This is a genomic window from Chitinophaga sp. 22620 (assembly GCF_052044405.1).
In the GTDB taxonomy this organism is placed as follows: Bacteria; Bacteroidota; Bacteroidia; order Chitinophagales; family Chitinophagaceae; genus Chitinophaga.
In genome coordinates this window covers 1-56020 of the sequence record NZ_JBQEMV010000003.1, presented here as the reverse complement: position 1 = coordinate 56020, position 56020 = coordinate 1, and the positions used below count along the sequence as shown (strand labels likewise).

The following is a 56020-nucleotide window of genomic DNA, read 5'->3' as shown; positions in this document are numbered from 1 at the left end:
TAAAATTTATTGCCGTAACTTCAATCATACCAAAACCGCAAGAAACAGGTTGTACAGGGCATGAAAACGAGTGTTATTTGCAATAAAAAAACAATGCACCACTACGAAAAAATAGCAGCCGCCATCGCATACATTCATGCGAATCACACGGAGCAGCCATCACTGGATGAGATCGCCGCTGCCGTACACCTGAGCCCTTATCATTTCCAGCGCCTTTTTACCGAATGGGCCGGCGTAAGCCCGAAGAAGTTCCTGCAATACATCAGCCTGCAACATGCAAAAGGTTTGCTGGCTAAGGATTATACCGTGGAGCAGACCACTTTCGAAACCGGCCTTTCCGGCACCAGCCGCCTGCACGATATGTTCGTGAACCTGGAAGCGATGACGCCCGGCGAATACCGCAACGGCGGCGAAGCGCTCACGATCCGTTATCATTTCATGGACACCGCGTTCGGCCCCATGCTGGCCGCAGCCACCGAAAAAGGCATCTGCTCCATTGCGTTTGCCGACGACCGTGCGGCTGCGCTCGAAGACCTGCGCCGCCAGTGGCCCCAGGCCAAATTCCTGGAAGAAGAATCTCCTTTCATCAGCAGTGTAAAAGAATACTTCGAAGAGATGGAACTGGATACGGCTAAAGCAAAAAATGAAAAAACGATACGCCTGCACGTGAAAGCCACGCCTTTCCAGCTGAAGGTCTGGGAAGCGTTGCTGAAAGTGCCGGCCGGGCAGGTAGCCACTTATGCGCGTATTGCAGCGCAGATCAGTCACCCGAAAGCTTCCCGCGCAGTGGGCACTGCCGTGGGCGACAACCCGGTGGCCTTCCTTATCCCCTGCCATCGTGTAATAAAGTCCACAGGAATATTAGGCGGTTACCATTGGGGCCCTGTACGTAAAACTGCCATCCTGGGCTGGGAATCTGCAAGGAATCAGTCCCTTGCATTAACAGCCGCTGACGAATAACAGATGCTGGCCTCCTGTTTGCGGGGTTTTATGAAAATCTTTTATGGACAAGCAAAAGATCAAGGCATTTTTTGCCGCGTATGAACAACGGTTCAACGATTCCCTCGCGGGCCAGCCCATAGACGTTGAAGGCCAGATGGCCGCTTTTGCCGATTACATCGTGGGTACCAATCCCGTTTCCACCATGGGTGGTAAAAATGATGATACGTACCGGGACTTCATATTAAAGAACCAGGACTTCTACCGCAACATCGGCACGAAATACATGAAGGTGATGGATATGGAGATCACTGAACTGGATGATCTCCATGCCGCTGCAAAGGTCTATTGGGATTCCGGTTACGAAAAGGACGGAAAGGAGATCAATATCAGGTTCTATGTGATCTACCTCCTCTCCTTCGCAAAAAATACAATCAGGATATTTGCTTTTATCACCGGTGATGAAGAGAAAGTATTAAGAGATCATGGGCTGATGCCGGAAGAAAAATCTTAGTTCCTTCCCGCGCGTTCCTTATCTTTGCTGCATGCGAAACAGAGTGGTCAGCATGGGCGATGCGTTGAAAGAATACCTGAACAAAAGCCGGTTCAAACCGCGGCTGATGGAGGTGCGCATCCAGGAGAACTGGGAACAGGTGGTGGGTAAGACCATTGCCCGTTATACGGAAAGCGTTCAGCTGTTCGACGGTAAGCTGGTGATCACTACCACGGTGGCGCCGCTGAAGCAGGAACTGAATTATTCCAAAGACAGGATCATCAAGCTGGTGAACGATATGCTGGGAGAAGAGATCGTGAAGGAAGTAATGATCCGTTAGTGCGTTTCGCCGGCCAGGGCTACGTCTTTATCTTGCGCAACGGGGATCTCATCCCTGTTTTTATGCCCCTTATCCTCCCTTACTTTTTCATTGAGCTTATTGGCAATGCGTGATACGTCGTTCATGGTGAGCCTGGTTTTCAGGTGCACCATTACCATATCTTCCGCATCCTGGATGAGCACGACCAGGTTGTCTATCCTGTCGTTGGTTTTGGCATTGCTCAGCACCTGCACATGGCCTTCGGGGTGGCGGATCTCCACCAGGGACTCATATTTGTTTTCGTTGTAGAGGTCTTCTTTCAGCCGGGCGATAGATTCGCCGGACACAGCTTCTCCATTATCCATCTGGATGGTATAGAGTTTCACGCTTTTCACCTTCTTCAGCAGGAGCTTTACTTCACGGGCATCACCGTCCCAGGCGCTGCCCGGAATGAACCAGCTTACGATGCGCAGCGGCAGGAAGCTGAGGCCGATGCGGTGGGTTTCCGCCACGGCGCAATGTTCGTTGGTGAACTGGCGCAGTTGTTTGCGCTGTGCGGAAGCGCTGATAGCCATCATGCAGGCGAGGGAGGAAAGTAAAATTACGCGTTTCATAGAGAAGCTGTTGGAGGGTAATGGATTGTGAAAGGTATTTGGAATACGCCGCGGATGGATACGGCGTGTTCCTTATTTTTTTCCTTTTTTGTTCTTGAGCTGACCCAGGTTCTGGAAGCCGTCTATATTCATGCCGCCGGCTATTTCGCTGATCTCGCTGATGCTGAAATCGCCGAAGAGCGTGAGCGCCAGGAATTCGTCGGAGCTGCCTACGAGCATCACCAGTTCCTGGATATTGCCTTTGGCGTTTTCGCGGACCATGAATTTCAGGTCGGTATCCTTATCGCGGAGCGACATGAGCTCTTCCATGCCCCCGCCCAGGAACTGCGCGGCTTCGCGGTAAAGTTTCTGCCCGTCTTTCGTGTCTTCCTTGATCAGGATGCGCAGGCCTTTGAGCTTGCCGGCCAGCTCGGTCACCTTTTTGGCGTCCGGGTCGTCGCTCGAAAATTTCGAGAACATGTTGAACATTTTGGGCGTGATGTTGATCACGGTAAACGACTCATCGTCCTGGTACTTCTGGAAGAATTTGTCGATCGTGCTTTGCGCCAGCGCAAGTTCGCTGCTGCATAAGACACATATGATCATGATAATTCTTTTCATTGTTCGGAATTTGTGTTGCTGATAATAATAATTGTTTATGCAGTTCTAGAATAGCCATTAATTGTGATCGCCCTGGATGATCTCCTGCGCTTCGTTGAAGTAGCTCAGCTTTTCCATCTGCGCCTTTCCTTTGTTCAGGTTGCGGCTCAGGATCTGGAGGGCGCGTTGTGTTTGTTCGTACGCCAGTTTGGGATCTTCGTAAGTGTCCCTGAAGGCGGTCGTTTCGTTGGTTTGCCCGTGCAGCTTCAGCTGGTATTGGTTCACCGAGTACACGATACCGGCGGCGGCGAGCAGTACGGCGGCGTATTTCATCCAGCTCTGCCAGAAGGGGCGGATGATCTTGGTTTCGCCAACTGTTTCCCAGGGCGCGGGGCGGTCTGTGAACAGTTCGGGCATGTTAAGCTCCTTTTCCCCGAAAGCACCCTCCCCTTCCGCATGGAAATACCGGAACAGCGGCGCGGCTTCCTGCAGGTCCGCCGGCAGAGGCTCTTCGTGGACGGCGTAAAACACGCGCAGTTCCGCTTCTTCCGCTTCGGTGGTCTCACAGGCCCAGTACTTTTCCAGTAAGGCCCTGATGTTATTGTATTCCATACACATGCAAATTTTGTAGTTGCTCCCGCACCTGTTTCCGGGCACGATGCAGGCTCACTTTTACTTCACTCAGTTCTATCTCAAGCACCTCGCCGATCTCCTGGTAGCTCAGGCCGTCTATGTCCCGCAGCTGGAGAATGGTCCGGTATTTTTCCGGTAACCGGTGGATGGCGCCGTGCACCCTCCGCATCAGGTCACTTTTTTCAGTGCTCTGATGCGGACTGTGATGGGTGGCGGGCACTTCGCCGGCGCGATCCAGGTCGTCAGTTACCCGGTATTTCCGGCTTTTGAGCTTGTCCAGCGCCAGGTTTCGCGTGATGCGCATGCACCAGGCCTCCAGGTTCTGCAACTCGCCCATTTTATCCTTGTTGTTCCACACCTTTATGAAGGCATCCTGGATAATATCCTTAGCATCCTCTTCGTTGCCCAACAGGCGCAGCGCGAAGCGGTACAGCTTCTCCCTGAAAGGCATGATTAAAGAGATAAATACTTCAGACGACATATCACAGTTTTAGTTTGGCGGAAGGAAGCACTCCTTTTGTTGTGTGTTACATAAAGAAGACGACTGCCAGTCACGTTTGTTACAAATTAACAGAAAATATTTCGGTGATTTTGATTATCAGCTAGTTAGAGAGGTACTCCGTGGGCCGGGAGCTTTATTCGAAGGCCGGATTAATTACCCAGCCTGATGCGCGGGTCGATAATGCTGTACAGCAAATCCGCCAGCAGGTTGATGATTACGAAGATGCCCGCCGTTACAAGCACGGCGCCCATTACCACGGGGAAGTCGAACTTCTCCAGCGCGTCCACCGTCACTTTACCAATGCCTTTCCAGCCGAAGATGTACTCTACGAAGAAAGCGCCCGCCAGCAATTCCGCGAACCAGCCGGTGATGGCCGTGATCACTGGATTGAGCGCGTTGCGCAGCGCATGTTTATAAAGGATCACCCGGCTGCTGAGGCCTTTGGCGTAGGCGGTGCGGATGTAATCCTGGTTCAGCACGTCCAGCATGGCGCTGCGGGTGAGCTGCACGATAATGGCCAATGGCCTGATGCCCAGCGTGATGGCGGGCAATATGAGGTTGCGGATGTTGAGGATGCGGCCCTGGAAGGGATCGATGTCGAACAGGCTGCCGGTCATATGCAGGCCGGTGTAATCCGTGAGCACGAAACCGAACACATACGCCAGCACGATGCCGGTGAAGAACGACGGCGCGGAAATGCCGATCACGCTGGCAAATACAGCGCCGGTGTCCATCCAGGTGTTTTGTTTCACGGCGGACAAAATTCCGAGCGCAATACCCGCCACTGTAGCGAAGATCATGGCAGCCAGCGCCAGCACCAGCGTGCCGGGCAGGGCTTCCATGAGTATTTCCCATACGTCTTTCTTGCCCTGGTAGCTCCTGCGCAGGTAAGGCGTTTTCAGCACCAGCGCCTTATCGCCGCCTGTGCCGAAAAGCGCCACGCCGTTCAGGGATTCTTTCAGCTCCTGCCGCGTATGAATGCCGAGCGGGCTCAGGTCGTTCAGGTACAGCAGGAACTGGATGCCCTTCGGCTTGTCCAGGTGAAGTTCCTTCCGCACATTTTCCAGCGAGGTGAGGTCGGTGCGCTGCCCCAAGGTAAGCCGGGCAGGGTCTGCCGGCAGCACGTTGAACAGCAGGAAAATAACGATCACCACACCCAGGAGCACCAGGATGCCGTAACCGAGCTTGCGGAGGAAGAAGCGGAACATTATTTAAAATCAGGTATGTCGTTATAATGCCATTTGCCTTTGATCACGGCCTTTTCCAGCAGCAGAAGGCAGGGTGTGCTGCGCCCGGCTGTCTTGATGGCGGTGCCGTCCATTTGCAGGAAGGGAAAATCGATGCCCCGCTCCTTCTGGAACTGCTCCACCAGCGCTTTGTTCGAACTGGTCACGCCAAACAGCATGATCTTTCCTTCTTTGAACTGCTGCTGCAGGGCCTGCATCTTTTTTTCCCAGCCTTTCCCCGCATCGCGCACATCGCGCACGAGGAAGAGATAAACGGGCAGCGATTCCATCAGCACGCCGCGGTTCATGTTGTTGCCGTCGAAGTCGGTAAGCACAAAGTCCTTGATGGCGGGCTCGGCATTGCCTTTTTTCACCAGCTTGTCTTTCCGGTCCACGAACTTCCAGGTACTGTCCTGCCAGGGATAGGTTTCTGTGGTGAACTCCTGCTGTTTGCCGTCCTTTTCATAGATCAGCACGGTTTCGTATACATCGGGCGTGGAGCCGGGCGGCACTTTCATCTTCTCCATAATATTATTGCCGGTTTTATACGGCAGGCAGTCCACGATGGGCAGGTGCGCGAGCGTATACCACTGCAATACGATGGGAAACAGCACGGCCAGCGCCATGATGATATTGGTGGCCTTCGGCGGGAACACCGGCTGTATGCGTTTGTGGTAAATGAAAATGACGAGGATCATCACCAGGAGGATGAGGTCTTTGTAAAAAGACTGGTCTGCCGTGAGCTTGATGCAGTCCCCAAAGCAGCCGCATTCGCGGATCAGGCCGCTGAACAGGGCGAAGCCGGTGAGGAAGGTGAAGAATATAATGAGGATCAGCAGCAGGAAGGAAAAGAACCGCATGCGGTAACCCAGCAGCACGGCGAAGCCTGCAATGATCTCAAAGGCGTTCATAACCAGGGAAAAGGCCAGCGAGGCCGGGATCAGGAAGTGGAGGTGCAGCACTTCAAAGAATTCGTCCATCTTATAGCTCAGGCCCAGCGGGTCGTTGGCTTTGATCAGCCCGGAAAAGATGAACAGTACACCTACGAGGATGCGGAATAGGATCAGGATTAGTTTCATGTTGGTTTTATATCAGGCTCAAAATATTAATTATTCTGCTTTTCTTCTATGAGTATAAGCGCAAACACCGCATAATTGACGATATCTACGTAGTTGGCGTCCATTCCTTCGGAAATAATGGTTTTCCCGTCGTTGCGGAGTATCTGCTTGATGCGCAGCAGCTTGGTGAGTATCAGGTCCACGAACGATTCCTGGCTCATACTGCGCCAGGCTTCGCCATAGTCGTGGTTCTTGGCTTCCTTTACATCGCTGATGAACTTTATTTTCTCGTCGTACAGCTTTGCCACTGTTTCCACGGGCAGGTCGGTATAAGGATCGCCCCCGCCAAGGTCCATCTGTATGAGCGCGATCACACCGTAATTGATGATGCCCCTGAATTCGTTGCTGATATCGTCCGCCACTTTCTGCACGCCCAGCTCCTGTATGGTACGGATGCGCTGGGCTTTGATAAATATCTGGTCTACAATAGACACCGGGCGCAACACGCGCCAGCTGGTGCCGTAGTCTTTGGTTTTTTTGAGAAAGATTTCCTTACTGCTGTCAATCACCTGCTGATAAGTCATTCAATGCGGATTTATAATTCGAATTACGGCAAGGCTAATCAATTTTTGCGATACCTTTGAAGGTATTCCTTCATTGTTAATACCTTATTAGCGCTTGGGTTCCAAAAATACATTATTACGTAAAGATTTTACCATCCGGTGCCGCGGAAAGTTGATACCGCTTTCCCAACCGCTGGTAATGGGCATCATTAATATTACCGACGATTCCTTTTACGCCAACAGCCGGAGCCGCAGCCTGCAGCACGTTGTGACCCGCGCGGGAGAAATGCTGGAAGCGGGCGCCGCCATGCTGGACCTCGGCGCCCAGAGCACCCGCCCCGGGGCCGAAGAAGTAGGCGCCGCCGAAGAACAGGAACGCCTGCTGCCCGTTATCCATGCGCTGGTGAACCACTATCCCGAGGCAATCCTTTCCATCGATACCTACCACGCATCCGTAGCTGAAAAATGCATCCTGGCCGGGGCCGCTGTGATCAATGATGTCAGCGCCGGGGATATGGACCCGGATATGATCCCCGTTGCCGCCGCCCTTAAAGTGCCTTTCATTGCCATGCACATGCAGGGCACGCCCGCGGAAATGCAGAAAAAACCGCATTACGAGGATGTTGTGCAGGAAGTGCTGGATTACTTTATTTACAAAACGGACGCCTGCCGCCGCGCCGGTATTGCGGACGTGATCATCGACCCCGGTTTTGGTTTCGGGAAAACCCTGGCGCATAACTACCAGCTGCTCAACCGGCTGGAACTGCTTCACCTGGCCGGCGCTCCCATCCTTGCCGGCGTTTCGCGCAAGAGTATGATCTACCGCCTGCTGGGCGGTACGCCGGCCGACGCGTTGAACGGAACAACCGTGATCCATACCGTCGCATTACAGAAAGGCGCTTCCATTTTGCGGGTGCACGACGTAAAAGAAGCCATGGAAGCCGTGCGGATTGTTTCTTTTCTGCAGAATGTTTAGCTAACCCAAATATTTTTATTTTTACAACATGAAGGATGTATACCAATTTTATGGATTTGAGTTTCGCTGGCTGAACGTAATAGACCTGCTGATCGTTATTTTTCTCGTCATCCAGCTGTACCGCCTGCTCAAGGGCAGCCTGGCCTTTAATATATTCCTCGGGCTGCTGATGGTGTATGCCGCCTTTTTTCTCGTGCGCTCCCTCCAGATGCCCATTCTCACCAATATCCTGGAGAATTTCATCAACGTCGGGCTCATAGCCATCATCATCATCTTCCAGCCCGAGATCCGCAAGTTCCTGCTGGTGCTGGGGAAAAAGACGCCCCTGAGCAAGGACAGCTTCCTTACCAAGCTCTTCCTGCCCGACCGCTTTAAAAGCTATAAGGAAGAGGAACACATTATTAATGAAGTGATCACCGCCGTGAGCCATATGGTTGCCAGCCACACCGGCGCGCTGATCGTGATCGCCACCACTTACCGCCTGAAATTCGACAGCGCTTCGAGCATTGCCATAGATGGTAATGTGAGCGCGAAGCTGATAGAAAGCATTTTTGAAAGGAACAGCCCGCTGCACGACGGCGCGCTGATCATCGTAGGGAACAAGATACTGGCCGCCAAAGTGATACTTCCCATGTCGGAAAACCCCAACCTGCCAACGCGCATCGGCATGCGGCACCGCTCGGCCGTAGGCATCACCGAGCACAGCGACAACCTGGCCATCGTGGTATCTGAAGAAAGGGCCACTATTTCTTATGCGCAGGACGGGCAGCTCACGCAGAACGTGTCGCTGGAAGAGCTGAAAGTGAAGCTGTACGAGGTGCTGGTGGACGGGTACTAGTCTTTGCTGAGCCCCCTGAAAATACAAAGTCCCCCGAAATGCTTCGGGGGATCTATGTTTGGGGGGATGACTCTATGTTAAATAAGTTATTGTTCCAGTTTCACGCTCAGCAGCTGCCCTTTTACCTGTACCGTATATTTACCGGCGGGAAGGGTGGCTAACTGTAAAGTATATACGCCGCGCACATGCCCTGCTTCCAGCGGTATCATTCTCACAGGCGACTGTTGTGCGTCGTAAATGGTGCATTGCACCGTTCCCCGCTGATATGCCAGGGAAGGTACCTGTATGCGCAATGCGCCTTTAGAGGCAGGCAGCTGCTGCATATCAGTCACATTCATATGGATGAAAAAAAGTAAACTCCAGCAATGCATAAAGAACCTTTTTGGTTGATGCCGGTTCTTTACAGGAGGTGGTTAAAAGATTGGATGGTCAAATATACAACTATTTAAATCCTGTTATATGTGGATTTTGTTAACTCGGTGTTAACCAACCTGTAAGCGTTCAGAACACATCCTCGAGATGTATGATTTCCATGGGGTTATTGCCTGTTAATGTAATAGCAACGATGTCGAAACGAACCTCTTCCACATGGGGCATAAAGTGTTCAAGATAACATTCCGCTACCTTTCGCAGGTGCTCTTCCTTGAGGCCGTTCACCGCCTCTTCCGGCATGCCGAACAACTGGCCGCTGCGTGTTTTCACTTCCACGAACACGAGCGTTTGCCCCTGCATGGCGATGATGTCGATTTCCTTCCTGCCGGATTTCCAGTTGGTATGCAGGATGTTGTATTGTTTGCCCCGCAGGAAATCCGCCGCGATCTCCTCTCCCTTTTTGCCCAGCGTATGATGAGAAGCCATCCTATTTATATATTTTTACAGCTCAACAATAGAAAAAATGCCTGACCCGAAATTATTCTATCTCAAAGGAAAAGTACAACATTACGCCTGGGGCGGATTCAAATACATCCCCGAATTGCTGGGCCTGCCGGTGACGGACAAGCCCAGCGCGGAATACTGGATGGGCGCCCACCAGAGCGCGCCTTCGCAGCTGGAAACCGCTTCTCCCCTGCCGCTCAACGAATACATCGCCGCCAGCCCTGCCGCTGTGCTCGGCCAGAAGGCGGCAGACCGGTTCGGGGAACTGCCGTATCTATTTAAGATACTGGATGTGAAAGACATGCTCTCCATCCAGGTGCACCCCACCAAGGCCGAAGCCGAAAAAGGATTTGCGCGCGAAAATGCGGAAGGCATTCCCCTCAACGCGCCTCACCGTAATTATAAGGACGCCAACCATAAGCCGGAGATCATGGTGGCGCTCAGCGAATTCTGGCTGCTGCATGGTTTTTTGCCTGAAGACCAAATCAGGAAAGTATTGCAGGACGTTCCGGAGCTGCGCTCACTGGCTGGCATATACGAAAAGGACGGTTATTTCGGTCTTTATAAAGCCGTGATGGAAATGCCGCAGGAAGAAGTGAACACGATGCTGCGCCCGCTGGCGGAGCGCGTGCTGCCACCCTACCAGGCCGGTACCCTGCAAAAAAACGACCCTGCTTTCTGGGCGGCCCGCGCCATTGCCAACGATCCCGAAGGCCTGAACCGGCTGGACCGGGGTATCTTCTCCATTTATTTTTTCAATATCGTATATGTGTCACCGGGAGAAGCCGTGTTCCAGGACGCAGGCATCCCTCATGCCTACCTCGAAGGCCAGAACGCGGAACTGATGGCCAATTCAGACAATGTGCTGCGCGGCGGCCTTACGCCCAAACATATTGATGTGGCCGAGCTGCTGAAGCACACCCGCTTTGAGGCCGTTCACCCGAATATCCTGAAAGGCGAGCCGCTCCATGGCGGGAAAGAAAGGATCTACCCCACGCCCGCGCCCGACTTCGTGATCAGCACCATTCTCCTGAAAACCGGCGAAACTTACACCCATACCGCCGCCGCTCCGGAAATATGGATCGTACAGAGCGGGCAGGGCAAGGCGCAGGGATCGGCGGCACTGTCGCTGACAAGGGGCACCACCGTGTTCGCGGCTTACGGCGAAGCCTATACCATTACGGCTGATGCAGAACTCGTGATCTTTAAAGCTTCTATCCCTTAATTGATTATATTTGTATTGCTAAAGCAAATGTTTGCGAATATGAAGAAAGAAACATTATCCAAGGTTTTACTGATCGGCGGGCTGATCTTCCTTACCGTTCTGGGCCGTTTGATCACGAACCATCTCCTGATCTATAACTTTACTGCCATGGGCGCGGGCGCGCTGTTTGCCGGCGTGGTGCTGAAAGACAAAAAGTACGCTTATGTAGTGCCCATCCTGGCGCTGTTCCTGAGCGATCTGTTCTTCCAGCTGTTTACGTCCATCCAGGGTTTTTACGGCGGCGAGATGTTCTTCGTTTACGGCGCGTTCATCCTCATCACCTTTATCGGCACGCGGATCCGCAAAGCAAGCGCAGGGAACATATTCCTGGCTTCCATCGCTTCAGGGCTGGTGTTCTACCTGGTGTCCAACTTCGGCACCTGGCTCTTCCGCGATATGTACCCGCACACGCTGAGCGGCCTGATGAGCTGCTACTGGGCGGCTGTGCCGTTCTTCCGCAACGACCTGTTCGGCAGCTTCTTCCTGAACACCCTCATGGGCCACGTATTTTACAGCGGCGTTATCTTCGGGGCTTACGCGCTGCTGAAACCCGTGTTCATCAAAGGGCAGGACGAACAATACGCATAATACGCCTTAAATGTCCGATACATAAAAAAAGGATGACAGCTACTGTCATCCTTTTTTTATGCTTTTTTAACCGGGACCTTACGCTTCCTGCCAGTCCAGGAACCAATACTGCTCATGTTTCACCTTACGGAAGGCAGGCAGGTTCACCGGCGTGCTGAACAACGGGCAATCTGTTACCACGGTGTGAAATTCCCCGTTCTCCCCGCATACGTCTACCCCTGCGGCTTCCAGGTCTGCGATCAGCACATCGTCCAGCAGGCGGCCCAGGAAATCTTCTCCCAGCTGTTCGTTGCAGGAAACGATGCGGCATATGATGCCCTGCTCCAGCATGCGGTATACCAGCATCTTGCGTTCCAGCTGCCAGAGGGGCAGCATGGCGCGGAGCCCTGCCGCGGCGCAGACCTTCTCTTCCCAATCGCGGTGCGGCTGCAGGTCTATATCGCCGAATACGGCGGCGGTGGCCTGGTATTGTTCCCTGAGGCCGGCGAGCGTTGCGGTGAAATGCTGTTCGTAATCCGCCCAGGTGGAGGGTTGCAGGTGAATGGGGAGGCCCAGCGCAGCCGCCTGCTGCTGCAGGATCACCGGCGGAAGGCCATGGGAGCGGGAAATGCGGCCATTCTCGTTCAGGATGTTGAGCAGCGCAACGGGCCGGTGCCCTTGCCGCACGGCCTGCATAAGGGCGAAACAGCTGTCTTTGCCGCCGCTCCAGGAGCAGATGATATTTTCAGGGGAATGGCTCATAAGATCGATGAAAAATGCCGCAGGGCTGGGTTCCTGCGGCATGTATGTGCAATGAAAATTGTTCTGGTAATGATGGCCCGTTTAGTCGTCCAGCTTCAATACTGCGAGGAATGCTTCCTGCGGCACTTCTACGTTGCCTATCTGGCGCATACGTTTTTTACCTTCCTTCTGTTTTTCCAGCAGCTTGCGTTTACGGGAGATGTCGCCGCCGTAACATTTGGCGGTTACGTCCTTACGCATGGCGCTGATATTTTCCCTGGCCACGATCTTCGCGCCGATGGCGGCCTGGATGGCGATCAGGAATTGCTGGCGCGGCAGCAGCTCTTTCAGCTTTTCGCAGAGCTTGCGGCCAAAATCCTGCGCGCGGCTGCGGTGAATGAGGGCGCTGAGGGCGTCCACTTTTTCGGCGTTGAGCAGGATGTCCATTTTCACGATATCGCTTTCACGGAAGCCGATGGGCGAATAATCGAACGAGGCATAGCCGCGCGTCTGGCTCTTGAGCTTGTCGTAAAAATCGAACACGATCTCGGTGAGCGGCAGTTCGAACATCAGCTCCACGCGGGTGGTGGTAAGGTAGCTCTGGTTCAGCAGCACGCCGCGTTTGCCGAGGCAAAGCGTCATGATATTGCCGATATATTCCGGTTTGGTGATGATCTGTGCACGGATCCAGGGTTCCTCGATGCGCTCCAGCTTGGTGGGGTCCGGCATTTCGGAGGGATTGTTCACGATGATCAGTTTCTCCTGTGTATTGTATGCTTTAAAACCAACGTTGGGCACGGTGGTGATCACGGTCTGGTTGAATTCGCGTTCCAGCCTTTCCTGGATGATCTCCATGTGCAGCATCCCGAGGAAGCCGCAACGGAACCCGAAACCAAGCGCCTGGGAGGTTTCCAGCTCATAGGTCAGCGAAGCGTCGTTCAGCTGGAGCTTGTCCATACAGTCGCGCAGCTCTTCAAAATCTTCGGTCACAACGGGGAAGATGCCGGCAAATACCATCGGCTTCACCTCTTCGAAGCCCTGGATGGCTTCTTTGCAGGGGTTGTTCGCCAGGGTGATGGTATCCCCTACTTTTACTTCCTTCGCGTTCTTGATGCCGGTGATGATGTATCCCACATCGCCTACGTTCACCTGGTTCTTGGGTTCCAGGCCGAGCTTGAGGATGCCCACTTCGGCGGCTTCATATTCCTCCCCGGTGTTCACAAAACGGATGGTGTCTCCCTTGCGGATTGAACCGTTGAAGATGCGGAAATAAGCGATGATGCCGCGGAACGAGTTGAATACGCTGTCGAATATCAAAGCCTGCAGCGGCGCGTCCTGTTCGCCTTTGGGAGCGGGGATGCGGGTTACGATGGCTTCCAGTATCTCTTCGATGCCGATGCCGGACTTGCCGGACGCCAGCAGGATGTCTTCTTTTTTCACCCCGATCAGCTCAATGATCTGGTCGGTCACTTCTTCGATCATGGCACCCGCCATGTCTATTTTATTGATAACGGGGATGATCTCCAGGTCGTTTTCCAGGGCCAGGTAAAGGTTGGAAATGGTTTGCGCCTGGATGCCCTGGGCGGCGTCTACCAGCAGCAGGGCGCCTTCGCAGGCGGCCAGCGCACGGGATACTTCGTAGGAGAAGTCCACGTGGCCGGGGGTATCGATCAGGTTAAAGATATACTCTTCGCCATTTTTGGCCTTATAGCTCATCTGGATGGCGTGGCTCTTGATAGTGATCCCCTTTTCCCTTTCCAGGTCCATATCGTCCAGCACCTGCGCCTGCATGTCGCGGTCGGAAATGGTGTGGGTAAATTCAAGTAAACGGTCCGCCAGGGTACTTTTACCATGGTCGATGTGGGCGATAATGCAAAAATTCCGGATATTCTTCATATATAAAAAACAATTACGAACCGTCAGTCACGGATAACGAATGATGAAAAAATGGCGTTCAGCAAAGACTACCGGCAGCCCCCGGGCCCAAAGGGCCTTCATTCGTGATCCGCAGCTGTCAATTCGTAACTCATTATTTGCGCAAAGGTATTAAATTTTGTTCTTCTTTTATGTGTGGATAAGGGCTTTTGGGGGTATTTCTTTACTTTTAACAGCAAAAACAGAACATGGCACTGCAACAATTATTTGAAGAGGCCGTGGCGGCCAGCAAAACACTGGATTCCAAACCGGATAACGACATCCTCCTGCAACTTTACTCTCTCTACAAACAGGCCACCGAGGGCGACATCAACATAGAGCCGCCCGCCAATATGTTCGATTTCGTGGGCAAAGCCAAATACGACGCCTGGAACAACCTCAAAGGCAAAACCAAAGAAGAGGCCATGGAGCAATACATCGCGCTGGTGAATCAGCTGAAGAATAAGTAACTTTACCGAATGGTACCAAATTATACGATCAGTGAACGGACGCAACATTACCTGGCCCTGGAAGAAGAGTTCGGCGCACACAATTATCACCCCCTGCCGGTGGTGCTCAATCGCGGCGAAGGCGTTTTTGTGTGGGATGTGGACGGCAAGCGGTATTATGATTTCCTTTCCGGCTATTCCGCTGTAAACCAGGGGCATTGCCATCCGAAGATTGTAAGCGCCCTGGTGGAACAGGCGCAGCAGCTCACCCTTACCTCCCGCGCTTTTCACAGCCAGCTGCTGGCGGAATTTGCAGCCTACATCACCCGTTATTTCGGGTACGACAAGGTATTGCCGATGAACACCGGCGTGGAAGCCGTGGAAACGGCCCTGAAGCTTTGCCGCCGCTGGGGCTACGTGGTAAAGGGTATCCCGGAGAATAAAGCAAAGATCATCGTTTGCGCCGAGAACTTTCACGGCCGTACCCTGAACGTCGTATCATTCAGTACCGACCCCGTTGCCCGCAGGGCTTTCGGCCCTTATATGCCGGGTTACGAGGTGATCCCTTTCAACAACCTGCCCGCGCTGGAAGCAGCCCTGCAGGACCCGAATGTTGCCGGTTTTATGGTGGAACCCATCCAGGGCGAAGCCGGGGTAAAAGTGCCCGACGAAGGCTACCTCTCCAAAGCCCGCCAGTATTGTACAGACGCCAATGTGTTATTCATAGCGGACGAGATCCAGACCGGCCTCGCCCGCACCGGCATGATGCTGGCCTGCGACCATGAACAGGTGCGGCCGGACATCCTGGTCCTCGGCAAAGCCCTTTCCGGCGGTATGCTGCCCGTTTCGGCCGTGCTGGCGGACGATTTTATCATGCTCACCATTCACCCCGGCGAGCACGGTTCCACCTACGGCGGCAACCCCCTGGCCTGCAAAGTAGCCATGGCGGCGCTGGAGGTACTGCGCAACGAACGGATGGCCGAAAACGCCGTGAAGATGGGCGAACTGCTGCGCAAGGGTATCAGCGGGATCAACTCCCCCTATATCAGCGTGGTGCGCGGCAAAGGATTGCTGAATGCGATAGAGATCAAACATGCGCATGAAGACGCAGCCTGGGAACTGTGCCTGGCGCTGAAAGAGAACGGCCTGCTGGCCAAGCCCACCCATGGCGACAAGATCCGGTTTGCACCGCCGCTGGTGATCAATGCCGCGCAGGTCGAAGAATGTGTGGGCATTATTCAAAAAAGCCTGGAAACTTTATAAATGAGTACAAACAGCAAAGCCATCCGGAGCTCCGGGTGGAAAACAGATATGATGATCGGCTTCCCTGACGGGATATTGCTGCTGCTTTTCACTACCCAGGTGCTTTACTCCAAAAGCCTGACGGTACAGGCATTTTACACCATCCATTTCCTGGTGCTGGGCTTTGCCACCCTGCTGATGATGGTTGCTGTTTACCGCGCCAACCGTGGGGACAGTGACGAAGGGCTGATGAGCCCCGAAGAAAAAGAAAAGCTGGAAAAGCTGGACATCCCTGAAACGACCATCGCGCATATTGCCGATGAAATGCAGAAGGACCAGCAGGTCTGGGAGCAGACCCTCCAGTCGGAGAAAGTAACGCTCCGCTCCTACGGCGCCTTGCATGCCATCAGGAGCATGGTGGCCACGGGCGTGTTTTTCTTCCTGGGCGGCTGCCTGGTGTTCCTGCCTTACCTGTTTCAGGAAGATTTTCCGGCAGCCTCACGTATTAGCCTGACTATCAGTGTTATATTCCTCATATTATTTGCCCTGTTGAAGTCCCGGATCACAGGCCAGGGCACGGTGCGCATTGCCATGCGTTACCTCCTCACCGGGGGCGCGGTGGTGCTGGTTTCTTACCTCGTTTCTTCTGTTATTTAAGCATGCTAACCGAATACCAACAGCAGGGCTTTATTAGGGCAACAGTAGGGATGCGGTATGGTAAAAGCGTTCGAACGGTATCGGCTTCCTCCCTACTTCACCAGGTTCTTCCAGTTCCAGAGCACGCAACCGAACACGGCCAGCGCGCCGATGAGGCTCAGCCATAAGCCGGCCTCCTGATCGGGACAGATACCCATTTCACAACGGGAGAAAAGGAGCATGTTCCGGAAAGCCCATGCTGCCAGGAAAGCGCTTACAAAAAGATTGACGCGCGGGCTCCAGGCTTTGCGGATCAGGAAAAAGATAATGGCGAGCACAGATACCGCAATGCTCAGCTTGCCAGGCTCGCCGAAGCTGGAACCTTCGCTCCGCAGGCCGGTGAATACCAGGTGCTGCCCGTTCACGTCTACGCTGATCCATGGAAGAAAAGCGCTGATAATAACGATCGCTGCTGCAATGATGCCTGAAACGGAGGATTTTAACATGTTGCCGTATTATTGGATGCGCAAAGTAAGGGCGAATTTCTGAAAAAGGGAAATAATGAAGGGCTGACCGGTCATGATACTGGTCAGCCCTTCGTGGTAAATGCAATGGTCTATTTCGCGCCCGGGGGGCAATTCTCTTTCAAAAACTGCGTGTAAAGGGCGGATAAATGCTCTGAAGTGCCTTCCCCTTCGTATATGCCATGGGTGCGGTTCGGGTAGGCCATCATCTGGAAGATCTTCTTGTGTTTTATCAGTTCGTTGATCAGCATTTCCGCGTTCTGGTAATGCACGTTATCGTCTCCCGTGCCATGGATATACAACAGCTTGCCGCGGAGATTTTTGGCGTGGGTGATCGGCGAGCCGGCGATAAAATCCTCCCTGTTCTCGGCAGGCAGGCCCATATAACGTTCCTGGTAGATATTGTCGTAAGTGAGCTCGTTCGCCACCGCAGCAATGGCAATACCCGCCGAATAGATCTCCGGGTATTGGAACAGCAGGTTAAGCGTCATAGAACCGCCGCCGCTCCAGCCCCATACTGCTATGCGGTCCTTATCCACGTAAGGCAGCTTGAGGATCTCCTTTGCGCCCATGGCCTGGTCGCGGGCGTTGATAAGCCCTACTTTGCGGTAAATGCTCTTGCGCCACTGTCGGCCTTTGGGCGCGGGCGTACCGCGATTGTCCAGCGAAATGTAAATGTAGCCGTCCTTAGCCATATCGCCGTCGTAGAGGAAGTTGTTGGCAGCGCCCCAGCTGTCGGTGATCTTGAAAGAAGCGGGCTCGCCGTATACAAAGAATACCACGGGGTATTTTTTGGTGGAGTCGAAGTTGTCGGGTTTGGTCATCCAGGCGTCCAGGGTAATACCGTCTGCAGTGGTCACCTGGAAGTAGCTGGTATTGTCCGGCCTTTTGGCGGCGTTGGCGGCTTCAGCGGCAAAGTCCTTCCCGGAAATGCTCTTGTGGTCGGGCAGGGACACGAATTCCGCGGCGGGGCTCAGCAGATGGCTTTCGTAGGAATGGCCTGCTACCTTGCCGTTCGGGGAGATCTCGTATTTGTGCGTGCCCGGCTGGTCTTTCGGCGTTACGCGCGTGGCGGCCGCGCCGGAAAGGTCTGTCTTAAACAGGTACTGGCCGGTGGCGTCTCCCGGTGAGGCCAGGAAGTAGAGCTGCCTGCCGGCTTCGCTGTATTGCAGGAGGTTGATCACATCGTAGTCGCCGGGGGTGAGCAGCTTTTCGGTCCCGCTGTTCACGTCGATCTCGTACACGTGGCGCCAGCCGTCCTTTTCGCTTACCCAGAGGAAAGACTTCCCGTTATTCAGCCAGTCCCAGCCGGTAATGTCGCCATCGTCCCAGGAAGATTTTACATCCACCCAGGCATCGTCTTTTTCTGTAAAGATGGTATTGGCCTTGCCGGTGGCGGCTTGTAATATCATCAGGCGCGAGGTGTTCTGCTTGCGGTTCAGCTGCTGGATGATCAGGCGGCCAGTACCGGGGATCCATTCCATGCGGGGAATGTAATGCTGCACGGGGTCGCCGGGCACCTGCATCCAGGTGGTCTTTTTGGTCTGCAGGTTCACCACGCCCACTTTACAGGCGGAGGGGTTCTCCCCTGCCTTGGGATATTCCACGGGCACGGTGAATGAATAAATGGAGTCGGTATTGTTGATCATCAGGAAGTCGCGGATGTTTTTGGCGTCTATCTGCCAGTATGCGATGCTTTTGCTGTCCGGGCTCCAGCGGAAACCGTCGCGGCAGCCGAATTCCTCTTCATAGGCCCAGTCGAACGTGCCGTTGATGAGCTTGCGGGTGCCGTCTTTGGTGAGCTGTTCTGTTTTACCGGTGGCAAGGTCTTCCACGTACAGGTTATGCCTGCTTACGTAAGCGGCTTTGGTACCGTCGGGCGATATCTTGGCGAACATGAGGGATGCTTGCGGCAGGCCTTTGCCCAGCTGGCGGAGCTTTTTGGAGGCAAGACTGTAAAACCAGTAGTCGCCGCGGGTTTCGTAGCGCCATACTCTTTGGGTGTTGGTAAACAGCAGCAGGCCCTTTTCGTCTGGCGTGAAGGTGAAGCGGCGGGTGGACAATGGTTTGGAGGCGCCGGCGGGCGTGAGGTCCGCGGTGGTGACCAGCGCGGTTTGCTGGCCGGTGGTGGCGGAAACCGCGTAGATGGCGCCTTCCCGGGCCTGGTAGAACGCGTCTCCGGCGCTGTTCCACTTCAGGTTCTGGGCATAAGCGCCCATGCCGGTGATCAGCACCAGGCAGAGCAGCAGGAATAGTCTGTTAAATGATTGCATACTGGTATTATAAAATTGATATGAGCATAAAAATAAGGGTTTCAGGGGCAAACCGGGGGCTGGAATATTATAAATGGTAAGTGGTAACATTTCCGCGCCGGAATTTATTTATTAGCGTAAAGTTAATACTGCAGCGGGTTTCAAACCTTTTTGCCTATGTATACGTATGAGCTTTATATAAATTATCCATAATAAATTTTGACAATTTAAAAAATTCAGTATTTTTATGGCAACAACATATCCTAGCGAAAAAACCAAACAGATGGTACAAGTATCCTATTCTTACAAAAACCGGGAATTCTATCAGCTTGAGGATTCCATTATGAACCAGATCGCAGAAAGCGGCAAGAGGATGCTTTTTGCTCTGCTGGAACCTATTCACGACGTTTTAATCACGGAGAACGGTAAGATCAGGATCTGCCTGGACGAGCGCCCGAACATTGAACTGGAAGGCTTCAGCGCGCCTGTAAAGCACCAGATCGAATGTACGTTGCGCGGAGAGGAGTATGAGAACTAGCCTTCGCCCATTTCCCTTTTGAACCGAATACACATAGATACTACCCACTGATGCTGCGGTGCATACTTTTTGCACCGCAGTTTTTATAAACGGGCATGCCCATGGCCAACATTACCCGGACGATCCGGATCAGGGCCGGCCGCAGGCTGATGGGTCAGCTGCTTCGCCTGCTCTTCTGTACCCTTAACCTGACGCTCTTTATTGCCGGCATTATTTTCAGGAAACCAACTTATATTATTACCGGGACCTTGCTGCTCACCGTCATGATCGTCATAACGCTTGGCCGGCGTTCTATTACGGTAACGATCAATGCCGGCGGTATCCTTTTCTCCTTCCCTTTCTGGCAACGGCATTTTGCCTGGAACGATATACATTCGGCTGGCGTGTACATGGTCCGCAACGGCGAGGTCATTTTCCGCGACCCGAGGGCGGCCCAGGCCGGGGAACGGCTGATCATCTTCGTATCTGTGCACCACAGGTACCGGCCCCGCCGCTATGACCGTTTCAACAGCCGCCATTCCATGCACTTCCGCTGGAACCGCGACGCATGGGCGGCCATTGCCGGGCATATTCCACCGCATGCTTACACGGCGCATCCTTAATGCAAACTTTTGAGATAGGCCAACGTTGATCTGCAAAACCGTCAAAGCGGCATTGTAAGTGCTGATTTTTCGTATACCCGTTTTAGTGATATAGCGCCCTTAAGGCCCTTCTTCTACCAACCTCGCGGCTCAGCCGCAGCTCATGCTCCGGGGGCATACAACATAAAAAAAGCCCCGGCATTTCGCCGGGGCATGAAAATTTCCAATTGTAGTATTACCTGAATAAGCGCCAAGTTATACAATAATCTGAGAATAACAAAATATTGGACTTATTTCACTCGTCCTTCGCACCTTTTTCACCTGTGAACCAGTGCTCCTTATCCCTGAACAAAACATTGAAAGTGGTGAGCGATCCGTACATGCGGGTGATGTATTGCTGAAGGTTCACCTTGTCTTCGTCGCTGAGCAGCTTGTGGCCGTTGATCTGCTGCTCCAGCACGCGCAGCCTGTCGCGCACCATCACGATCTTGTGGAAGAACACATCGATGGGTACTTCTTTTCCTTTGAGGGCGGGATCTTTGGGCTGCAGTAAAAGCGTGCCGCCGGCCCAGCGTTCGCCGATGGGCACCACTTCGCCGAAGCCGTTCCAGAGGCGGAGTATCTTCAATAAAGAGGTTTCCGCCTGTGAAGCGGTCTCTATCTCGGCAGTTTTGTTTTCGCTGTACAGCACTTCAAAGAGCGGGTCCGTTTTATCTATTTCCTCGATGCCGCTGTTCATAAAGGTGACTACGTACTGGGCGTATTTCACGCCTATGATAACGCCCGGCCCATATCGCGCATGCTGCACCCGGGAACCGACGCCTGCAGTTAGTTCTTCCATTTCCTGATTTTTTTGAGGAGTAATATACGAATAAGTCCAGATGGAACACGCGGCGCTACATGGAATCTTCCTGCGCATTCACCTCCCTGCCGGAAAAAGACAGGATGGTATTGATCAGCAGCCGGCGCATCTTGCGCTCGGTTTCCTTATCCGGCCGCGGGATCAGGAACTGCACCTTGTAATGCACGAGGTCTTTTTTGATCTCCAGTATTTTCAGTGAAAAGCTGTTTTCAGTGATATTGGTGGCAAACGGCCGCAGCACGCCCTTCAGCTCTTTTTCAAGATCGTCCGGCGAGGACTGGTACTTGAGGTCCAGCTCAAACTCTATGGTCAGTTTTTTGATGTTCTGCTTGCTCTGGTTCAGCACCATGGTGGAAAAGATCACGCTGTTGGGGATCAGCACGATATCATCGTCGTCATTCTGCAGCACCACGTTGATGAGCGTGATGTCCAGCACCTTTCCGCGGAACTCCCCTACCCTGATCTGGTCGCCCAGGCTCAGCTGGTCGGAGAACATGATGATGAGCCCGTTGATCATATTGGTCACGTAGTCTTTAGACAGCAGGGCGAACGCCGCCGCCGCAATACTAACGCTCACGAACATATTAAAAGGATTCACGCCGAACAGCACCATGATGGAAATAAGCGCGAATATGGTATTGAGTACTGAAGAGATGCGGTTGATGCCCAGCACGAAGTTGTCTCTCGTAAGCCGCTGCATGCGGTTCTTGCGGAGGTACCAGGATATCATGATGATCCATCCGATGGAAATGAGCAGGTTTGCGCCGAGGAAGATCGAAAGGGCGTTGGAGATACGGGCCACCAGGGTGTGGGTTTCAAACCATTTGTGCTGGGTAAGGTTTACGTACACAATAGAGAGGTACACCACCAGCTTGATAATAAAGATAAGTATCTGGTTCCTGAATTTTTTCCTGTTGTAAGTTGCCTGATCTGTAACCATGATGGGCACAAAATTAAGCAATTACCGCCAAATCTATCCCGGTTAAAACCCGCAATTATTGTTCCTGCTCCGTAATTCTCCGCAATATTTTCCGGTCTATATAAAATGTGCCGAACGGGATGATGCAGGCCAGCAGCACCTTCCAGGTGGTTTCCCCGAATTTCCACTGCTGCTCCACGCCCACGCTCAGGGTGTTAAAAACGAACAGGAGGAACAGGGCGCCGTGAATGGGGCCCATCAGTTCTGTGCCCGCCGGGTTACCGGAATAATATTTCAGGGGTACGGCGATGAATATGAGAATCAGCAGGGACACCCCTTCCAGCGCGCCGATGATCCGCAGCCGCCCGGTTTTTGATTGCAATAACTGTTTCATGATTATCTGATATATGGTCTGCTTGCGAAAGGTGAGAACGGCCATGGTATGGCTGCCAGGATCAGCAGGAGAGCAATGGAGAACCAGATGAGCATGGTCCTGAACTTTTCCCTGTCCGTGCTTTTCCTTTTTGCCATGGCAGAACCGATGGTGAGCAGCACGATGGCCGTGAGCATGAGCAGCAGGTGCGCCAGGCCAAAGAAGGCCATGTCTTTCTGCTGCACCGCCGTTTTGAAATTTTTCCAGAAGTATTTGATGACGGGACTTTGCGTATACAAAGTAATGCCCACCAGCAGCTGGATATGCGCGAAGGTGGCCGTCCAGTGCCGGGCGGCGTTGTCTGCCCCTGAAAACGGTTTTCGGGCGCTGTAACCCCTGAATGCCCTGTAGACCGCATAAAGAAGGCTGATCAGCACGAGCCAGCGCACTATTGAATGAAGAAAAAGAAGTACCGTATACATCGGTTGTTTTTTTAACCGGCGTAAAGGTATATAAAAAACATACTAGTCGGTATGTTTTGTGGAAAATTTTATGCGAGCATTTCCAGGTAAGCTTTTAATTCTTTCAGGTAAGGGCGGTAAACTGCGCTGCTGTTGGCCAGTTTCCCGAAGTTGCGGATGCCCCAGTAGCCGGACATCACGAACAGCGCCACCTGCCGGGCATTTACTTTTTTATTCACGAGGCCGTCCTTTTTCCCTTTTTCAAGGATACGCACCAGGGCGTTGTTCCATTCGCCGGTGAGGCTGCCCAGCGCCTGGCTGAAGGCCTCGTTCCAGGGCGCCATTTCCTGGGTGAGGTTGGCCGCGGGGCAGCCATATTCCACTTTCAGGAAAGGATTGTTGATGAGCAGGCCACGCATCATGTCGTAGATCAGCGTCAGCGGGTTAGCCGGCTGCTGCAGCGGAAGTATGTAATTGTTCTTAACGGCGGGTTTCAGCACTTCTTCTATGATGGCCAGGCCCATTTCATCCTTGTTCCTGAAGTGATAATAGAAAGCGCCCTTCGTCACCTGCGTGGTGGCCAGGATATCGTCCAGGCTGGTAGCCTGGTAGCCTTTGGTGTAGATGAGCTCAAATGCTTTATGGAGGATAGTTTGACGGGTTGCTTCTGCCTTCTTCATAATAAGATACCGGTTAGTATTTTGTTCAAAGGAACGAAATCTTTTCTGCATGAAAAAAGGCGCCCTTTCACTTTGCCGCCGCGGTGTGCTTACACGGTTCCCTTCCACTTCTTGTAAGCCGCCCGCATGCAATGCCCGCATGGGCGGTAGCCATTGGCGATGGCGGCCTTTTCACTGTTGAAGAACACCCTGTTCTCCCGTTTCATTTTCTTCCCGGAGCTGCATTGCAGCGTGCCGTATATTTTCAGCCTGCGGTTGCCGCCAAACCTGATCTTTCCCGCGCGGATGAGCGTGTGAAGATCGTTATTACGGAGCGAGCTGTGTGCTATCATATGCATCGGGCCGAAAATTATTGTGCGTCGTGAAATATAATGCCCAGCGTATACCGGTGGCCGTCCTTCACTTCGCTCACGCCGTGTTTCATATTCACCCGGTAATATCCCTTGCTGCCTTGAACGGGGCGGAAATTGGTGGTAAAGATAAGCATGTCCCCTTTACCAGGGCGCAGCACGATGGGTCTTGACTGCGCGCGGGGACGCTGTTCCACGAGCACAAATTCCCCGCCGGTATGGTCGTGGCCGGGTTGAGAAAGGAACAGCACCAGCTGGAACGGGAAGAAGACGTCGCCGTAAAGGTCCTGGTGGAGCGTATTGTGACCGCCCTGCCCGTATTGCAGGATCAGCACTGTGGGTTTGTCCTGCCCTGCTTTCCTGCATTCTTCCAGCAGTTCCGCGTGCGCGGGCGGGTAAACGCGGGGAATGTTCAGCACCTGCATCCAGCGGTTGGCAACGGGCGCCAGGTGCGGATAAACATTCTCACGGATCTGCTGAATGAGCGGCGGCAATGGGTAACGGAAATATTTGTATTCCCCCGCGCCGAAGCGGTACCGTTCCATGGAAATGGTTTTCCGGTACAATTGCGCGTCTATATAGGCAACAGTGAGGGCGGTGCATTCCAGCGGCCTGAGCATGCCGGGAACGATGGCATAACCTTTGTCGTGCAGCTCCGCGGCCACGGCGGCCCAGTCTGTTCTGTCGATCTTCTCTTTCATGCCTGCAAATTACCCAAGCCTGGCAGGCTGCACCACCCGGAACTTGCGGAAATCATCAGGCTTTTACAAACCGCTGGTGATACGCTTTTTCCAATGTTTCGCGGTGGTCGGGGTGCGCAAGGCCGATGAGGGCTTTGGCCCTTTGTTTCAGGCTCATGCCGAACAGGTCTGCAACGCCGTATTCGGTTACCACCCAGTGCACATGCCCGCGCGTGGTTACCACCCCTGCTCCTTCTTTGAGGAAGGGCGTGATGCGTGAAACGCCTTTATTGGTCACGGAGGGCAGGGCAATGATCGGTTTACCGCCGGGGCTCAGCGATGCGCCGCGGATAAAATCCATTTGCCCTCCGATGCCGGAGTACTGGTAGGTGCCGATGGAATCGGCGCACACCTGGCCGGTAAGGTCTATTTCGATGGCGCTGTTGATAGCCGCCACTTTCTGGTTCTGCCTGATCACGGAGGTATCATTTACATAGCTGATGTCCATTACGCGGATGGCCGGGTTATCGTGTACGAAGTCGTACAGCTTTTGTGTGCCGGTCAGGAATGCGGTCACGGACCTGCCAATGTTCAGTTTCTTACGGCTGTTGTTGATCACCCCGCTTTCCAGCAGGGGAATCACGCCGTCGCTCAGCATTTCGGTGTGCAGGCCGAGGTCCTTATGGCCGGTGAGGTTGCGCAGCACCTGGTCCGGAATAGTGCCGATGCCCAGCTGCAGCGTGGCGCCGTCTTCGATCAGCGTTGCAATGTGCCTGCCGATCTTTTCCACGGCGGGCGACGCGGCGGAGGAATAATCCACCACGGGCAGTTCCGCTTCGTGCCAAACGAGCGCATTTATTTTGCTGGCATGAATAAAGCCGTCGCCATGCGTGCGCGGCATTTTCGGGTTCACTTGCGCCACTACGTAACGCGCTGTTTCCACCGCAGCGCGGGCAATGTCTACGGAAGTACCGAGGGATACATACCCGTGCGCGTCCGGCGGGGATACCTGGATGAGGGCTACGTCCAGCGGGAGAATGTTGCGGTAGAACAGCTGGGGTATCTCGCTGAGGAACACGGGCACATAGTCGCCGGCTTCGCTGTTCACCACGCTGCGCGTGGCAGCGGAAACGAAGAGGGAATTAAAGAAGAACGATCCGCGCAGCTCCGGCTTGTCGAAGTGCACGTCGCCGAGAGAAGTAATGCTTACCAGCTCCACACCTTTTAGGGCTGCATGTTTTGCCTGCAAGGCTTCCAGCAGGTGCACGGGCGTGGCGGCGCTGCCGTGGATGAACACGCGCTGGCCGGATTGAACGGGCTGTAATGCCGTAGCCGCGTCTGTATACGTGATGTTATTCATTGCGGGGATTTTTGCAAATGTACGACGCCGTCCGTTTGTGCGTGTATGATAGTTATCAGTACTGGCAGCTGAGGCAAACACAAAAAAGCCGGCCCGATCGCTCAAGCCGGCCCGGAATTCAATGGGTGATATTATTTCAGCGTAGCCATGTCTATTACGAAACGATACCGTACATCGCCTTTCAGCATTCTTTCATATGCCTCGTTCACATAGCTGATATCGATCACTTCCACGTCGCTCACGATGTTGTGCTCCGCGCAGTAATCCAGCATTTCCTGTGTTTCAGGGATGCCGCCGATCATGGAACCGGCTATGCTCCTCCGGTTGCCGATCAGGCTGAAGCCGATAAGCTCCAGCGGCGTAGGCGGCACGCCTACGCATATCTGCACGCCGTTGGTGCGCAGCAGGCTCTGCACCATATTGTAATCGTGCGGGGCCGATACGGTGTCCACGATAAAATCGAAGTAGTTGCGCACGGGCTTCAGCTGCTCAGGATCTGAGGTAAGCACGAACTTATGCGCGCCAAGGGCCCTGGCATCCGCTTCTTTTTTGGGTGAGGTGCTTAGCATGGTCACTTCCGCGCCGAATGAGGCGGCGAACTTCACGGCCATATGGCCCAGCCCGCCCAGGCCTATCACGGCTACCTTATGCCCCTTGCCTATTTTCCAGTGGCGCAGCGGGGAGTAAGTGGTGATGCCAGCGCAGAGCAGCGGGGCTACATTGGCCAGCGGCAGCTTGTCCGACACTTTCAGCACAAACTTTTCGTCTGTTACGATCATGTTGGAATACCCGCCGTAGGTAGGTGTTTTTTTGTCCTGTTCGTAGGAGTTGTAGGTGCCTGAAGAACCGTTCTCGCAATATTGCTCCAGCCCGTCCTTACAATTATCGCAATGGCGGCAGCTGTCTACCAGGCAGCCCACCGCGGCCAGGTCGCCTGCTTTGAACTTCGTTACCTTGTCCCCTACTTTGGTAACCCTGCCAACAATTTCGTGGCCCGGTACCATGGGGAAAATGGAATTGCCCCACTCGTCGCGGATCTGGTGGAGGTCGCTGTGGCAAACACCGCAGTAAAGGATGTCGAACTGTACATCAAATGGGCCGGGATCCCTTCTTTCAAAGGTCCAGGGAGCCACCGGCGCGGTGGCGTTCTGAGCGGCATATGCTTTTACGCTGGTCATACCGGAATATTTAGATTATTAACAAAGCGGCGAAGCTATTGTTGAATTTTGAATCAATATTGAAGACCGTCTTGCATCTTCAGACTTCAGCGGGAGACAAAAGATTAACAACCATTCAGGGTAAATGGTTGTGGCATTCCTTCCACAAAAATTATTTCAGTTTGATGATAAGGGTCTTGTTTTCCCCGTTCACGGTAAAGGCCGCTTCTTCGAAATTCGCCGGGCGCATGGCGGGCGTTACGTTGTTGGAGAAGCCGTACTTTTCTTTCGGTTTGCCCAACACGTTCAGGTCCAGGTGTTCGTTCCCGTTCTCGTCCAGGAAGGTGGAAATGGCATAGGTGCCGCTGGGCACTTTCTCAAAATCCACGGTGATCTCTGCCAGGTCTTTTACGGGGATAATCTTTACCAGAGCGGTTTTCTTGGGTTTCATGAAGGTGGATGCTTCCGTATACCACCCGATATAGAGCTTGCCGGTTTTATTGTCCAGGTTGGTGACCTTTATTTTGTATTGGGCCTGTGCAAAGGCGGAGGCGCCGGCGGAAAAGAAGCAGGTAAAGCAGAGGGTAAACATTTTCAGGTTCATGGTATCTTTTTGAATATAGACATGGAAAATATTATACCAGTTTGTATGGTCTGGCTTTTGAGGGAAATAGGGTAACTAAAAACCCATTTTATGGCAAAGTATTCAAAGAAAGCAGGCGATAAGGTGGAGCGTGCGATGCATGAAATGAAGGAAGGCAAGTTAAAGAGCGGCCGCAGCGGCCAGAAGGTGAAAAGCCGCAAGCAGGCCATCGCCATCGGTTTGAGCGAGGCCCGTGAAGAAGGAGCGAAAGTGCCGAAGAAAAAAGCCGCGGGTAAAAAAGCCGCTACCCGTAAGGGCGGCGCTAAAAAGGCAGCTACACGGAAAGGCGCGGCAAAAAAAGCGGCCACGAAAGGCAGAACAAGAAGCACCGCCAAAAAGGCCACAGCCAAACGTTCCACCCGTAAAGCGGCTACCAAACGCGCTTCACCCAAACGGGCCACGCGTAAAGCCGCCACGAAAAAAGCAGGCGCAAAAAAAGCCACCGCCAAACGCGCCACCCGAAAGAAGGCAGCTCATGCCTGAGCTGGCCCGGTCACATAAAAAGCGTACCCCGGAAGCGTTTCCCGGGTACGCTTTTCAATTTTAGCCGCCAGTCGATAGCTTTTCCTGTTTATAAAATTTATTTAAATAAAACAGATCATCGGGATAGTAACGATGAACAGGTAAACGAACCAGTGATAGGTTTTATCGTCCGCCTTCGGTGATTTATACAGCCAGAGCCTGAGCGCCACCGCCCAATGCCAGAGCACTTCCCCGATCACGATGCCGGTGAGCAGGCGGCTGGCGAATATTTCTTCCACGCCCGTTTGGGTAAGCAGGATGCAGAAATAGACCAGCGGGGAGAACAGGAAAAAGTACACGCTCAGCAGTATTCTCGCAGTGGTGTCGCCCACGGAAAGCGGAAGCGTTTTACGCCCCATGATGCGGTCGCCCACCTGGTCGCGCATGTCCTGCAAAGGCAGGCCCAGCCCGGCCCACAGGCTTATCACGATAATGTAGGCCCATACATTGCCGTCCACCGGCCCCACGATATTCCATTCCGCAGCCAGCAGAGTAACGGTGCCGATGGAAATGCACACCACGTTCTTGGTGAACCAATGGTTGCTGCAACCCCATTTGCACAGCATCTGCGTAACGATCATCCAGGCAATGGCCAGCCAGAGCAATTGCAGGCATATGGCCACGATAAGGAAAAGGATGCTGTAAGCCACGAAGCGCCTCCGTGTTTCGGCTTCGGTCACCAAACCCTGTACCAGCGGCCTGTCCGGCTTATTGATGCGGTCTTCCTCGACTGAATTCACCTGGTTGGCAATGCAGAAAGTGAGGATGTAAAGAATCGTGTAGAGCACGCAAAACACGAAATACAGGGGAAAATCGTCTACCGGTTTGTTGTGATAGACCCAGGCGCTGATGAAGGTGATAAGGCAGGGAATCACCGTATCCCAGATGTCGTTGTTGATGAAGCGCCAAATGATGTAGAGCTCCCTTACAGAAGCGGTTACTGCCGATTTACATAGGTAGATCATAAATTGTTAACTCAGGGTGAGAATAAAAGACTGTCCTCACTAAAATTAATCAATTTAGCGGCAAATGGGGGTGAATATTGGGCGGGATGGGCTTATCCGGCCACTTGTTTGAAACGCGCGGGCAGGTATTTCTCCAGCAGTTTATGAAGATCGGCGTAAAGAAAAGGTTTCACAAGGTAGTCGTTTGCACCGGCTGCCATCATTTCTTCGCGCGCTTCGTTGAAGGCATCGCCGGAAGCGATAATAACGGGAAGATGGCGGAATGCATGGATACCGCGGAGGCGCGCCAGTACGTCCTTGCCCTGGATGCCGGGCAGGTGCGAGTCTGTGATAACAAGGTCCGGGTGATGGCTTTCCAGCAAGGCCAGGCCTTCTTCCCCGCTGTCTGCCAGGATGGTTTCCGCGCCGGCTTCAGACAGGAATTTGCGGATCACGTGGCCGCTGAAAAGATCGTCTTCTATGATCAGTACTTTATAACCGTTGAATTCTCCCGCCCTCGGCATGATGCTGCCTGCTTCGGCGGGCGCCGCGGCTGCGGCCTGCAGGGGAATGCTGAACTTGAACTGGATCAGCTCGCCTTTGTTTTCCACGAATATGTTGCCGCCCAGCAGTTCCACCAGGTGGCGCGTGATCTGCAAACCAAGGCCGGTGCCTTCCACCTGGCTGTTGCGTTCGGCTTCGAAGGGCTGGAACACTTTGTCCAGCTGTTCGGCCCGCAGGTTGCCTTCGTTCCTTACGTAGCAGGTGAGCTGCTGGTTCTTCCGCCGGAAGCGCACGTCCACGGAAGAGCCGGGTGTGGCGAACTTCACGGCATTGCTCAGGAGATTGTTCACGATCTTGGTGAGGAAGATATGATCGGTGCTGATGAATTCAGGAATGGATGGATCGATGGCCAGCTGGATGCGCACCTTGCGGGTGGCTGCCACGTAGCGGTTGAGGGCCACGCAGCTTTCAGCGTTGTCTTTCAGGCTGAAGGGTTCTATCACCGGTTCGCTGTATTTGCCGGCTTCGATCTTGGCCATGTCCAGCACGTTGTTGATGATCTCGCGGGAAAGGAAGCTGGCGGCATACAGGTAGTTGATGTCCTGCTGCAGCTCAGGGTCGTCTATCTGCCGTTTACGGCTGTGCAGCAGCTGGGCGATGCCGAATACGGCATTGAGCGGCGTCCTGATCTCATGGCTGGTTTCCCGGAGGAATTTGGACTTGGCGGCGTCGGCTTCTTTGAGCCTGCTCAGCAATTCCTGGTTCTCGCGGAGGAACATATCGTTCTGCCGGATGATGAAAAAGGTAACGTAAGCCATGAGGATGAGCATGCCTACCCAGCAAGCCATTTTCAGCACCGGCACCATGGCGGGCATCATGTACATGGGCTGCACAATATGCAGGTAATTATTGAGCTGCACGGCCACGATCAGGAAAAGGGCGCAGCCGAGCGACAGCAGGCGCACTTTCAGGTTCTTGAATACGAGGAAGGAAGCCCCGATCAGGAAGGTGAACAGGAACGCGGTTATCAGCTCTATGGGCATGACGTTGCCAAGGATGGAGCCGAAATATATACCAAAGCAGCAGTGGATCATTAAGGTGGCCATGCTGGCGGTGCTATGGCGGCGGTAGTGATTCAGGGTGATGACGCCGGCAAAACAGGTGATCTCAAGGATAGCGGGAACAAGGATGAGCAGCGAGCCGGTATACCAGTACAGCACCGAAGCTACCAGGGCAATCAGGATAGCTGTCAATAAAGAGAGCGTGTTGATGATCACAATGGAACGTCTGGCCCTGGAGTCGTCTATGTCTGCTGTTCCGGCGTTCAGTATGCGTTGTATAGATCTTTTCATCTTGAGCTGGTTATTCGGGACTGCGGTTTTCACGTATAGAATATGGGTTACTGAAATCTGGTCGTTTTTGTCGAGCTAAAAATACAGTTGTAGTGGTAATTGGTTACAATATACAAAACCGGGGTAATATCATGAAATTAATATAATCAGTTCTAATAGCGCCTGATCATGTAACCTTTTAAAACGTTCATTTAAGTTTTTTAAAGGTTAAAAAACAGCAGCGCAGGCCCGGGCAACACCGGTGTGGACGGTACTGACCGGGTTTTCCGCGCTGCATTTTTTTCCGCCTATTGCCAGCCCGCGTTCTGCGGCAGCAGGTTCGGGTTGAGGTTCAGTTCCTGTGTGGGAATGGGGTACCTGTACATCTTATCGTTCCAGGTACGGTTGGTGATATTGGTATACAGCCGGATGTAGCCGTTCGCATCCAACTGTATGCCGCCCACCTGGCTGGGCGGGTATTGCGCGCGGATGGCCGGCACCAGCTTCATGCCCAGTATGGTTTCCGGCTTTTCGATCTGCTTCCCGGCTTTCCAGCGCAGCAGATCGTCTAGGCGGAAGCCTTCCGCGGCCAGCTCTATCCTTCTCTCCCGGCGGATCTCATCCAGCAGCACGGGCAGCGCGGGGAAGTCGCTCTGCGGGTCTTTCACCAGCGAGGCAATCACCATATGCGGCATGCCTACCCTGTCGCGCAGCTTGTTGACAGTGTTGTCCAGCACGGCTTGGGTGCACTGGCCCAGCTCTGCTTTCGCTTCGGCTTCGTTGAGCAGCACTTCCGCGTAGCGGAAATAGAACATGTCCAGCGTGGATTGATTTGCGTTCCATTGCGCGGGGTCAGGGCTCAGGCATTTAATGATCATATAGCCTGTAGGCGCGGCGGATGTGCCGATGGCAGGAAGGGTGAACACGTTCTGCGTGCCGTCCGCATTATTCTGCAATACCAAGCCGCGCGTGGCGATCAGCTGGGTAAAGCGCGGGTCGCGGTTCGTGGCTTCCGCATCCAGGGAATCGTCTCCTTTATACAACGGGCTCAGCGCGGTGGGCCGCCCGTCCGTACAGAGGAAAGAGCGCACGAAATTCTTGCTGAAGCCGGTGCTGCTTTCCGTCAGCTGGCGGGACAGGTTTTGGGTGAGCACATTCCGGATATAAACCGCCGGGAGAATGGCTTCTTTGTTGCCGGTGAGGTCTTCCTGTATGAAAAGGTTATAATAATCCTTCGTGGGGTTGCCCGTGCTCCATATGTCGTAGTTGTTGGAGCTGATGATCTCTTCCGAAGCGGCCACAGCGGCATTGAGGTGAACGGCTTCGCCGCCGAGGCCGTGGTATTTCCTGAAAGTGCCTTCCCACAGGCAGATGCGGCTCTTCAGCGCCAGCGCCGCAAACTTGTGCAGGCGGCCGTCTTCCACGTCGTCAAGATCAGGCAGGTATTGTACGGCAAAGTTCAGGTCTGCCAGCACGGAATCCATCACCTGTTTATGCGGCGTTTTCGGCCCGTAAAGCAGCGATGCGGAGGTGTCGTTCAGATCCCTGTTCAGCCAGGGCACATCGCCGAATTGTTTCACTTTCTGCCAGTAATACAGGGCGCGGAAAAAACGCGCTTCGGCGGCATATTTGTTGAGTGTGGCGGCATCGGCCTGCACCCGGGTGTACCGCTGCAGGAAATAGTTCACAGCCCTGATCTGCGCCCAGTCCCATCCGCCGCCGGTTACAGGCACGGGGTAAGTGCCTGCCAGGAAAGTGTTTCGGTTGAGCGGCACCTGGTTGTCTGAATTTGTTTCGGTCCAGAAGCTGTTCTGCAGGGGCAGGCTGGAATAAAACTGGTTGCAGTACAACGCGAGGTCGTTCGGGTTCTTGAAATACGCGGGCTCGCTCAGCGAGTCCTTCGGTAAAAGGTTCAGCTGCTTGTTGCAGGCGGATATGAACAGGCCCGTTGCAGCGATCGTATATGAAAGGAATTGTCTGATCTTCATAAAATTCGTTTAATCCGTTAGAGACTTAATTGCAGGCCGAATGAAACGCTGCGGCTGAGCGGGTATGTACCGAAGCCGATAGTTTCAGGATCGTAGGCCTTGAACAGGTTGGTCACTTCGAAAAGGTTCTGGCCGGTAACGTATACCCGCAGGCTTTTCATCTTAATACGCTGCAGCAGGTCCGAAGGCAGTGAATAACCCAGCGAAACATTCTTCAGGCGCGCGTAAGCCCCGCTTTGCAGGTATTTTGTCTGCGTCTGGAAGTTGCTGCCGCCGCCAAAACGGAGCCGGGGGAAATAAGCGTCCGGGTTCTCCGGCGTCCAATGGTCTTTCATGTAATTGAACGGCACGCTCCATTCTGAATAGAAGCCCCAGAATGCATTGTCGTTGGGCATTACATCGCGTTTGCCCACGCCCTGCACGAACACGGAGAGATCGAAACTCTTATACTGCGCAAAGAGGTTCACGCCGTATTGGTAACGGGGCGTGCTGTTGCCGATGATGCGGCGGTCGCCGGGATTGCCGACGGTGCTTTCGCCGGGGGATATTTCGCCGTCTTTATTCAGATCCAGGTAACGGATGTCTCCCGCCATCAGTGTACCGCCGAACAGCTGGCTTTGGTTGTAGGCCGCGGCTTCAGCGTCTGTAAGGAAGTACCCGTCTGTTACATAGCCCCACAGCTCATTGAACTTTTGGCCCACGTACGGGCTGCCGATGGTCTGGTTGGGATTCAGGTCGTATTTGGTGATGCGGGACGTGTAGTCGGAAAGACCGAGGCGCACGGAATAGTTGAAGTCCTTGCCGATATCGTCTTTCCAGGTAAGGCTCAGCTCCCACCCTTTTGTTTCAAGATCGGCGGCATTCTTCAGCGGCGGCGTGGTGCCCAGCACGGAGGGCAAAGGCTGGCCCCCCACCAGCATGTCGCGCGTGGTGCGGATGTACCAGTCGAAGCTGCCGGAAAGGCGGTTGCCAAGGAATGCGAAGTCGACGCCCACATCTTTCGTAACCACTGTTTCCCAGGTGAAATCGGGACTCACCAAACCCGGCGCACCTACCGCAATGGCCTGCTGCGAGCCGAATATGTAGCCGGACGCAGTGGCGGGCATGAGGCCGATATATGGATAGATGCTGCTGTTGGAGGGACTTAACGGATTGAACATCTGGTTGGGCAGCTGGCCGTAGGAAACGCGGAGCTTCAGGTCGTTCACCGCGCTCTTCAGCCTGGTAAAAAAAGATTCTTCCGAAATGCGCCAGCCTGCCGATGCCGAGGGCGACCATACGAAGCGGCTGCCGTCCGGGAAGGCGGAAGTACCGTCGTAGCGGCCGTTGACCTCCAGCAGGTATTTGCCTTTGTAGATATAATTGAGGCGGTAGAGCAGGCCGTTAAGCGCCCATTCGTACTCATTGCCGCCGATGAAAGGTTTCAGGTCTGAATTAAGCCCGATGAAGGGAATGTTTGGATTGATGAGGTTCTTGGCCTGCGAGTTGACTGTTTTGTATTTGCGGTGCTCCTGGTTGTAGCCCATGGTGGCTTTGAAATAATGCCCGCCACTGAAAGTGTTCTCGTAGTTGGCGTAGAGGTTCAGCGCATTATAGTTGTTGTTGGTGCTGATCTCCGTAGTGGCGTCGGGGAAGGTCCAGGGGTAGTAGCCGAGGAAGATGCCGTTCACGCCGTATTCCGGGAACTGCTTCTGCACCTGCTGGCGGAATGCGGAGTAGTTATTATAAGTGTAATCCGCGTTGATCTTTACGTTTTTCACTGGCGTGATCACAAGGCCGCCGGTGAGCCAGAGGTCGTTGGCCTTTGTATTGTCGCGGCCGTTCTGCTCCAGCACCGCCACGGGATTGGTCCAGCTGCCCTGGCCGGCATAGTCTTTACCGCCGGGGTTGTACACGGGCATTACGGGCCTGGAGTCTCCCTGTATGTAGCTTGTATTGTAATTGCTGACGATGATGGGCGCATTGGGCACATCGTTGTTGATATGGTTCAGCGCGGCCTTGAATTGCAGCGAAAGCCAGGGCGTGGCATCTGTATTGATCTTAAGCGAGGGGTTGATGCGCGTGTAATCTTCATTCCCCTGCTTCAGCATCCCTTTCTGGTTGAAATACCCGATGGAACCCATGAAGGTCGTTTTCTCCGCGCCGCCTGAAACGGACAGGTTATGCTGATGCTGGGGCGCCCATTCGGGGTAAAGCACGTCCACCCAGTCGGTATTGCCTACATAGCGGTATTTGGAAGGGTTGGAAGGGTCAGGGTAGCCGGTGGGATTGTTCGCCGGGTCCGCAAAATACGCGGCAGCCATGAGGGAATCCTGCACGGTAAAAGGCGCGGACGCGGTGGAGCCGCCGCTGACCTGCCCTGTGCGGTCCGCTTCGCGGTGCATGGCGATGTAATCCACGCTGTTCAGGTAATCGGGCAGGCGCGTTGGTTTGGAGATCGTGTAGGAGCCTGCATAGCTTACGCGGAGCGGCGTGTTCTTCTTCCCGGTTTTGGTAGTGATGAGAATAACGCCGTAAGCGCCGCGAGCGCCGTAGATGGCGGCAGATGCCGCGTCTTTCAGCACGGTCACGCTTTCCACATCGCCTGGGTCTATCAGGTTCGGGTCCATCTGTACGCCGTCCACCATTACAAGCGGGGCGCCGAGGTTATTGCTGCCGCCGTCCGCGTTCAGGGATGTGACGCCTCTTATGTTGAAGTTCGCGCTTGCGCCTGGCCGGCCGCTGTTCAGGTTGATGTTCAGGTTCGGCACGAGGCCCTGCAGGCCCTGCGCGAGATTTACAAGCGGGCGGCTTTCGAGCTCTTTGGCGGCCACGGTGGCCACTGCCCCGGTGAGGTTCTCTTTTTTCTGCGAGCCGTAACCTACCACCACTACGTCGGTGAGTGAGGCCACGTCTTGCTGGAGCGCTACTTCAATGAAAGTTTTACCCGCCACGGGCACGTTCACGGATTTAAAACCAATAAAGCTGAAGCGCAGCACATCGGTTTCCTGCGCGGAGATGCTGAAGTTGCCATTCGCGTCTGTGCTCACGCCTTTGGTGGTACCGGTGATCACTACGCTCACGCCTTGCAGCGGCACGCCGGTGGAATCTGTCACGCGGCCTTTTATTTCCAGCACGGGCGGCTGTGGCGCGGCCACGGGCGGGGATTTGGGTTTGATGATGATCGATTTGTCCACGATCGAATATTCCAGCGGCTGGTTGCGGAAGCAGATGTCCAGCACTTCGCGGATGGAGCCGTCTTTCACCTGGATGTCGAACCTGGCGGCCTTTTGTAATACCTCGTCCTGGAAAAAGAACTGGAAACCGGTTTGTTTGTGCAGTTCCCTGAAAACTTTTTCCAGCGTGGTATTCTTCTGGCTGATGGTGATCTGTTGCGCCGAAGAGCTCGCGCTTACCTGGAGGAAAGCTGTTAATAAGATGACAGCCGTCAGTTTCATAACATGAAAGATTTTGGCAACTGTTGCCCGCCACGCATGGGGGCATGGCAAAGCAGATCGTTTTTTCATACTTTTGTGGTGTTTGTGTTAAACAATTAGCGTTTCACGATGCGGTTGAAAAGCACAGGCCTTTATTCCAGGGGCGGTTCCAGCGCTCCTGGTTTTTTTATGGCTTTAACTGCGATTTTGGTAACTCCTTTTTTGCTGATGCTGTGACGGTGATTGTCTGCCGTGGATTTTTGGTTAAACAATAAGTTATTCTACTACCAGTTTTTTGCCCGTTATCTTAACTTTTACATTTCCGCTTTCAAGTATGCGCAGCACCGCCGAGATGTCGTTCTTCCTGCTTACGAGGCCTGAGTAATGGCCTTCCGGTATTTTGCCGGCATATACCACATCCACGTCGTACCACCTTGATATCTGGCGCATGACGGTTTCGAAGGGCGCGCTGTTGAACTGGAACCAGCCGTTCTTCCAGGCTACGGCCTCGTCCATATCCGCAGCCGCCACTTTTAATGCATCGCTGCTCATCCGGGCCTGCTGGCCTGGTTTGAGGGTGGCGGCTCCCGCGCTGCCGCTTACTTTTACGGCGCCTTCCAGCAGGCTGGTGTTCACCGTCCTTTCGTCGTGGTACGCCATAACGTTAAAGCTGGTGCCGAGCACTTCCAATCTCATGTCCTTTGCTTTTACGCGGAAAGGTCTTGCTGCGTCTTTGGCCACTTCAAAATAGGCTTCGCCGGTAAGCTCCACATCTCTTTCGCCAGGCCCGAATTCGGCGGGGAAACGGAGGGATGAGGAGGCATTCAGCCAGATACGCGTGCCATCCTGCAATTGCAGCCTGAACTGGCCTCCGCGCGGCGTGGTAATGGTGTTGTAGATCAGCTCGCCTTTTGTGCCGGAAGAGGGCTCGTAGCTCAGCTGGCCCGGCTGGGACTGCATCACGAGCGTGCTGCCCTGCCGGGAGATCTCCCCCTTGCCGGAGCTGTCTAATGTAATGGTGCTGCCATCGGCTAATGTGAGTATAGCCTGGTCGCTGCCATAGGTTATAACCTGGGATGAAAGGCCGGCCCGTGGTGTACCGCCTGGAGTTAGTTTATCCGGACCGGTGAGCCAGAGCAGGGCGCCGGAGGTAATTGCAAGCAAAATGGATGCGGCAATGGCAAGCTTTGAGAAGTGGCGCTTTTTACCGCCGGAAACCGGCCGCAATTCAGGCTTCCCCGGTGCAGAAGAAAGGATGCCGGCCAGCATGGCTTCGCTTTCCGCGGCGGAAAAATGCGGTTCCGCCTGCTCCAGCCCGTGCCAGGCATCCGTGAGCCATTGTTTCAGTTCCGCGCTGTTGCCCGCCTGTTGCAGCAGGCGGGTAAATTCTTCCCGTTCCTGCGCGGTGGCGGTTTTCTGAAACCATGCCCTGAAAAGATAGTGCAGCCGCTGTTGCTCCATAGATATGAAAAGCCGGTTTTATGGCTTTTACACAGGGAGGACAACCAACCTGGAAAAAGGAGGTAATGCGAAAGTGAGGAATTTTACAAAAGGAGAATTGCCTATTATGAAAAGGGAATATTTCATCAAAAGCTGAACAACTGCATATGGGTTCGCACAAAGTCCTTCAGTGAGCGGATCGCCAGCACCATGTGCTTTTTAACGGTTTCGAGGGAGATATTGAGTTCCCGGGCAATGTCTTTCTGCTGCAGGCCCTGCTCGCGGCTGAGCTGGTAAACTTTCTTCTGCTGCGGCGGCAGCAGGGCAATAGCCTGTTCTATGAGCGCTTCGGGGCCGGCGTCCTCCCCTCCTTCCATGGGTTCAGCTTCACCGGAAAACGAGCGCAGCCATTCCTGCTGGCGGTGTTTTTCGCGGGCGAGTTTTTTCAGGTAGTTGAGGGCATGGTGCCGGGCGGCTACAAAAAGGTAGGACTCAAAACTCCCGACTACTTCAAGATGGGCGCGGTTGATCCATATTTTAAGGAATACATCCTGCACTATTTCCTGTGTAAGCTCACGTGATTCTGTAATGCGGAAAATATAACTGCCGAGCCGCTGGTGGTAAGCATAAAATAACTGGCGGAACGCAGCCGAATCGCCTGCCGCTACCTTTTCCAGCATTAGTTGGTTAAACTCCGATTGATCCCTTACCATGGAATTTTGGCTGTTGTGCTACCGGGATAAAAGTAAAATTAAATTTTAAATAAACCGGTTTTCCATGATTCACCGGTCCCTGATGCAGCGCACGGAAATGGCCTGTTCCTTTTCTCCATCGTGATGGCGGTTCATTATTTTACCATTTTTGCCGAAGTTGTAAAACCATGCATGCGCGGAATCGCTTTCGGTCGCCGTCCAGTAAAATCCATGGGCGCCACCGCGGGCATAGCTGCCGGTAGTGTCTCTCCCCCCGCCGTAAACAATGTTGAATCCCGATATGCCGCCGGGTATCAGCGCCTGGTAGGCTGCTTTGCCGCCGTCTTCCGAATCGTCGCGGACGCCGCCAAACGATTTGCCCAATTGCTGCCATTCTTCGTTGGAAGGCAGGCGCCAGCCTTCGCCCAGTAACCGGCATGCCTCCTGCGCAACCTTCCAGGTGTACAGGCGGCCATATTCCCTGCATTGCTGCCCGGAATTTTCATAACAATAAGCGCCGGGGATATGAAGATTGAGGTTGGCCGTCATCCATTCTTTATTGTCAGGCATTATTTTGACAGGATAACTGTTGCCATCGCGGTCTTTTATGGTGCGGACCTGTGCGCGGGCCTCAAAGCACGCGAATAACACGCATATTCCGAAAGCCGCCGGATGAACATTGAACCAATGTTTGCTGCTTTTCATACATCAGTTTTATTCCATGAGAGAACGGGAGAATGATAAGCTACGATTATTCCCTGGCTTGTACAAATTAAAAAAGCCCCGGCCTGCGTTGAAATTTTTTCGTGCCCGCCGGTAATTTTTGAACCGGTTATTGTGATAGATTTAAAGCTATCTTCGGAAAACAATCTTCCCGGATGGAGTTACATCAGAAAATAGCGGCCGCAAGAAAAAAGAAAGGGCTTACGCAGGAGCAACTGGCGGAGCTGACGAATATTACGGTTCGCACCATTCAGCGCCTGGAAAGCGGTGAAAGCGTTCCAAGGCCATATACACTAAAGGCCATCGCGGCCGCTTTGGATACGACGTTCGAGGCATTGACCGGCAGCACGCCGGATGGCCATCCGGTTGCGTCAAAAGATCAGCGTAACACTGAAGACGAGAAACATTTCCTTCAGATCCTCTGCCTCTCCTGCTTCAGCTATCTTGTAATTCCTTTGGTCCATTTCCTGGTGCCCGCCTTTCTGCTCAAAAGATCAGGCCTGCAAAACCCCGGGTTGATTGCAAGGGGCCGGTCCGTAGTACGGCTTCAGATATATTGGGCAGTGGCTCTTTGTTTCCTGCTTTTACTTACACTGGCTTATAATTTCATCATCGCAGTATATGCTCAAAAATCCCTGCTGCTAAATTACCTATGGCCGTTTCTATTAATGTATCTCCTGAATGCCGCCCTGATCGCTGCCACATTATGGCGGGTAAAAAAGGACGCCTCCGGCTCGCGAATAAGCAGCTGATTATCATTCAATGTCGGGTTAATGTCGGGTAAACTACGGCTGAGCCTGCCCAACGCAGGTGTAGCTTTGTATCTCAAAAACAGATGATGCAAACTAAACGGATACTTTTAAGCCTGGGGTTGTGTATTATTATTTGGGGAGCCCCGGCGAAGGCACAGTTACAGCCGGTACCCGCTTTGCCGGACAATCAGCTCGTATTGCCAGCGGGAACACACGCCATTCCCTTTCACTGGCAGGGCGACAGCATCCTTTCAAAATGGGAACCTCATTCGGCCATGCTTATCCCGGTTAAATTAGCCGGCTGCCCACGGATGTTTTATATGCAGTTTGATCTCGGATCGCCCTATTCCCTGCTGTATAAAAACAAGCTGGCGGCTATTCAAAGAAAGTACCCCGGGGCCATTCCGCCGGATACCGCAAACGGAAAACTGGTCAACTTTTCGTTTGAAGCGGGGGAAGTGCCCATTTCCGCAAAAGAGATAACAGTAAAACAATTTGATAGCTCAAACACCATCCGGGAGGACAAAAACAGCCTGGAAATAATCGGAACGATCGGGGCCGACCTGGTGGATGGTAAAGTGATCATCATTGATTATCCCCAATGCAGGCTGACGATCTCAGCGGCCATCCCGGCGGAGCTGATGCCGGAACTTTCACTGGCTGGTTTTACGTATGCGGGAAGAAGCGTACTGCTTCCGGTGAAATTACGGGGTAACCAGACAATGCTTTATTTTGACACGGGCTCCAGCATGTATGAGTTGCTGACGGACAAAAACACCTGCCGGCAACTGGCTATTCCCAATACCGGGCTTCTTCACTACCAGGTCAGATCCTGGGATAAAATTTTATCGGCCAACAGCCTTGCTACAAACGACAGCCTGGAGATCGCCGGTGCAAAAATCCCCATTCATTATGTTACATACATCGAAGGCGTCAGCGATGCCCAGGTTGCGCAAATGTCGAAAATGGGGATTGGCGGTATGACAGGGAACAAAATTTTCCTGGAATACAAGCTGGTCCTGGATACAGGGAATAAAAAATTCGGGCTTATCCGTTCGGAGTAGAGCGCCTTTTTTCCGGGTGGTGATGAAAACTGCTGCAATTGAGCGGAAGAAAAAACCGGAAGCCTTTTGGAGGACTTCCGGTTGGGTGACTCTGTCAGGATTCAAACCTGAAACCTTCTGATCCGTAGTCAGATGCTCTATTCAGTTGAGCTACAAAGCCATTGTTTTTGAACGGGTAGCAAAAGTAGGAATATTTTTTAAAAAACCATGAACAGGGTGAAAAAATCTTCCATACTCAAATTCCTGTATATGAAAACTTAAAAGAAAAAACCCGGCAAACGATTCGTATGCCGGGTTGCTCATTCGTAGAAGACTTGCTTTGTGACTCTGTCAGGATTCAAACCTGAAACCTTCTGATCCGTAGTCAGATGCTCTATTCAGTTGAGCTACAGAGCCATTGTTCTGATGTTGAACGGGATGCAAATGTATGGAGAATTTTTATTTCTGCAAATCTTTCACTGCTTTTTTTCTGCATCCGCCTTTTTCCATTTATTTTTGAACTACATTTAAAACGCTGAAACCCGTGAAAATACAGCTTTGGAGCATAGGAAAAGAAAATGATGCGTACATCAACGAAGGCATAAAAATATTCCAGAAAAGGTTACAGCATTATACCGATTTCAGCATTAAACTGATCCCCACCGTGAAGCAGGCGGCCAGCCTCTCCATCCCCGAACTGAAAAAAGCAGAGGGCAGGCTGGTGCTGGATATGCTGCAGCCGGCGGATTACCTGCTGGCGCTGGATGAACACGGTAAAAGCATGAGCACCCTGCAGCTCTCGGAATTCCTGCAACAGCGGGAAAATGCCGGCACCCGCCAGCTGATCGCCCTCATCGGCGGCGCTTTCGGGCTGGATGAAGCGGTGCTGCAACGGGCGCAGACGAAAATGTCGCTTTCAGCGCTTACCTTCCCCCACCAGATCGTGCGCCTGATCGTTACTGAGCAGCTCTACAGGGCCTATACCGTGCTCAACAACGAGAAATATCACCATCAATGATTATTTTTACAGCTTAACAGAAGAATTTATGACCTTTACCATAGCCATCATCGTTATTACCTGCCTTGTATCTATCACCTCTTTTAACCGTCCCGAGCAAGTAGACAAGCTGAGTTTCTGGCCCTATAAAGTGAATAACGACCGCCAGTATTACCGTTATATCACTTCCGGCTTCGTGCATGCGGATTTTAACCACCTGTTCTTTAACATGCTTACGCTGTTTTTCTTCGGCAGGATCGCTGAAGCGAATTTCCAGATGTTCCTGGGCGGGAAAGTATACTACGTTATCCTCTACACGCTGGGCCTTGTACTGCCCGACGTTTCCACTTATTTCAAGTATAAGGACGTTTACGGCTACCGTGCTATCGGGGCCAGCGGCGCGGTTTCCGCGGTATTGTTCTCTTCTATTTTCTTTGAGCCCTGGAATACGATCTACGTATTCTTTATTCCCATCTGGGCCATCCTTTACGGCGGTTTGTTCCTGGCTTATTCCGTGTACATGTCCAAACGCGGCGGCGACGGCATCAACCACGATGCGCACTTCTGGGGCGCCGTGCTGGGGCTTATTTTTCCGATCGTGATGCGGCCGGAGCTGGCAACACTTTTCCTGGAGCAATTAACAAGGCTGCCGTTCTAAACAGCCTCTTGCGTCATCGTGATACGCAGTACCTGCCGGGTCTTTTCCGTTACACGGAACCGGTTGTCTATCCGCATGCCCGCCACCCACACGATCTTTTTACCTGATTCCAGCACCCATACCTTCTCTTTCTGCGGCAGCGGGAGCTTCTGGTCAATGAAAAAGCGGCTGAGCTTCTTTTTGCGGACCATGCCGAGCGGGTAGAAATAATCGCCCTGTTTCCATTTGCGGAGCATAAGCGGGTATTGCAAAGCGGCTTTATCGATACAGGCCACCAGCGGATCTGCGCTGATCGCATGCGCATTGTTGGCCGCTTCGCGGAAAGTGAATTGCAGGCCGGGCAACTGCAGTACGGGCTGGTCTTCTTCAATGATAAAATAACTGGCTTCCGCAGTGTTCAGCGGGGTGATGATGAACCACTTCCTGTCGCGCACAATGCTGTGGGTGCCGGTGCTGATGTATCTCCCCGGTTCCGCGTCCAGCAGGGCTGTTACCTGCAAGGCCTGGGCGGGGCTGCAATTGAAGGGTTTCAGCAGTTCATATGCTATGGTGGCCAGCGGCCTGGCCTGGCTGAAGCGGATGAGGGGGATGAAGAATTCCTGCCCTTTCTGCACCAGCAGCTTCTTTTTGTGAACGTCCAGTGCCTGCTGGTATAGCTCTTCCGCTTCGCGGAAACGCCCGATGGAAGCGCCGGTTTGTTTCACCACATCGGGATAGATTTCCCGGAGCGGCGGTAAAATATGATGGCGGAAATAATTTCGTGTATACTTATCAGTTATATTGGAGCTGTCTTCCACATAACCGAGTTCTTCAGCGGCTGCATACGCCGCAATTTCCTCGCGGGTGGCAAACAGCAGCGGCCTTGCAATGCGGCCCTGTAAAGGAAGAATACCGTGCAAACCCGCCATGCCGGTGCCTTTGGAGAGGTTCATCCAGAGCGTTTCCACATTGTCCTGCATGTGATGTGCCGTAACAACCGCCGCCAGGCCGCGTTCCGCTCTCAGCTGCTCCAGCCAGGCATACCGCAGTTCGCGGGCGGCCACCTGGGTGGACAGCTTATGCTGTTCCGCATATGCGGCGGTATCGAATGCCGTGATGTGAACGGGCGCCTGGTATCTTTCTCCGAGCGAACGCACAAAAGCCTCGTCGCGGTTACTCTCCTCCCCTCTCAGCCGGAAATTGCAATGCGCGATCTCCACCTTCCAGCCGGCCTTAATGAGCAGGTGGCAAAGCACGGATGAGTCCAGCCCGCCGCTAACGGCCAGCAGCAGCCCGTCTCCCGGGGTAAAGATGTTTTCCTTCCTGATAAATTCCTGTAGCCTGTCGATCATTATAGGTTGTTTTTACAGGTCCTCGCGCGCGGCCTGCAATTCGTTGTAAGCATGCATATCTCTCACCTCGCGGGCCACTTCCATGCCTTTTTCATAAGCAGCAATGGCGTTGTCCTGCTCTCCAAGCCTTTCCAGCAGCTTGCCCAGGTGATAGTAGGAACCCACATATTTGGGATCGTTGGCCAGCAGGGTCTCGAATGCTTCGCGGGCGCTCCGGTCGTCGTTATGCTTGATGTACTCCAGCGCCAGCGCATGCCGCAGGAAGCTGTCTGCCGGGCTTTCAGCCAGGTATGCCTTCAATTGTGCGATTCTGTCCATTTTGCAAAGATGCTATTTTTAAAAGCCAACGGGCGCCGCTGATTGCCAGATTGCTAAATCCCATATATTTGTAGACACTGTATTTTTTCAATAAAAACCAGTATACGGATATGAAGATATTAGTATGTATCAGTAAAACGCCCGACACCACTGCAAAAATAGCTTTCACAGACAACAACACGAAATTCAGTGAAGCGGGTGTGCAGTTCATCATTAACCCATATGACGAGTGGTATGCGCTGGTGAGAGCCCTTGAGCTGAAGGAAACGTTGAATGCCACCGTGCACCTGATCACCGTGGGCGGAGCTGATACCGAGCCTGTGATCCGCAAGGCGCTTGCGCTTGGCGGCGACGAGGCATTCAGGGTGGATGCGGATAGCCATGACAGTTATTACATTGCTTCGCAGATCGCTGCGCATGCAAAACAGGAGAATTACGACCTCATTCTTACCGGTAAAGAGACCATCGATTATAACGGATCGTCTATAGGCGGCATGGTAGCCGAACTGGTTGGCATCCCCTTTGTTTCCATCGCTTCAAAGCTGGACCTGAACGGCACTACGGCCACGCTCGTGCGTGAGATCGAAGGCGGCGAAGAGACCGTTGAAGTAAGCCTTCCCCTGGCTGTTTCAGCGCAGAAAGGCATGGCCGAAGCCCGCATCCCGAACATGCGCGGCATTATGGCGGCCCGTACCAAACCTTTGAAAGTAATAGCGCCTGTGGCGGTGGATGCGCTGACCAGCGTAGTGTCTTTCGAGCTGCCGCCCGCGAAGGCCGGCGTGAAAATGATCTTGCCGGACAACATGGAGGAGCTGGTGAAGCTGCTGCATGAAGAAGCCAAAGTGATCTGAGTCTTTCATTAAAAAATCCGAGTAACAATGTCTGTTTTAATATTTGCCGATCAATTTCAGGGTAACATCAAAAAATCCTCGCTGGAAGCCGTTCAATATGGCGCAAAAGTAGCGCAGCAGCTGGGCACGCAGGCTACGGCCCTCGTGCTGGGCGAAGTAACCGCGGAAGAATTGGCCGTCCTGGGCCAGTACGGCGCAACCAAAGTGCTGCATGTGGCGGATGCACGGCTGAACGAGCTGGAAACCGGCGTAGGCACAAAGATCGTGGCGGAAGCCGCTGCCAAAGAGAATGCGGACGTGATCGTGTTCTCCCACAACTTTTCCGGCAAAGCCATTGCGCCGCAGCTGTCTGCCCGCCTGAAAGCCGGCCTGGTAGCGGGGGCTATTTCCCTGCCTGATACCTCCGCGGGTTTCGTGGTAAAAAAGAACGTGTTTTCCGGCAAAGCATTTGCCAGTGTAAATATCACCTCTCCCAAAAAGATCGTTTCCGTGCTGCCTAATACCTTTACCGTGGAGGCCGGCAGCGGCACAGCGGCTGTAGAAGCGTTTACGCCTTCGCTCGGCGACGCGGACTTTAAAGTGAAAGTGCTGAAGGTGGAAACCGTGAGCGGCGAAGTGCCCCTTACCGAAGCGGAGATCGTAGTGAGCGGCGGCCGCGGCCTGAAAGGCCCTGAGAACTGGGGCCTGGTGGAAGACCTGGCGCATGCCCTCGGCGCAGCCACCGCCTGCAGCCGTCCTGTAGCGGATGCCAACTGGCGCCCGCATCATGAGCACGTGGGGCAAACGGGCTTCACCGTGAGGCCTAACCTGTACGTGGCCATCGGCATCTCAGGGGCTATCCAGCACCTGGCCGGGGTGAACGGGAGCAAGGTGATCGTGGTGATCAACAAGGATCCGGAAGCGCCTTTCTTCAAAGCTGCGGACTATGGCGTGGTAGGCGATGCCTTCGAAGTGGTGCCCAAACTGACCGAAGCTGTAAAGAAATATAAAGGGAATTAATTATAATCAGCCGGCTGCTGGGGGATAATGGCGGTAATTTCCGGGTAATCAACTACCGGACAGCGTTATTCTTCAGCAGCCAATGCTTTTTAGATATCGAATATTTTTCTAACTTCACGTCTTACACAGTATAAACGTGAAGCGCTCACGCGTAATGACAGTATGAGAAAAATAGAATTGGAAATAGTTGCTTTGTCGCATAGCATTACACAAACCCATTCGTATGCCGTGGTACTGGGAGAGGTGAACGGATTAAGACGTCTGCCGATAGTGATAGGCGGGTTTGAAGCTCAAGCCATTGCAGTAGCGCTGGAAAAAATGCAGCCCAGCAGGCCGTTGACCCACGATCTCATGAAGAATTTCATGAATGCATTCAATGTTGAGTTACATGAAGTAATTATCAGCAATTTGCAGGAGGGTATTTTTTATTCCAAGCTGATCTGTTCCAACAACGACGATACGATCGAGATAGACTCCCGCACTTCCGACGCGCTGGCGCTGGCCGTACGGTTTGGCTGCCCGATCTACACATACGAGAATATCCTCAACAGCGCGGGCATCCTGCTGGACGACCCCGCTGGTAAAAAGACCACCAAAGCTTCCGGCAGCCCCAGTATTTCAGAACATGAGAAGGGCGCGGAAGACGATCTCAAGGCCCTCAACCTGGAGGAGCTGAACACCCTTTTGCAGGAGGTGCTGGAGCAGGAAGATTATATCCGCGCCATTGCCATCCGCGACGAGATCAACAGCCGTAAAAGTAAATAGTACATAGTGATCCTTTTCCCCAATTGTAAGATCAACCTGGGTTTGCATATCCTGCACAGGCGGGACGACGGTTTTCATGACCTGGAAACGGTATTCTATCCCCTGCCCCTGGAAGATGCGCTGGAAGTGATCACCGCGGAGGAGAACATCTTTTCCCACAGCGGACTGGAGATCCCCGGCGATGCGGCCGCCAACCTTTGCAACAAAGCTTATTCCCTTCTGAAAGCGGACTACCCGCAGTTACCACCGGTGCACATGCACCTGCATAAACATATTCCGATTGGCGCGGGCCTGGGCGGCGGTTCTGCCGATGGCGCTTTTGCGCTTAAGTTATTGAATATCAAATACAACCTGGGCATACCCGAAGAAAAACTGGAGGTTTATGCAGCCAGCCTTGGCAGCGATTGCCCTTTCTTTATCCGGAACCGGCCGTGTTTTGCTACAGGGCGTGGAGAGATCATGGAGCCCTTGGAGCTGGATCTTTCCGCTTACTCTTTCCTGCTGGTGCATCCGGGGATCCATGTAAATACGGGCTGGGCTTTTGGCCAGCTGACGCCAGGATTGCCGGCAGCAGGTCTGAGTGAGGTGGATTGGAAGGATGTAAGGACCTGGAAGGGTGTTTTGACGAATGACTTCGAGGGGCCGGTATTCAGTGAATACCCGGCTATCCGGAATATTAAGGAGAAGATGTACAGGGCCGGGGCAGTGTATGCTACCATGAGCGGCAGCGGTTCGGCCGTAGTGGGTATCTTTGAGAAAGGGCAATGGCCTGAAGCGGTCTGGGAGCCACATTATAAGGTATTCCAGCTTTAAGGGGCTTTTTACGCAATTAGGGGTGTTTGCTTCCTGCCAAGCCCGCGTAATTTAAGGGATGTTTTACACAATTATCCTGATAGCCTGATTTTCAACACTTTACTTAAAAAAAGTTACGGGCATAAAAAAACCGGCTACTGTTGGTAACCGGTTTACTTATTGAAAGAGAATAAGTGCTTATTTTACAGAAGCGATGAGGCTTTTGAATGTTTCGGGTTCGTTCATTGCCAGGTCTGCCAGTACTTTTCTGTTCAGGCCGATGTGTTTTTCTGACAATTTATGAATGAACTGGGAGTAAGTCATTCCTTCAGCGCGGGCCGCAGCGTTAATACGGGCGATCCACAGCGTGCGGTATTCTCTTTTCTTCAGTTTGCGGCCTACGTAGCTATAGGTAAGGCCTTTTTCCAGAACGTTCTTCGCTACGGTATAAACGTTTTTACGTTTACCGTAGAAGCCTTTGGCCTGTTTTAAGATCTTTTTCCTTCTGGCTCTGGACGCAACTGCGTTTACTGAACGAGGCATGTTATGCTTTTTAAAACTTGTTTAATAAATTGGATTCATTTAGCGAAGTACGAGCATACGCTTCACCAGGTTCAGATTGGCATCAGCCACCAGGCTACTTCCTCTCAGAGAACGTTTTCTTTTGTTGGACTTTTTAGTCAACAAGTGACTTTTATAAGCCTTCGGGCGTTTGATAGCGCCGCTGCCGGTCACCGTAAACGTCTTCTTCGCACGGCTATGAGTCTTTACTTTAGGCATCTTACTACGAATTTGGTCTGCAAAGGTAGGTAATTATTTTAAAAATAACATATTCTGTCAAAAAAAATTGAAACCCTCCCGCGATATCTCAAAAAAAGTTAACAAATTTTCCACGGGATTAAAGGCTTGAATTTCAAATCACTCATACAATATAAACATCATATAAGTGTTTTTTTACCTCCTCAAGAGAAATTCATATTTTTGAATTGTCTATATTATCATTAATTTTAATTTCAGATTAGTCGAATTGATTCCATACACCTTTTTGAAAAGACCGAATACCGAATAACCGAAGCCTATGAAAACGATCCTTTACACCTATGTACCTGTGTGCAGCATCCGGCACATCTTATTGTCTCAAACAATTACCAGAAAAACGGTTTCTCCGGCCACCCGGAATTAACCGCCGCCTGCAGCCTATCACCTGCAACGGACCTTGTTTCACTTAATTGTTTGCTACAATGAGAAGAATTTTACTCCTTATACTGTTTTTATTCACGGGCCTTTGGGCTTCGGCACAATCTTTCAGCGACAACAGAAGACGGCCTTACATGACCGCTCCGGATATCGTCTGCTCAGGCGCGTACGCATCTATGCATACCTGGCTGCAGGACTCCCAGGGCGGCGACTGGAACGGAAATAACAAGACTGCCGTGGACAGCGTAAGATGGACCATCACCCTGCCTTCCGGGACGAACTTCGTTTACAGCAGGCCCAGGGGCGCCAGCCCGCTGGTACGATGGATAGCGAATAACAGCGAGTCCATCACCTTTAATGTGAACCAGATCGGAACCTATACGGTCAGGGCAAGACTATATATAGGAACAACTTATACGGAAGTCACCAGGACATTTACGTCAGAGGACTGTTCCATGGATGTTTGTGAAGGCACCTTCACTCCTTCTACCAACTTCAAGGAAACTTTCGGCACGTTTGCCACTAATGAAACGCCGCGCGCGCTGCCTCCCCCTGCCACCATCGGGTATAATTTCGACGGCGACGGCGAATTGACAGATAACTATTATGCCATTCACTACAGCGCGAGAATAGGCGGTAAAAATGAATGGGGCGATATATTTGACCATACCAATGACGGCAATGGCGGTATGCTGATCGCTAACTCATCCGAAGAGCCACGCCTTTTTTACAGCAGGCTGGTGACGGATTTATGTCCCGGTGCGAAATACAATTTCTCCGCATGGTTCATCAACCTCAACTCGCTAGGCGTATTAAATAATGTCTGCGAAAACTGGAATAGTGATTACCAGTATGCAGGCGTTACATTCGTTGTAAGGAATGCTACCAATAATGCGATCATTGGCCAGTTCAATACCAACGACGTATCGATGGACCTCTCCATCAACAACGGCGGGAACCAGCGGATGACCGGCTGGCAACAGTTTGGCGGCACCGTGACATTAGGCCCCGGCGAAACGAACGTATATGTTGAGATCAGGAACAACAACCCCGGCGGTTGCGGTAACGACATTGCGGTGGACGACATCGAGTTCGTATTCTGCGCCCCCAAGATCTATTCCTATATCGATGGTTTGGGTGTGGAAGAAGACCAGGTGTGCCCCGGCGCAGAACTGAACGTTACTTCCGTTATCCAGCCGGCAAACTACTTCACCAACCCCGTTTACCGCTGGGAATACAGCAAGAACGGCGCTCCCTATACCACCATCACCGAGCCGGGTTATACCGGCGTGAACACTCCCGTGCTGCATATCGGCCCGGGCGTATTGCAGGAAAGAGATGTGATCAGGTACCAGCTGATGGTAATCGAACAGGGCAATCTCGCCGAGAATCAATGTTACACACCCTCGAACAGGGTAACAATCTCGGTGGCGGAGCTTCCGAACATCAATGCGACCAGGGACAGTTTGTGCCGTGGCGAATCCACCGTATTAACAGCCACGCCCCTGGAATCCCCGGGCGTCGTCGGTTACGAAACCTTTACCTGGACGGGGCCGGATATACAACCCTGGCCGGGTCCGGGGCTTCAGCCGAAGAACCAGATACTTATCAGGCCTACCGTTACGAGCCAATATAACGTAACCGGCAGCATACAATATGGCGCATACGTAAACGGACAGCCCCGTATATGTACCAAAAAAGACAGCATCGTTATTACCGTGGATCAGCCGCCTGTGGTGGAACTGGGCCCGGACCAGCTGCTTTGCGTGAACACGCCTGTAACACTGGATGCCGGCGCGGCCAATGCCGGGTATGATATTACCTGGCAGCCGGGTAACCAGCATACGCAGACCATCAACGTTACAGCGCCTTCCAACGCCAGCACGCAGGAATATAAAGTGAACATCAAGAACGGGCAATGTACCGTCAGGGACTCCGTGAAGATCACCGGCGCAGTAGTTACTCCCGCCGCAATAGACGTTCCCGGCAGTTATTGTTCCGACGTGGTGCCCACCAACCTCACCCTCAGGCCCGGCAACACCGTTAGTACTACAGCCAATCCTCCGCAGATCGTAACATGGTCTTTCGTAGGCCCTAACCATGGCGCAACGCTGGTGGTGGGCAATCCGACCTCACCCAATAACCGGTTGCTCAATAACATGCCGTTCAACACACCGGTGACCGTAAGGCTGACCATCCAGGTGAGCGGAACAAGCTGTATCAGTACGGCAGAGAAGACGTTTATCGTGGAAACCACTACCAATGCGGCTGCCAGGGATCTCGCCCAGTGCTCCAACGTGTTTACGCTGGATGCAGACCCGGTGAAAGATACAAGCATGACCGGTACCTGGACGGTGATCTCAGGTGATGTGACCATTGATCCTGCCGAGATACACAACCCGCATGCCACTGCCACGGTGAACAACGGTCCCCAGACCGCCCTGCTCCGCTGGACGGTGGTGAAGAACCGGCCGGGTTCCGCCTGTCCGCCCAGATATGCGGAGATCTCCCTCGATTATGCAGAGCCGCCGACCATTACCGTCGCTCCGAATATTGCAGAATGCAGAGATGGTTCAGGCCGCTTCGATCTGCCCTGGACTTCCACCAACGATCCTGAGCAATACGACCTGGAAGCAGTGGGCGCCAACCCGATGCCCGGCTTTACCGACATCATCGACGAACCGCTGTTCACCACCAGCGGAACGCTCAGCATTCCCTACCCCGCAGGCGTAACGCCCGGCGTGTATACGTTCCGCATCCGTGCTGAAAAAATGACCCTGACGGGAGAGATCTGTTTTACCGAATCGCTCTTCACGGTAACGATCAACACACCGTCTACCGCTCCCGCTATCAGCCTGCCCACACCGAATATCTGCGTTGGTTCATCCGCAACCTTAACGCTGACCGGCGGTACGCTTGGCTCCAACAGCCAGTGGGTATGGTACCGCGGCAATTGCGCGACCGGAACTGAAATAGCAAGAGGCGTTACCACCATCACCGTGAACCCGGCGGCTACCACTACTTACTCCGTGAGAGCCGAAGGCCCCATGGCGTGCAGCAATTCAGCCTGCGTATCTTCTACAGTTACCGTTTACCAGATGCCTGCTGCTGCCTTTGCCGGCAACGACCAGGAAAACTGTAACAACGCCACCTTCACGATGAGCGCCGATGCGCCCAGCATCGCGGGAGCACAGGGCACATGGACGGCTGTACCTGCCGGCATCGCCATCAGCGATATTCATAACAGGAATGCTACCGTAACCGTGCCTGCCGGCACTACGGCCACTTTAACATGGACCATTACGAACGGCCCCTGTACATCAACACCAGACAATGTTGTGCTGATCAACAGGAACCCGCTTGCGAATAACACTATTCAGCAAAACCAGGTGCTTTGCCCGCCCAATACCACGCCTGCCCTGCTTACCGGCACCGCGGTAACAGGCGGCACCGGCGCGTATACCTACCAATGGGAACGCAGCGCTAATGCATCCAGCGGCTTCACAGCCATTGGCAGTGCAACCGGCGCCACTTATCAACCTGGTGCCTTGACCACTACCACTTATTACAGGAGAGTGGTTACTTCAGGCCCCTGTACTTCCACCAGCAATGTGATAGAAGTAAGAGTGGCCGCAGTACCGGACTTTACCATCACAGACCCTGTCTCAGCCTGTAACGCTTCCGGTAAGTTTGAAGTGCAATATGCTATTCTTGCCGGCGCGCCCAACCGCTACGACCTGATCGCTATTCCCGGCTATGAACTGCCTGGCTTTACCAGCCTGCTCAACCAGACCTTTTCCGGCGGACAGATCACCATTAACTACCCGCCTACCACGCCCGCCGGCGAATACCGTTTCAGGATCGTTATGCGAAATGCAGACGGTTGTGAAAAAGCCGATACATTCACTACAACACTTGAATCATTATCCATCCCCGCATGGATTGAAATAACGCCTAACAGGATATGCGAAGGCCAGACGGTTACCCTTACCGCAAGAGGCGGCACGCTCGGCTCAAATGCAGACTGGGTGTGGTATAAGGATAACTGCGGCGTTGGAACGGCCCTTGGAACCGGCACTACCATTACCGTTCAGCCTACGGAAACCACCACCTACGCCGTGAGAGCTGAAAGTGACAGGGCCTGTAAGAATACGGTTTGCGCTACCGCCACCATTACGGTGGATAAAATGCCTGCCGCGCCAAATGCCGGCCTGGACCAGGAGCATTGTAACGATGCGACCTTTGTAATGGACGCTACCGTTCCCAATATCGGCACCGGTACCTGGAGCGGGCTTACTGCCGGCATGACCATCAGCAATGTAAACGATCCGAAAGCGACCGTTACACTGCCGGCCGGACAGACTGCCACCCTTACCTGGACCATTACGAATAACACCTGTACAACCCCGGGAGACAACGTCGTGCTCATAAACCGCAACCAGATCGGTAACAACGTTATCCAGCAGAACCAGGTAATTTGCCCGGGTGCGCAGCCCAGTCAGCTGACCGGAGTTGGCGTGCCTTCCGGCGGCGCCGGCGCGTATACCTATGCATGGGAATACAGCACAACCAGTGCCACTGCCGGTTTTGCGCCTGTTCCTTCCGCTACCGGCAGCATCTTCCAGCCTCCTGTGCTGACGCAGACCACCTGGTATCGCAGGATCGTAAGATCCGGCCTTAATTGCGAAAGCACCAGCAATGCGGTGCAGATCACCGTTTCGACAGTTCCGCCTGCGGTGGCTACCACTCCTGCCCCGAGAAGCACGGCCTGTGCGACCGGCACGGATTATACCACGTTGTTCGGCACGCCTACATTCAGCCATCCGCTGGGGCTGACGCTTAACATTACCCACAGGGATTCAACCGCTGCGCAGACTTGCGGTATCACCATTTCCCGCATCTGGACGGCTACCGATCCCTGCGGCAGAACGGCTACCACGATGCAGACGATCACGGTGACGGATAATACCGCTCCTGTGTTCGCAACGGCCGCGCCTGCGAATGTAACTGTGGAATGCAGCAACATACCCACCTTTAACGACATTGCGGTAACTGACGAGTGCAGTACCGTAGATTATGATAAAGACGAGCAGATCACGCCTTCTGGCGCCTGTGCGAATAATTACACGATTGTACGTACCTGGACGGCCCGGGATGCTTGTGGTAATGAGACGGTGTTGACGCAGACGATCACTGTGCGGGATACAAGACCACCGGTGTTCACAACGCCTGCTCCGGCCAACGCTACCGTAGAATGTAGTGCGATCCCGGTTCAACCGGATCTGACAGCCAATGACGCCTGTCCGGGTGCTGTGACGATCGCCAAACGCCAGGATACGATCCGTGCGGCTGGTGCATGTCTGAATAACTACCAGCTTCGCCGTGTGTGGATCGCTACCGATGTGTGTGGTAACCGTGATTCGGTGATACAGATCATCACTGTGCAGGATACAAGACCACCGGTGTTTACTACCCCTGCTCCTGCTAATGCGGTTGTGGAATGTAGCGCGATCCCGGTTCAACCTGACCTCACAGCTAATGATGCCTGTATGGGTGCTGTGACCATCACCAAACGACAGGATACGATCCGTGCGGCTGGTGCATGTTTGAATAACTACCAGCTCCGCCGCGTGTGGATCGCTACCGATGTGTGTGGTAACCGTGATTCAGTGATACAAACTATCACTGTACAAGATACAAGACCGCCGGTGTTCACAACGCCTGCTCCGGCTAACGCTACTGTGGAATGTAGCGCCATCCCTGTAATGCCCAACCTGGCTGCTACCGATAATTGTAATGGCCTGGTGACCATCACCAGACGCCAGGATACGGTGCGGGCTGCCGGTGCATGTCTGAATAATTATCAGCTTCGCCGTGTATGGATTGCTGCTGATGTGTGTGGTAACCGTGATTCGGTGATACAGATCATCACTGTGCAGGATACAAGACCGCCGGTGTTCACAACGCCAGCTCCTGCAAATGCAACCGTCGAATGTAGCGCTATCCCGGTTCAACCGGATCTGACAGCTAACGATGCCTGTATGGGTGCTGTGACGATCACCAAACGCCAGGATACTGTGCGGGCTGCCGGTGCCTGTCTGAATAACTATCAGCTTCGCCGTGTATGGATCGCTGCCGATGTGTGCGGTAACCGTGACTCCGTAATACAGATCATCACTGTACAGGATACCCGTCCGCCAGTGTTCACAACGCCGGCTCCGGCCAATGTAACCGTGGAATGCAGTGCCATCCCTGTAATGCCTAACCTGGCTGCCACCGACAATTGTAACGGCCTGGTAACCATCACCAGACGCCAGGATACTGTGCGGGCTGCCGGTGCATGTTTGAATAACTATCAGCTCCGCCGTGTGTGGATTGCTGCCGATGTGTGCGGCAACCGTGACTCCGTGATTCAAATTATCACCGTACAGGATACAAGACCACCGGTGTTTACTACCCCTGCTCCTGCTAACGCGGTTGTAGAATGTAGTGCTATCCCGGTTCAACCTGACCTCGCAGCTAATGATGCCTGTATGGGGTCGGTGACAATCACTAAACGCCAGGATACGATCCGTGCGGCAGGTGCATGTCTGAATAACTATCAGCTTCGCCGTGTGTGGATCGCTACCGATGTGTGTGGCAACCGTGACTCCGTGATTCAAATTATCACCGTGCAGGATACAAGACCGCCGGTGTTCACAACGCCAGCTCCTGCCAATGCAGTTGTGGAATGTAGTGCTATCCCTGTTCAACCGGATCTGACAGCCAATGACGCCTGCATGGGTTCGGTTACGATCACCAAACGCCAGGATACTATCCGTGCGGCTGGTGCATGTTTGAATAACTACCAGCTCCGCCGTGTGTGGATCGCTACCGATGTGTGCGGTAACCGTGATTCGGTGATACAGATCATCACTGTACAGGATACAAGACCGCCGGTATTCACAA

The 56020-nt window shown here is 53.2% G+C and carries 57 protein-coding genes and 2 tRNA genes; 23 read left to right on the top strand and 36 right to left on the bottom strand.

The genetic code is table 11. From position 1 onward, the window contains the following. Positions 1–93 precede the first annotated feature (93 nt). From ACTJIK_RS15560 to ACTJIK_RS15550, 3 genes are read left to right on the top strand one after another with little or no spacing between them, the layout of a single operon-like run. A complete protein-coding gene (locus tag ACTJIK_RS15560) occupies positions 94–960 on the top strand; it encodes a methylated-DNA--[protein]-cysteine S-methyltransferase (protein WP_440647667.1) in 867 nt (288 codons plus the stop codon). Positions 961–1003: 43 nt separating this feature from the next. Next, positions 1004–1453 carry a hypothetical protein gene (locus tag ACTJIK_RS15555; RefSeq protein ID WP_440647665.1) on the top strand — a complete coding sequence of 150 codons (450 nt, stop codon included), beginning with the start codon at positions 1004–1006 and terminating at the stop codon, positions 1451–1453. A gap of 31 nt (positions 1454–1484) precedes the next feature. Continuing rightward, positions 1485–1772, top strand: a complete 288-nt coding sequence (locus ACTJIK_RS15550; RefSeq protein WP_346321046.1) for a DUF721 domain-containing protein — start codon at positions 1485–1487, stop codon at positions 1770–1772. On the opposite strand, the gene ACTJIK_RS15545 is transcribed toward ACTJIK_RS15550, so the two are convergent. From ACTJIK_RS15545 to ACTJIK_RS15515, 7 genes are all read right to left on the bottom strand, one after another. Beyond that, on the bottom strand, positions 1769–2365 hold the full coding sequence (locus ACTJIK_RS15545) for a DUF4252 domain-containing protein (RefSeq protein ID WP_440647663.1): 597 nt from the start codon (positions 2363–2365) through the stop codon (positions 1769–1771). The two genes, ACTJIK_RS15550 and ACTJIK_RS15545, sit on opposite strands and share 4 nt — an antisense overlap. A gap of 72 nt (positions 2366–2437) precedes the next feature. Continuing rightward, the gene (locus ACTJIK_RS15540) at positions 2438–2965 is read right to left on the bottom strand and encodes a DUF4252 domain-containing protein (protein ID WP_440647661.1); all 528 of its coding nucleotides are present in this window, start codon (positions 2963–2965) and stop codon (positions 2438–2440) included. A gap of 57 nt (positions 2966–3022) precedes the next feature. Beyond that, the gene (locus tag ACTJIK_RS15535; protein WP_440647659.1) at positions 3023–3556 is read right to left on the bottom strand and encodes a hypothetical protein; all 534 of its coding nucleotides are present in this window, start codon (positions 3554–3556) and stop codon (positions 3023–3025) included. Next, positions 3543–4058 carry an RNA polymerase sigma factor gene (locus tag ACTJIK_RS15530; RefSeq protein WP_440647657.1) on the bottom strand — a complete coding sequence of 172 codons (516 nt, stop codon included), beginning with the start codon at positions 4056–4058 and terminating at the stop codon, positions 3543–3545. Before ACTJIK_RS15530 ends, ACTJIK_RS15535 begins: the two co-directional genes overlap by 14 nt. 170 nt (positions 4059–4228) lie before the next feature. After that, positions 4229–5287, bottom strand: coding sequence for an ABC transporter permease (locus ACTJIK_RS15525; protein ID WP_440647655.1), 1059 nt, complete (start codon positions 5285–5287; stop codon positions 4229–4231). Then, positions 5287–6384: a BT_3928 family protein gene (locus ACTJIK_RS15520; RefSeq protein WP_440647653.1), complete on the bottom strand. Its 1098-nt coding sequence runs from the start codon at positions 6382–6384 to the stop codon at positions 5287–5289. The genes ACTJIK_RS15525 and ACTJIK_RS15520 overlap by 1 nt, the downstream gene beginning before the upstream one ends. A gap of 26 nt (positions 6385–6410) precedes the next feature. Then, positions 6411–6947 carry a DUF1599 domain-containing protein gene (locus ACTJIK_RS15515; protein ID WP_440647652.1) on the bottom strand — a complete coding sequence of 179 codons (537 nt, stop codon included), beginning with the start codon at positions 6945–6947 and terminating at the stop codon, positions 6411–6413. Between the two features lie 178 nt (positions 6948–7125). Here ACTJIK_RS15515 and folP point away from each other — a divergent pair, with 178 nt between their 5' ends. Further along, positions 7126–7902, top strand: coding sequence for a dihydropteroate synthase (gene folP / locus ACTJIK_RS15510; RefSeq protein ID WP_440647651.1), 777 nt, complete (start codon positions 7126–7128; stop codon positions 7900–7902). 28 nt (positions 7903–7930) lie between these two features. After that, positions 7931–8740, top strand: a complete 810-nt coding sequence (locus tag ACTJIK_RS15505) for a diadenylate cyclase (protein ID WP_440647649.1) — start codon at positions 7931–7933, stop codon at positions 8738–8740. A gap of 86 nt (positions 8741–8826) precedes the next feature. Here ACTJIK_RS15505 and ACTJIK_RS15500 read toward each other — a convergent pair whose 3' ends face one another. Together ACTJIK_RS15500 and ACTJIK_RS15495 are read right to left on the bottom strand one after the other, a co-directional pair. Beyond that, positions 8827–9078, bottom strand: a complete 252-nt coding sequence (locus ACTJIK_RS15500; protein WP_440647648.1) for a hypothetical protein — start codon at positions 9076–9078, stop codon at positions 8827–8829. A gap of 163 nt (positions 9079–9241) precedes the next feature. Then, positions 9242–9598 carry a YraN family protein gene (locus tag ACTJIK_RS15495; RefSeq protein WP_440647647.1) on the bottom strand — a complete coding sequence of 119 codons (357 nt, stop codon included), beginning with the start codon at positions 9596–9598 and terminating at the stop codon, positions 9242–9244. Positions 9599–9635: 37 nt separating this feature from the next. Between ACTJIK_RS15495 and manA the strand changes: the two genes are divergently transcribed. Continuing rightward, a complete protein-coding gene (manA, locus tag ACTJIK_RS15490) occupies positions 9636–10841 on the top strand; it encodes a mannose-6-phosphate isomerase, class I (protein WP_440647646.1) in 1206 nt (401 codons plus the stop codon). Between the two features lie 39 nt (positions 10842–10880). Continuing rightward, positions 10881–11468: a DUF6580 family putative transport protein gene (locus tag ACTJIK_RS15485; RefSeq protein ID WP_440647644.1), complete on the top strand. Its 588-nt coding sequence runs from the start codon at positions 10881–10883 to the stop codon at positions 11466–11468. Between the two features lie 78 nt (positions 11469–11546). Here the strand turns inward: ACTJIK_RS15485 and ACTJIK_RS15480 are convergent, their stop codons facing one another. After that, complete coding sequence (locus ACTJIK_RS15480; RefSeq protein WP_440647642.1) at positions 11547–12251, bottom strand: diphthine--ammonia ligase; 705 nt, start codon at positions 12249–12251, stop codon at positions 11547–11549. 39 nt (positions 12252–12290) lie between these two features. Beyond that, entirely contained in the window at positions 12291–14084 is a 1794-nt protein-coding gene (gene lepA / locus ACTJIK_RS15475; RefSeq protein ID WP_440647640.1) for a translation elongation factor 4, read from the bottom strand. A gap of 227 nt (positions 14085–14311) precedes the next feature. Here lepA and ACTJIK_RS15470 point away from each other — a divergent pair, with 227 nt between their 5' ends. Genes ACTJIK_RS15470 through ACTJIK_RS15460 form a run of 3 tightly spaced genes read left to right on the top strand, consistent with a single transcriptional unit; the run spans position 14312 to position 16450 of the window. Continuing rightward, positions 14312–14572, top strand: a complete 261-nt coding sequence (locus tag ACTJIK_RS15470) for an acyl-CoA-binding protein (RefSeq protein ID WP_440647638.1) — start codon at positions 14312–14314, stop codon at positions 14570–14572. Between the two features lie 9 nt (positions 14573–14581). Further along, entirely contained in the window at positions 14582–15814 is a 1233-nt protein-coding gene (gene rocD / locus ACTJIK_RS15465) for an ornithine--oxo-acid transaminase (protein WP_440647636.1), read from the top strand. After that, positions 15815–16450, top strand: coding sequence for a VIT1/CCC1 transporter family protein (locus ACTJIK_RS15460; RefSeq protein ID WP_440647634.1), 636 nt, complete (start codon positions 15815–15817; stop codon positions 16448–16450). Positions 16451–16542: 92 nt separating this feature from the next. On the opposite strand, the gene ACTJIK_RS15455 is transcribed toward ACTJIK_RS15460, so the two are convergent. Together ACTJIK_RS15455 and ACTJIK_RS15450 are read right to left on the bottom strand one after the other, a co-directional pair. Continuing rightward, on the bottom strand, positions 16543–16935 hold the full coding sequence (locus tag ACTJIK_RS15455) for a hypothetical protein (RefSeq protein WP_440647632.1): 393 nt from the start codon (positions 16933–16935) through the stop codon (positions 16543–16545). Positions 16936–17045: 110 nt separating this feature from the next. After that, positions 17046–19226, bottom strand: a complete 2181-nt coding sequence (locus ACTJIK_RS15450) for a DPP IV N-terminal domain-containing protein (RefSeq protein ID WP_440647630.1) — start codon at positions 19224–19226, stop codon at positions 17046–17048. Positions 19227–19488: 262 nt separating this feature from the next. Here ACTJIK_RS15450 and ACTJIK_RS15445 point away from each other — a divergent pair, with 262 nt between their 5' ends. Together ACTJIK_RS15445 and ACTJIK_RS15440 are read left to right on the top strand one after the other, a co-directional pair. Then, a complete protein-coding gene (locus tag ACTJIK_RS15445; protein ID WP_440647628.1) occupies positions 19489–19743 on the top strand; it encodes a hypothetical protein in 255 nt (84 codons plus the stop codon). A gap of 101 nt (positions 19744–19844) precedes the next feature. After that, positions 19845–20345 carry a hypothetical protein gene (locus ACTJIK_RS15440; RefSeq protein WP_440647627.1) on the top strand — a complete coding sequence of 167 codons (501 nt, stop codon included), beginning with the start codon at positions 19845–19847 and terminating at the stop codon, positions 20343–20345. A gap of 274 nt (positions 20346–20619) precedes the next feature. Here the strand turns inward: ACTJIK_RS15440 and ACTJIK_RS15435 are convergent, their stop codons facing one another. The 10 genes from ACTJIK_RS15435 to ACTJIK_RS15390 form a co-directional block, all read right to left on the bottom strand. After that, positions 20620–21165 (bottom strand): hypothetical protein, encoded by a 546-nt coding sequence (locus ACTJIK_RS15435; RefSeq protein ID WP_440647625.1) that lies wholly within the window; start codon positions 21163–21165, stop codon positions 20620–20622. 55 nt (positions 21166–21220) lie between these two features. Then, positions 21221–22126, bottom strand: a complete 906-nt coding sequence (locus tag ACTJIK_RS15430) for a mechanosensitive ion channel family protein (protein ID WP_440647623.1) — start codon at positions 22124–22126, stop codon at positions 21221–21223. Positions 22127–22181: 55 nt separating this feature from the next. Continuing rightward, a complete protein-coding gene (locus tag ACTJIK_RS15425) occupies positions 22182–22499 on the bottom strand; it encodes a DUF3817 domain-containing protein (protein ID WP_440647621.1) in 318 nt (105 codons plus the stop codon). Between the two features lie 2 nt (positions 22500–22501). Next, the gene (locus tag ACTJIK_RS15420; protein WP_440647619.1) at positions 22502–22960 is read right to left on the bottom strand and encodes a hypothetical protein; all 459 of its coding nucleotides are present in this window, start codon (positions 22958–22960) and stop codon (positions 22502–22504) included. A 68-nt stretch (positions 22961–23028) separates the two neighbouring features. Next, complete coding sequence (locus tag ACTJIK_RS15415; protein WP_440647617.1) at positions 23029–23619, bottom strand: TetR family transcriptional regulator; 591 nt, start codon at positions 23617–23619, stop codon at positions 23029–23031. Between the two features lie 89 nt (positions 23620–23708). Beyond that, positions 23709–23957, bottom strand: a complete 249-nt coding sequence (locus ACTJIK_RS15410; RefSeq protein ID WP_440647615.1) for an Ada metal-binding domain-containing protein — start codon at positions 23955–23957, stop codon at positions 23709–23711. Between the two features lie 11 nt (positions 23958–23968). Beyond that, the gene (locus ACTJIK_RS15405) at positions 23969–24670 is read right to left on the bottom strand and encodes a 2OG-Fe(II) oxygenase (protein ID WP_440647613.1); all 702 of its coding nucleotides are present in this window, start codon (positions 24668–24670) and stop codon (positions 23969–23971) included. Positions 24671–24725: 55 nt separating this feature from the next. Beyond that, positions 24726–26009, bottom strand: a complete 1284-nt coding sequence (locus ACTJIK_RS15400) for an acetyl-CoA hydrolase/transferase family protein (protein ID WP_440647611.1) — start codon at positions 26007–26009, stop codon at positions 24726–24728. A 131-nt stretch (positions 26010–26140) separates the two neighbouring features. Then, positions 26141–27187, bottom strand: a complete 1047-nt coding sequence (locus ACTJIK_RS15395) for an NAD(P)-dependent alcohol dehydrogenase (protein ID WP_440647609.1) — start codon at positions 27185–27187, stop codon at positions 26141–26143. 151 nt (positions 27188–27338) lie between these two features. Next, positions 27339–27770, bottom strand: a complete 432-nt coding sequence (locus ACTJIK_RS15390; protein ID WP_440647607.1) for a DUF2141 domain-containing protein — start codon at positions 27768–27770, stop codon at positions 27339–27341. 90 nt (positions 27771–27860) lie between these two features. Between ACTJIK_RS15390 and ACTJIK_RS15385 the strand changes: the two genes are divergently transcribed. Next, positions 27861–28292 (top strand): DUF6496 domain-containing protein, encoded by a 432-nt coding sequence (locus ACTJIK_RS15385; RefSeq protein WP_440647605.1) that lies wholly within the window; start codon positions 27861–27863, stop codon positions 28290–28292. Between the two features lie 101 nt (positions 28293–28393). Here ACTJIK_RS15385 and ACTJIK_RS15380 read toward each other — a convergent pair whose 3' ends face one another. The 4 genes from ACTJIK_RS15380 to ACTJIK_RS15365 all read right to left on the bottom strand — a co-directional run bounded on the left by ACTJIK_RS15380 (position 28394) and on the right by ACTJIK_RS15365 (position 36535). After that, a complete protein-coding gene (locus tag ACTJIK_RS15380; RefSeq protein WP_440647603.1) occupies positions 28394–29296 on the bottom strand; it encodes a UbiA family prenyltransferase in 903 nt (300 codons plus the stop codon). A gap of 92 nt (positions 29297–29388) precedes the next feature. Beyond that, positions 29389–31131: a response regulator gene (locus tag ACTJIK_RS15375; protein WP_440647601.1), complete on the bottom strand. Its 1743-nt coding sequence runs from the start codon at positions 31129–31131 to the stop codon at positions 29389–29391. A gap of 287 nt (positions 31132–31418) precedes the next feature. Continuing rightward, positions 31419–33098, bottom strand: a complete 1680-nt coding sequence (locus ACTJIK_RS15370; protein WP_440647599.1) for a RagB/SusD family nutrient uptake outer membrane protein — start codon at positions 33096–33098, stop codon at positions 31419–31421. A 17-nt stretch (positions 33099–33115) separates the two neighbouring features. Then, positions 33116–36535 carry a TonB-dependent receptor gene (locus ACTJIK_RS15365; protein WP_440647597.1) on the bottom strand — a complete coding sequence of 1140 codons (3420 nt, stop codon included), beginning with the start codon at positions 36533–36535 and terminating at the stop codon, positions 33116–33118. A gap of 44 nt (positions 36536–36579) precedes the next feature. On the opposite strand from ACTJIK_RS15365, the gene ACTJIK_RS15360 reads away from it, so the two are divergent. After that, positions 36580–36789: a hypothetical protein gene (locus ACTJIK_RS15360; RefSeq protein ID WP_440647595.1), complete on the top strand. Its 210-nt coding sequence runs from the start codon at positions 36580–36582 to the stop codon at positions 36787–36789. A 1-nt stretch (position 36790) separates the two neighbouring features. Here the strand turns inward: ACTJIK_RS15360 and ACTJIK_RS15355 are convergent, their stop codons facing one another. The 3 genes from ACTJIK_RS15355 to ACTJIK_RS15345 form a co-directional block, all read right to left on the bottom strand. Further along, the gene (locus ACTJIK_RS15355) at positions 36791–37975 is read right to left on the bottom strand and encodes a FecR family protein (protein WP_440647593.1); all 1185 of its coding nucleotides are present in this window, start codon (positions 37973–37975) and stop codon (positions 36791–36793) included. A 125-nt stretch (positions 37976–38100) separates the two neighbouring features. Continuing rightward, the gene (locus ACTJIK_RS15350; protein ID WP_440647591.1) at positions 38101–38634 is read right to left on the bottom strand and encodes an RNA polymerase sigma-70 factor; all 534 of its coding nucleotides are present in this window, start codon (positions 38632–38634) and stop codon (positions 38101–38103) included. 102 nt (positions 38635–38736) lie between these two features. After that, a complete protein-coding gene (locus ACTJIK_RS15345) occupies positions 38737–39351 on the bottom strand; it encodes an FISUMP domain-containing protein (RefSeq protein WP_440647589.1) in 615 nt (204 codons plus the stop codon). Between the two features lie 173 nt (positions 39352–39524). On the opposite strand from ACTJIK_RS15345, the gene ACTJIK_RS15340 reads away from it, so the two are divergent. Continuing rightward, the gene (locus ACTJIK_RS15340) at positions 39525–40121 is read left to right on the top strand and encodes a helix-turn-helix domain-containing protein (RefSeq protein ID WP_440647587.1); all 597 of its coding nucleotides are present in this window, start codon (positions 39525–39527) and stop codon (positions 40119–40121) included. A 320-nt stretch (positions 40122–40441) separates the two neighbouring features. Further along, complete coding sequence (locus tag ACTJIK_RS15335; protein WP_440647585.1) at positions 40442–41185, top strand: hypothetical protein; 744 nt, start codon at positions 40442–40444, stop codon at positions 41183–41185. 86 nt (positions 41186–41271) lie between these two features. Here the strand turns inward: ACTJIK_RS15335 and ACTJIK_RS15330 are convergent. Both ACTJIK_RS15330 and ACTJIK_RS15325 read right to left on the bottom strand, forming a co-directional pair. Next, positions 41272–41345: transfer RNA gene (locus ACTJIK_RS15330), tRNA-Arg, on the bottom strand. A 162-nt stretch (positions 41346–41507) separates the two neighbouring features. Further along, positions 41508–41581, bottom strand: a tRNA-Arg gene (locus ACTJIK_RS15325). Positions 41582–41708: 127 nt separating this feature from the next. On the opposite strand from ACTJIK_RS15325, the gene ACTJIK_RS15320 reads away from it, so the two are divergent. Continuing rightward, complete coding sequence (locus ACTJIK_RS15320) at positions 41709–42182, top strand: 23S rRNA (pseudouridine(1915)-N(3))-methyltransferase RlmH (RefSeq protein ID WP_440647583.1); 474 nt, start codon at positions 41709–41711, stop codon at positions 42180–42182. Positions 42183–42210: 28 nt separating this feature from the next. After that, entirely contained in the window at positions 42211–42819 is a 609-nt protein-coding gene (locus ACTJIK_RS15315; RefSeq protein WP_440647581.1) for a rhomboid family intramembrane serine protease, read from the top strand. Here ACTJIK_RS15315 and tilS read toward each other — a convergent pair. Continuing rightward, the gene (tilS, locus tag ACTJIK_RS15310) at positions 42816–44150 is read right to left on the bottom strand and encodes a tRNA lysidine(34) synthetase TilS (RefSeq protein WP_440647579.1); all 1335 of its coding nucleotides are present in this window, start codon (positions 44148–44150) and stop codon (positions 42816–42818) included. The genes ACTJIK_RS15315 and tilS overlap by 4 nt on opposite strands. Positions 44151–44162: 12 nt before the next feature. Continuing rightward, positions 44163–44468 (bottom strand): tetratricopeptide repeat protein, encoded by a 306-nt coding sequence (locus tag ACTJIK_RS15305; RefSeq protein ID WP_440647577.1) that lies wholly within the window; start codon positions 44466–44468, stop codon positions 44163–44165. Positions 44469–44578: 110 nt separating this feature from the next. Here ACTJIK_RS15305 and ACTJIK_RS15300 point away from each other — a divergent pair, with 110 nt between their 5' ends. The 4 genes from ACTJIK_RS15300 (at position 44579) to ispE (ending at position 47896) form a co-directional block, all read left to right on the top strand. Further along, the gene (locus ACTJIK_RS15300) at positions 44579–45319 is read left to right on the top strand and encodes an electron transfer flavoprotein subunit beta/FixA family protein (protein ID WP_440647575.1); all 741 of its coding nucleotides are present in this window, start codon (positions 44579–44581) and stop codon (positions 45317–45319) included. Between the two features lie 27 nt (positions 45320–45346). Further along, positions 45347–46318 (top strand): electron transfer flavoprotein subunit alpha/FixB family protein, encoded by a 972-nt coding sequence (locus ACTJIK_RS15295; RefSeq protein WP_440647573.1) that lies wholly within the window; start codon positions 45347–45349, stop codon positions 46316–46318. A 162-nt stretch (positions 46319–46480) separates the two neighbouring features. Next, complete coding sequence (locus ACTJIK_RS15290; protein WP_209147416.1) at positions 46481–47083, top strand: bifunctional nuclease family protein; 603 nt, start codon at positions 46481–46483, stop codon at positions 47081–47083. Between the two features lie 6 nt (positions 47084–47089). Further along, a complete protein-coding gene (ispE, locus tag ACTJIK_RS15285) occupies positions 47090–47896 on the top strand; it encodes a 4-(cytidine 5'-diphospho)-2-C-methyl-D-erythritol kinase (protein WP_440647571.1) in 807 nt (268 codons plus the stop codon). Between the two features lie 177 nt (positions 47897–48073). On the opposite strand, the gene rplT is transcribed toward ispE, so the two are convergent. After that, positions 48074–48418, bottom strand: coding sequence for a 50S ribosomal protein L20 (rplT, locus tag ACTJIK_RS15280; protein ID WP_120515919.1), 345 nt, complete (start codon positions 48416–48418; stop codon positions 48074–48076). A gap of 39 nt (positions 48419–48457) precedes the next feature. Next, a complete protein-coding gene (gene rpmI, locus ACTJIK_RS15275; protein WP_109700507.1) occupies positions 48458–48655 on the bottom strand; it encodes a 50S ribosomal protein L35 in 198 nt (65 codons plus the stop codon). A gap of 461 nt (positions 48656–49116) precedes the next feature. Between rpmI and ACTJIK_RS15270 the strand changes: the two genes are divergently transcribed. Continuing rightward, on the top strand, positions 49117–56020 hold a 6904-nt coding region (locus tag ACTJIK_RS15270; RefSeq protein ID WP_440647568.1), incomplete at its 3' end, for an HYR-like domain-containing protein.

Bases quoted from the DNA above. Each gene is read 5' to 3' on its own strand.
- ACTJIK_RS15560 (WP_440647667.1), top strand. From the start codon at position 94: ATGCACCACTACGAAAAAATAGCAGCCGCCATCGCATACATTCATGCG.
- ACTJIK_RS15555 (WP_440647665.1), top strand. From the start codon at position 1,004: ATGGACAAGCAAAAGATCAAGGCATTTTTTGCCGCGTATGAACAACGG.
- ACTJIK_RS15550 (WP_346321046.1), top strand. From the start codon at position 1,485: ATGCGAAACAGAGTGGTCAGCATGGGCGATGCGTTGAAAGAATACCTG.
- ACTJIK_RS15545 (WP_440647663.1), bottom strand. From the start codon at position 2,365: ATGAAACGCGTAATTTTACTTTCCTCCCTCGCCTGCATGATGGCTATC.
- ACTJIK_RS15540 (WP_440647661.1), bottom strand. From the start codon at position 2,965: ATGAAAAGAATTATCATGATCATATGTGTCTTATGCAGCAGCGAACTT.
- ACTJIK_RS15535 (WP_440647659.1), bottom strand. From the start codon at position 3,556: ATGGAATACAATAACATCAGGGCCTTACTGGAAAAGTACTGGGCCTGT.
- ACTJIK_RS15530 (WP_440647657.1), bottom strand. From the start codon at position 4,058: ATGTCGTCTGAAGTATTTATCTCTTTAATCATGCCTTTCAGGGAGAAG.
- ACTJIK_RS15525 (WP_440647655.1), bottom strand. From the start codon at position 5,287: ATGTTCCGCTTCTTCCTCCGCAAGCTCGGTTACGGCATCCTGGTGCTC.
- ACTJIK_RS15520 (WP_440647653.1), bottom strand. From the start codon at position 6,384: ATGAAACTAATCCTGATCCTATTCCGCATCCTCGTAGGTGTACTGTTC.
- ACTJIK_RS15515 (WP_440647652.1), bottom strand. From the start codon at position 6,947: ATGACTTATCAGCAGGTGATTGACAGCAGTAAGGAAATCTTTCTCAAA.
- folP (WP_440647651.1), top strand. From the start codon at position 7,126: ATGGGCATCATTAATATTACCGACGATTCCTTTTACGCCAACAGCCGG.
- ACTJIK_RS15505 (WP_440647649.1), top strand. From the start codon at position 7,931: ATGAAGGATGTATACCAATTTTATGGATTTGAGTTTCGCTGGCTGAAC.
- ACTJIK_RS15500 (WP_440647648.1), bottom strand. From the start codon at position 9,078: ATGAATGTGACTGATATGCAGCAGCTGCCTGCCTCTAAAGGCGCATTG.
- ACTJIK_RS15495 (WP_440647647.1), bottom strand. From the start codon at position 9,598: ATGGCTTCTCATCATACGCTGGGCAAAAAGGGAGAGGAGATCGCGGCG.
- manA (WP_440647646.1), top strand. From the start codon at position 9,636: ATGCCTGACCCGAAATTATTCTATCTCAAAGGAAAAGTACAACATTAC.
- ACTJIK_RS15485 (WP_440647644.1), top strand. From the start codon at position 10,881: ATGAAGAAAGAAACATTATCCAAGGTTTTACTGATCGGCGGGCTGATC.
- ACTJIK_RS15480 (WP_440647642.1), bottom strand. From the start codon at position 12,251: ATGCCGCAGGAACCCAGCCCTGCGGCATTTTTCATCGATCTTATGAGC.
- lepA (WP_440647640.1), bottom strand. From the start codon at position 14,084: ATGAAGAATATCCGGAATTTTTGCATTATCGCCCACATCGACCATGGT.
- ACTJIK_RS15470 (WP_440647638.1), top strand. From the start codon at position 14,312: ATGGCACTGCAACAATTATTTGAAGAGGCCGTGGCGGCCAGCAAAACA.
- rocD (WP_440647636.1), top strand. From the start codon at position 14,582: ATGGTACCAAATTATACGATCAGTGAACGGACGCAACATTACCTGGCC.
- ACTJIK_RS15460 (WP_440647634.1), top strand. From the start codon at position 15,815: ATGAGTACAAACAGCAAAGCCATCCGGAGCTCCGGGTGGAAAACAGAT.
- ACTJIK_RS15455 (WP_440647632.1), bottom strand. From the start codon at position 16,935: ATGTTAAAATCCTCCGTTTCAGGCATCATTGCAGCAGCGATCGTTATT.
- ACTJIK_RS15450 (WP_440647630.1), bottom strand. From the start codon at position 19,226: ATGCAATCATTTAACAGACTATTCCTGCTGCTCTGCCTGGTGCTGATC.
- ACTJIK_RS15445 (WP_440647628.1), top strand. From the start codon at position 19,489: ATGGTACAAGTATCCTATTCTTACAAAAACCGGGAATTCTATCAGCTT.
- ACTJIK_RS15440 (WP_440647627.1), top strand. From the start codon at position 19,845: ATGGCCAACATTACCCGGACGATCCGGATCAGGGCCGGCCGCAGGCTG.
- ACTJIK_RS15435 (WP_440647625.1), bottom strand. From the start codon at position 21,165: ATGGAAGAACTAACTGCAGGCGTCGGTTCCCGGGTGCAGCATGCGCGA.
- ACTJIK_RS15430 (WP_440647623.1), bottom strand. From the start codon at position 22,126: ATGGTTACAGATCAGGCAACTTACAACAGGAAAAAATTCAGGAACCAG.
- ACTJIK_RS15425 (WP_440647621.1), bottom strand. From the start codon at position 22,499: ATGAAACAGTTATTGCAATCAAAAACCGGGCGGCTGCGGATCATCGGC.
- ACTJIK_RS15420 (WP_440647619.1), bottom strand. From the start codon at position 22,960: ATGTATACGGTACTTCTTTTTCTTCATTCAATAGTGCGCTGGCTCGTG.
- ACTJIK_RS15415 (WP_440647617.1), bottom strand. From the start codon at position 23,619: ATGAAGAAGGCAGAAGCAACCCGTCAAACTATCCTCCATAAAGCATTT.
- ACTJIK_RS15410 (WP_440647615.1), bottom strand. From the start codon at position 23,957: ATGCATATGATAGCACACAGCTCGCTCCGTAATAACGATCTTCACACG.
- ACTJIK_RS15405 (WP_440647613.1), bottom strand. From the start codon at position 24,670: ATGAAAGAGAAGATCGACAGAACAGACTGGGCCGCCGTGGCCGCGGAG.
- ACTJIK_RS15400 (WP_440647611.1), bottom strand. From the start codon at position 26,009: ATGAATAACATCACGTATACAGACGCGGCTACGGCATTACAGCCCGTT.
- ACTJIK_RS15395 (WP_440647609.1), bottom strand. From the start codon at position 27,187: ATGACCAGCGTAAAAGCATATGCCGCTCAGAACGCCACCGCGCCGGTG.
- ACTJIK_RS15390 (WP_440647607.1), bottom strand. From the start codon at position 27,770: ATGAACCTGAAAATGTTTACCCTCTGCTTTACCTGCTTCTTTTCCGCC.
- ACTJIK_RS15385 (WP_440647605.1), top strand. From the start codon at position 27,861: ATGGCAAAGTATTCAAAGAAAGCAGGCGATAAGGTGGAGCGTGCGATG.
- ACTJIK_RS15380 (WP_440647603.1), bottom strand. From the start codon at position 29,296: ATGATCTACCTATGTAAATCGGCAGTAACCGCTTCTGTAAGGGAGCTC.
- ACTJIK_RS15375 (WP_440647601.1), bottom strand. From the start codon at position 31,131: ATGAAAAGATCTATACAACGCATACTGAACGCCGGAACAGCAGACATA.
- ACTJIK_RS15370 (WP_440647599.1), bottom strand. From the start codon at position 33,098: ATGAAGATCAGACAATTCCTTTCATATACGATCGCTGCAACGGGCCTG.
- ACTJIK_RS15365 (WP_440647597.1), bottom strand. From the start codon at position 36,535: ATGAAACTGACGGCTGTCATCTTATTAACAGCTTTCCTCCAGGTAAGC.
- ACTJIK_RS15360 (WP_440647595.1), top strand. From the start codon at position 36,580: ATGGCAAAGCAGATCGTTTTTTCATACTTTTGTGGTGTTTGTGTTAAA.
- ACTJIK_RS15355 (WP_440647593.1), bottom strand. From the start codon at position 37,975: ATGGAGCAACAGCGGCTGCACTATCTTTTCAGGGCATGGTTTCAGAAA.
- ACTJIK_RS15350 (WP_440647591.1), bottom strand. From the start codon at position 38,634: ATGCTGGAAAAGGTAGCGGCAGGCGATTCGGCTGCGTTCCGCCAGTTA.
- ACTJIK_RS15345 (WP_440647589.1), bottom strand. From the start codon at position 39,351: ATGAAAAGCAGCAAACATTGGTTCAATGTTCATCCGGCGGCTTTCGGA.
- ACTJIK_RS15340 (WP_440647587.1), top strand. From the start codon at position 39,525: ATGGAGTTACATCAGAAAATAGCGGCCGCAAGAAAAAAGAAAGGGCTT.
- ACTJIK_RS15335 (WP_440647585.1), top strand. From the start codon at position 40,442: ATGCAGTTTGATCTCGGATCGCCCTATTCCCTGCTGTATAAAAACAAG.
- ACTJIK_RS15315 (WP_440647581.1), top strand. From the start codon at position 42,211: ATGACCTTTACCATAGCCATCATCGTTATTACCTGCCTTGTATCTATC.
- tilS (WP_440647579.1), bottom strand. From the start codon at position 44,150: ATGATCGACAGGCTACAGGAATTTATCAGGAAGGAAAACATCTTTACC.
- ACTJIK_RS15305 (WP_440647577.1), bottom strand. From the start codon at position 44,468: ATGGACAGAATCGCACAATTGAAGGCATACCTGGCTGAAAGCCCGGCA.
- ACTJIK_RS15300 (WP_440647575.1), top strand. From the start codon at position 44,579: ATGAAGATATTAGTATGTATCAGTAAAACGCCCGACACCACTGCAAAA.
- ACTJIK_RS15295 (WP_440647573.1), top strand. From the start codon at position 45,347: ATGTCTGTTTTAATATTTGCCGATCAATTTCAGGGTAACATCAAAAAA.
- ACTJIK_RS15290 (WP_209147416.1), top strand. From the start codon at position 46,481: ATGAGAAAAATAGAATTGGAAATAGTTGCTTTGTCGCATAGCATTACA.
- rplT (WP_120515919.1), bottom strand. From the start codon at position 48,418: ATGCCTCGTTCAGTAAACGCAGTTGCGTCCAGAGCCAGAAGGAAAAAG.
- rpmI (WP_109700507.1), bottom strand. From the start codon at position 48,655: ATGCCTAAAGTAAAGACTCATAGCCGTGCGAAGAAGACGTTTACGGTG.